The sequence below is a fragment of the Nicoliella sp. ESL1106 genome (genome assembly GCF_058509965.1).
Map to the genome: position 1 here is coordinate 1,268,772 of NZ_CP196340.1, position 57,671 is coordinate 1,326,442.

Sequence of the window (57,671 nt, forward strand, 5' to 3'; positions counted from 1 at the left end):
AAAGTAATTAATTATTTTCAGTCCAATTGATTTAGGAATTGATTTAACAGTGATGATTTGATTATTATAATGACGTTCGATCGTGTAATTAGTTTGCTTGGGTACAATATACACATCTGCTGAGCGCGCTTGATAAGCTTCTATCAAGACTGAAGTAATCAGCGTTTTAACATCCATAATATCCCCTCCTTAATAATTAATTACGCAATTTATATTTATCCCAATCAAAAAATCCCCAACCAACTAAAAAAGTTGATTGGGGATTTACAAATAAATATTAAGTTAATTATTCAACGTTATCTGGTAATTCAGCGGCTTCGTAAACATCTTGAACGTCATCGTTTTCAGATAGTTCATCGATTAAGCCAGTGTATTGTGATAACTTAGCTTCTGGAACTTCGGTTGTTGTATTTGGAATCATCTTCACTTCAGCAGTATCTAAATCATACTTTTCTTGAAGTGCATCCCTAACTGCTTGCATGTTCGATGGGTCGGTGAAGACTTCAAAACGATCATCGCTAGCCTTCATATCATCGGCACCTGCATCCAAAGCATCCATTAACATCGTATCTTCATCCACATCTAAACCATCGCGAAGGATCACAATGTATCCCTTACGGTCGAATAGGTATGAAACGGAACCAGAGGCACCTAATGAACCACCATGGTGGGTGAATGCAGAACGGATTGCAGAAGCAGTCCGATTCTTATTATCAGTCAAGGCGGAAACCATTACGGCAGTTCCACCAGGTCCATAACCTTCGTAAGTAATTTCTTCGAACTTAGCTCCACCAACACCGGAAGCCTTGTCCAATGCACGTTGAACGTTTGCCTTTGGCATATTAGCTGCCTTAGCTTTGTCCATTTCTAGCCGCAATTGGGGGTTACCGTCTGGGTCAACACCACCAGCCTTCGCAGCTTGGTATAAGTTACGTGATATTTTTTGGAAAATCTTTCCACGCTTAGCATCTTGAGCACCTTTACGTCCCTGGATGTTATGCCATTTTGAATGTCCTGACATAAATTAAGCACTCCTCTCTTTATAATCCTAAATTAAACAAATACAATTATAGCAATATCTAAAAAGCTAATCAAGGTAACAACCCTAATCAACCACTTTTGCGCCTAAACAATTTTGAAAATGATTCAAAGCCCAACTCTGCGCTTCATCTGACAGTGTTGCCACACATGATTTGTGAACTACTAAATTATAACAACGATTGTACGCATCCATTGCCGTGTGTAATACACAAATATCAGTACAAACTCCCGTTAAGTGGAGCGTATCAACATGGCGTTCACGTAACCTTAAATCAAGGTCAGTCCCAGCAAACGAACTATAACGGGTCTTATCAAAAAGGTGAACCTTTTCATCCCCTTGGTTTTGTTGATACCAATCATCAACATGCCCGAATAACTGCCGACCCCATGAATCGCGAACGTTATGGGGTGGGTATAGCTTAGCTTCAGGATGGTAAGGATCATTAGGGGTATGAACATCGGTCGGAAAATAGATCCAAGCCCCTTGTTTCTTCATTTCATCAGCTAACTGAACAATTGAATCGTCAAGTTCTTGAGCTGGCTTTCCACATGTCAAAGCACCCTTATCAGCTACAAAATCATTTGTGTAATCAATAATCAATAGCGCCTCATTTGATTTCATAATTATCATTCCATTCTAAATTAATTTGACTTAGTTGAATCACGTTTAATAATTTGGTGAGAAAGTCGTACGTTTTTTTCGTCAACCTCATCATGATTCATCAGCTTAGTTAATAATCGCATTGCGACTGCCCCAATATCATAAAGAGGTTGAACTACTGAAGATAATTGAGGGCGCACAACACGAGTAAACTTAGTATCATTACCAGTTATAATTTGAAAATCATTGGGAACTTTAACCCCATTATCAGTTAGTCCATTCAAGATACCAGCTGCTAGTTCATCATCACTAACAAAGACCCCTTCGATTCCCGCTTGAACTAAGCGAAGTGCTAAATCATAACCAGATTGATAACTTTCATCCGTAGAAAAAATAAAATCACTATTAAAATGGATATCATTGTCAGCAAGTCCCCTCCGATAACCAACTACTCGATAATCAGCATTGATTGCATAATCTAGTGAACCACAAACCAGCCCCACCTTAGAACAACCATTTGCCACTAAGTTACTAACCGCTTCTGAAGCAGCTGCTTGATAGTCAATATTAACACTTGCTTCTAGTTGATTTTTACTAACCGTTCCAGCCAATACGACCGGAACAGTCGATCCTTCAAATAGACCCCTAAGCGTCGGTTCAACATCATGACCCATAAAAATAATTCCATCAACTTGCTTAGTCATCAAAGAATTAAAGACCCGCTTTTCCTTTTCCTCATTCCCGTCGGAACTAGCTAAGATAATATTATATTTGTACATTGCAGCAATATCATCAATCCCACGGGCTAACTCAGAAAAATAAATATTAGTAACATCTGGTACAATTACCCCAATAGTAGTGGTTTTCTTACTGGCTAACCCTCTTGCAACTGCATTAGGATGATAATTTAACTTTTTAATTGCACCCAATACCTTATCACGCGTATTTTTACGAACATTACTATTTCCATTTACCACCCGTGAAACAGTTGCCATGGAAACATTTGCTTCCCTAGCAACGTCGTATATGGTAACCGTTTGTTTTTCCATGAAATAGCCTTCCTTTTCTTTATAATAGCGCTTACATATAAATTAATCCTTTTTAATATAACAAATATCATCACTGCAATCAATTTATAAATAAAAAAGCCTCTCAATATTGAGAGGGCTTGAAACTAAGTATATTAAGTTATTTGGAAGTGCCATTGGGATAAAAGGTTTCCACTTTTTTGTCATTTTTGAAGACATCATCAGCATTAACAACGATATCATCTTGGGCATCTTCAGATGTACTCCCTAGTTCGTCTCTTAAACGATCTGCGGCAGTGTGAAATTGAGTAGTGTTACTTTCATCATTATCATCATCAGAAGCCTCTTGGAAACGATCATTAATCTTATCAGTAGCGGAGTTAAACGCTTGCTTTGCGTTATCGGTAACTTCATTTGTTTTTTGTCCTAACGTTTCCTTGGCATCGGAAAGCGCATCGTTAGCATAAAATGCATAGTCAACTGCTCGATCCTTTAAATCATGGGCAGTATTATTTACCTTTGTAACAATTTCCTTTTGTTTGGCTGGGTCTAAACGCTTAAATGCAAAGTATGCAGCGGCACCAGTCAATCCTAAAAATAAACCAAATCCGAATCCTGCTTTTTTACTCATAACAAACACCTCTAAAATTGATTATTTTTTACTTTTCTTTTTCTTGTTACCAAAAGCGGACTTACCAACTAAGCTTAAGACTTTTCCACCAAAGCCTAATTTACCACCATTTTTAACCCGACTTGTAAGGTTTTTAGTAGAATCATTTAATTCTGACACACTAACCCCTAAGTCAGCTGCTGCTTGAAAGACAGGATCAATTGTATTGACCTTGTCGTTTAAATCCTTAAGCATTGAATTAGAACTTGCCAAAATCTTTTCAGTTTGATTAGAAAGTACATCCACATCATTGGTAATTGATTTTAAGCTTTGATTAACTTCATTTAAGGTCGTAACCAATTTCAATAAAAATACACCAATGAAAATTACTAATAATAGAAAAGCTAAAGCGGCAATAATACCTGCAGTCATCTAAATCCCTCCCAACAATTAATTATTAAACCTACAATTAAGAATATCATTTTAACCAAAGTTTGACAATTAAAGTTAATTACTAATTATATTGATAAATCTGTGTTAAAATACTGTTATTATATCTAAGGAGGAATTAGTTAATGTTTTTCGCAGAATCTGTGATTACTAAAAATAGTTCATTTATTCAAAAATACTTAGCAACATTCAAATGGGATAAAATATTAAACAACTTAACTAGTACGATTTTTTCAGTCGTTATCATTTCGATTTTTTTCATTATCATTAGTCGGTTGGGAAAGTTCTTTATCAATAAGGCTTTTAAACAATATGGAAAAAGCAATAACACTAAAAATTCAAGCAAGCGAATCACGACCTTACACGTAGTTGCCAAGAACTCATTTCAATACGGATTAGTGTTCTTCTGGATCTACTCGGTACTATCCGAAGTGGGCGTACCAATCGGTACCTTACTTGCCAGTGCTAGTATCTTCAGTGTGGCAATCGGGATCGGGGCTCAAGGACTGGTTACCGATATCGTTACTGGATTTTTGATCCTATTCGAAAAACAAATCGATGTAGGTGAATACGCAACCTTGACCCTTACCAACGGTTCATCGATCGAAGGAACGGTAACATCAGTTAATTTAAGAACGACTGAATTAACTAGTTTTAATGGATATGTTAACTACATTCCAAACCGTCAAGTTGCTGCGATCACTAATCGGAATCGGAGTGAAACACGGGCCATTATCCAAATTAGAATCAATGGTAATACTCCAGTAGAAAAAACGATTGATATCATTAATAAAGTCAATGATGAATACGTTAAGCAATATCCAGACATCATCGCTGCTCCAGATGTTTGGGGAGCTACCAACACTCCTGACGGTAACGTTGCAATTCAAGTCAACATCCAAACTAAGAATGGTCAACAACTATACATTCAACACGAATTCTTAGGGCACTACTTAGATGCAATTTCAGATGCTGGCATCGAGTTACCAAAGAGTCCATTAGTATTAAACTAATTAAAATAACCAATAAAAAAAGACGATTTAAAATCGTCTTTTTTTATTGGTTATTTTTCCACCATTCGTCAATTTGATCCACTAATTTTTGAGTAGCTCGGCCCCGATGACTAATCGCATTTTTTTGCTCATCAGTCATCTCACCCATTGAAAGCTGCTTTTCGGGAACGTAAAATAGTGAATCATATCCAAAGCCATTGTTCCCACGCGGTGATTCTAAAATTTCTCCATGAATATCACCATTTACAACTAATTTAGCGCCACTAGGCTTGAACAACACTAAACAAGTCCTAAACGTTGCCGAACGGTCTTGTTTCCCCTTTAAATTTGCCAATAATTTGCGATTATTAGCTTCATCATCATGATCACCTGCATAACGCGCTGAATAGACACCTGGAGCATTATTTAGGGCTGCTACTTGCAGTCCTGAATCATCAGCTAAAACAGAATGCCCAGTAATTTTAGCAACTGTACTAGCCTTAATGGTCGCGTTTTCCTCAAAAGTAGTCCCGTTTTCTTCAATTTCACCAATTGATGGAAAATCAGCTAAAGTCTTAATATTAAATCCATGCGGGGCAAGCATTTCCTTAAATTCTCGAGCCTTGTTTTGGTTATTAGTGGCAATGATTAAATCCGTCATTATTCATCCTCCAATTCTGTTAATTCAACATGACTAGCGGTAATTGAACGTTGAAGCCAATCTTCGGCAATCGTTACAAATTTATCAATTGAACCAGTGGTAAAAAATTGATAAGTCGCCAAATGATCTGCAGGCGCTGAAAGGCCTGACTGGCGTAACACCTCAACTACTTGTTCACATACCGCTATTCCTGGATCAACTAATTTAATATCATTTCCAATTGCTTTTTGAATCAACGATCGCATAATGGGATAGTGAGTGCACCCCATTATTAAGGTATCAATATCATGGCCTAGCATCGGCTTGACATCAACATCTACAATTGATTGATCTAACGGGCTATGGTACTTACCGTCCTCAACCATGGGGATAAATCGTGGACATCCTAGACTAAAGACATCCACGTTCTTGTTCAACCTTTTTAATTCCTGCTCATAAGCATGGCTCTTGACGGTTCCATTAGTTGCAATTACCCCAATGCGATTATTTTGCGTCGTTTTAACTGCTAATTGACTTCCGGGATCGATCACACCAATTACTGGAATTGACAGTGCGCGCTGTAAAACAGGAAGTGCCTGAGCAGTAGCTGTATTACAAGCGACCACCAACAGCTTAATATCTTTTTTTATTAAAAAATGTGCAATCTGCATTGCAAAAACTTGAATCTGTGATTGGCTTTTTTCACCATATGGTAATCTGGCTTCGTCACCGAAATAAACAATTGATTCGTTCGGCAGCTTGGTAATGACCTCTTTGGCAACCGTCAGGCCACCAACTCCAGAATCCATGAATCCAATTGGTTGTGAATTCATTGTTGATCCCTCTTTCGAATGTTATGAAACTATATTATCTAACATTTTTAACCAACCTTCAAGATATAAGATAGTTTAAAAGGTTCGCCAAAAATGTTTTAGTGCGTGTATAATGGAATTCATAAATGAAAAAGAATTGAGGTTGAGAACGGATATGACTAAAGAATTATATCAAAAATTCATTACCAATCCGAAAATAAAAAATAATTGGCCAGCAGCTTTCCTACGCGATGAAGTAATTACTGACCTGCTAGGTGATGACGTTCATAGTATTCTTTACTGGGCTGGCAAACGAATGGCGCGCAAATACGCCACTAATAATCAATCCGAATTGGCCATCTTCTTTGAGCAATCAGGACTAGGCCATCTTACAATGAATAAGGAAAGTGAAAATCTAATTGAGTGGTTAGTGAGTGGTCCAATCGTTGATGCTAGAATTAATGCTGATCATGATGCCGATTTCATGTTTGAATCTGGATTCTTAGCCCAATCAATTGAACAACAACGTGGATTAGTCACTGAAGCAGAGCTTGATAAAAAGAAACTTAAAAAGGGACAAGTAATCGTTAGCGTTCATATTGATCCCCAAAATACCACTGATGAATTTGAAGCAGTTGCCCCATTTGATGTCATTTCAGATCAAATTCAAGAAAATAACGATTCTGAAGATAGTGAGCAAGAATAAACAAAAAAAATCATGATGATCTGACCCCTATAGGTTGGACTAATACTTTTTGCTAGGATATCAATCCCAAATATTGATTTGGTGATTGGTATCCTAGTTTTTCTTTTAATCTATTGTTATTGTAATCCTTAATCCATGTTTTCATCGCATTGATTAAGGATTTTTTGGTATCATAATGCGTATTCATCATTTCAATTTTCATGATATGGAAAAATGATTCCATTTGAGCATTATCTAAACATGTCCCCTTACGGGACATGGACTGAATAGCTTCATATTTGTTTAGTGTTTGAACCCAGCTATGACTCTGGTATTGAATTCCTTGATCACTATGCACAATTGAATGCTTAACAGTGTTCTGGATTCTTTTTAGTGCCTGGTTCAACGGCTTTAATGTTAGTTCAACTGTTGGATGGCTGCTAATTCCATATGAAATGATTTTATCAGAATATAAATCCATCACTGGAGAAAGATAAACCCGATGGTTTATATCTTCATTTCCATATCTAAATTCACTTACATCTGTTGTTATCTTCTCTCCAAAACTATTAGATGAAAAATCACCATTTAAAACATTATCAGCAACATGGCCTACTTGGCCATGGTAAGAGTTATATTTACGTTTTCTTTTTCCAAATAGTTGGCACTGTAAACTGTATTTTTGCATAATTCTCTGGACTCTTTTGTGATTAACATGGTATCCATTATTGTTAAATAATGCTGTTATTCTTCTATAACCATAAGCAGGATGATCCTTAACAGCCTTTTTCACCTCAGTATCAAACTCATCATTTATTTTCGAAAGCGAAGCTTTTCTATGATGATAATAACTACTTTTAGGGAATGAAATTGATGATAATATTCTAGAAATTGCAACATCACTAAATTTTTTCACTAATAAATCAATACTTTCGTATTGATTATTAGTGCTTAGTAATTTTTCATAGGATAGTTTAATCGATAAAGCTAAATTTTGCTTTTTTAACAGTTTAATTTGCTTTACAGCGCTATTTGTGAGAACATTCTTTTGATGGGACTTACGTTTATTCATTAAATATAGGCTTCCATTCTCTAATCTCCGTTGCCATGTAAAGATGCTCGACGGAGATGCAATATTAAAATGAAGTGCTGTTTCTGGATACGACTTGTGGTAGAGGTGCATCCATTTCAGCACTTTTAATTTATACATATAAGAATATTCTTGATTATAATGTTTTGCAATAAGCGCTTTTTTACCAAATTTTTTATACGTCTTTACCCACGAGTAGATTGTTGCAACACCCTTAATGCCATATTTATGGTTCAACGTAGTTGATCCAACTCCAGAAAGGTATTCTAAAACAACTTTCAATCTAAATTCATAACTATATTTTGCCAAAATAAAGACCCCCGTATGCTGAACATTTTCTGTCCAACATACGGGGGTCTCTTCATGACTAACATTAGCCATGATTTTTTATTTATTCAATTATTAATCAACGTATTGATCCAATACCTTAGCAAGTTGTTCTTTACTATGGTACCCAACAATACTATCAACTACCTTACCGTCTTTTTTAACCAATAGGGTTGGGATACTCATAATCCCAAATTTTTGAGGCGTTTCTTGGTTTTGGTCAACATCCATTTTATTGAACGTAACCTTATCACCCATTTCCTCAGAAAGTTGATCAACAACTGGTGATTGCATTCTGCAAGGACCACACCATGTTGCCCAAAAATCAGTTAGAGTAACACCCTTAGCAGTATCTTGTTCAAAGGTTTTATCAGTCGTTTCCGTAACCATCAAATTACCTCCTAAAATTCTTATTTTTAACTAGTTTAACACGGTTTCAATTAAATGCAATTAAAAAGCATTGTACACTATTTAAATTTAACAACGGTCGAACCATCCCCACCTGCATTAGCTGGTGAATAGCCAAAACTCTTTACCCGTCGATTGCGCTTTAAATAGTCGGTAACACCCTTTCTAAGTGCACCCGTCCCCTTCCCATGAATGATCGTCACAGACGGATAACCAGCTAGTAGCGCTGCATCAATATAACGATCAACTTCATGCATCGCCTCATCATACCGATGACCCCTAAGGTCTAGCGAAGAAGACATTCCTGAAGACTTAGTCCGTCTAACTGTATTGTATTGACGCTTGGGTTCTTTTTTGGGTTGGCTCAACTTTTCTAGGTCGGATTCGTCAATTTTCATTTTAAGAATACCCATTTGGACTTCCCAATTATGATTACCAATTTTATCAACTAAAACACCAGGTTGACCATATGACTTAACCATCACATCGTCACCCTTGTGAAAATCATGCTTAGCCTTTTCACGTTTTAAAACTCGGTTATTCTTCAAACTCAAATCATTATGCAAAGAGTTTAACTTTCCCTTAGCATCCATTAATTCATTTTCCTTAACGGCTGTTTCAGAAAGGTGCTTTTGCTTTTCATGAAGCTCGGCAATAATTTTATCCGCTTGCTTCTTAGCTTTAGCAACAACCTCATTGGCTTTTTCTTTTGCGGATTGATTCAACCGTTCACGTTGGTGCTCGTATTGGTTAAACTTATCGGTCAATTCTTGGTGTAACTTAGTCGCATCGTTCAACTGAATCCGTAGTTGTTCAGCATCTTCACGAGCCTGCTTAGTTTGATCAGCTAGTTGTTTAATCATATTATTGATTTCTTGACTACTTGTATCAGTAAATGAACGGGCCTCTTGAATAACGCTTTTTTTCATTCCAAGGCGTTCTGCAATATTTAGCCCATTACTTTGCCCAGGCACTCCCACCAAGAGATGATAGGTGGGCTTGAGCGTTTCAATATCAAATTCCATTGAGGCATTGATCGTCTGGGGACGATTATAAGCATACGCCTTTAGCTCAGGATAATGAGTCGTAGCAATCACTTCACTATCGACGACTCCAATTTGGTCTAAAATGGCAATTGCTAAGGCCGCACCTTCCTTAGGATCGGTTCCAGCACCCACTTCATCAAGCAGAACGAGACTGTTTTTAGTGATGTTACGCAAAATTTTAATGATGTTATCCATATGGGATGAAAAAGTACTCAAATTATTTTCAATTGATTGTGCATCCCCAATATCGGCAAAAATATTATCAAAAACAGCCACCTGACTGCCCTCATTAACAGGAATAAACAAACCTGATTGAGCCATTAGTTGTAGTAATCCAATCGTTTTAATCGTAATTGTTTTCCCACCAGTATTAGGACCAGTCACAATAATTGCCCGATACTCATCACCAAGCACAATCGTATTACCAACGACTTTATTAACATCGATCAATGGATGTCTAGCATTTTTTAGATTTAAAACATTCTTTGCAGAAATTTGTGGCAAGGTAGCCTTAATTTGTTTAGCATAACGAGCCTTTGCATTAATCAAATCTAAATGACCAATGATTTTGAAATTAGCAATAATTTCGTCTTGGTACGGAGCGACCATCGCGGAAAGTTCAGCTAAAATCTTAACTTCCTCATGGCGAGCAGCCAATTGATCACGCCGTAATTGATTATTGAGCTCAACTACTGCAGCAGGTTCGATGTATAAAGTCTGTCCAGAAGCACTTTGATCATGAACGATTCCGCCAAACTTAGATTTGGCTTCAGCTTTCACTGGAATTACATACCGTTCGTCACGAATTGTAATGATCGATTCACTAAGGAACTTAGCTTGATTGCCCCGCAGGTATTTGCCCATCCGATTACGAATGTTATTTTCAGTCCGTGAAATTCGCTTTCTTAAGCCATATAGTTCCTCAGAAGCTGAATCCAAAAGCCGTCCATCAGGGTTTAAAGCTTTTTGCAACCTTGTTGTAATTTCTGGAATCAACGCAAACGATTGAATCAAATCATAAAGACGATGAAGTTCCACTTTATTTGCCTGTAAATTATCAAAAAAAGTCATTAATCGATTAACAGTGATTAATACTTGCATAATTTGAGCTAGTTCAGTTCCATTCAAACTAGCGTTAATCGTTAAGCGCTTCATATAGGGACGAATATCATTTAACGTCACTAATGGCATTGCTTTTTGTAATCTTAATATATGTGCACCATCATCAGTTTCTAATAGTGCGGTTTTGATTAGCTTTCGATCACTAATGGGTTTTAAGCGACGCAATTCGCTATTCCCAGTACTAGTTGATAAAAAGCCATGAATCGCTTCTTTAATTTTATTATACTCAAGGGTATCAAGAACCTTTGAATTCATAATTCAATCCTCCTTAATTAGAGTTTAACCAGTGATAAACTACATTAGGGGTAATGATTGGGGTTTGATTTACAATCATTTGGGCAATTCCAGAGTTAACGTATTGAGTTGCAAACCAAGTTCCATCAGCCTTTAATAACAAGTTTAAAATGATCAAAATCATTCCATAGCACATTAAAAAACCACTAAATGCACCTAAAATACCATCTAGCTGTTTTAAAATCGGTAGTTTCGTAATGGTTCGTAATATTCGTCTAATTCGCATCATTATTAAATAGCAAACTACAAAAGTCCCCAAGAATGCAATTATACTAACTATTGATGAATCAGCACTATTGAAAATAGCTAAAATCCAACTTTTAGGGTATTCAGCAAAGTGCAATGCGATCCAAAATGAAACAATGTAACTAGCAATCATAAATAAGCTAGCCACCAATCCCCTTCTATAACCAATAATGGTACTAATAAATAGTAATAGTAATATTATAATCGTCAACATCATTATTCATTTTTTGATTTGGATTCAATTTGATCCAATTGTCCTTGTAATTTTAATTGATCTGAAATTGCATTAAAGGCTAGTAATACCATTGCATCTTCATAACTAATACTTGAAGATAGTTGATTTAATTGGTTCAATTGCTTATTCATCAAATCTGTTACTGCATGCATATGCTCCATTGAACTTTTGCCAACGAACGTATACGTTCGATTACCAATCTTAGCTTTGAACCGCTTTTTAGTTTCACTCATTATTAAATTCCCTCCAAATACTTCATGCATTATTTTATCATGAAACATTATTGCAGTTAGTAATTCACAAAAAAACTCCCAACAATTAGCTGGGAGTCGTTATATTATTCGTCTGAATCATTATCTAAAAATGTATTTAGAACGGATTCAACAATATCCCATTCTTTCTCAGACTCAATCGGCATTAACTGGCCACCTTGAGGATCAGCAGGATCTTCACCCTTTGGTAGTGCATACGCCTCAATGTCCACTTCATCGTCATCTTCTTTACCAGCAGGGTAAACTAAGATGTAGGACTTGCCCATATCTTCTGATTCAAATGTGAATAAAATCGTGTAAAGCTCCTCATTCCCCTGGTCATCAACTAGGGTAATTTGTTGCTTACCATCTTCATTTGTTGTTTCAGTCATTATATTCTCCTTTATTCGTTCGTTAATTTTCCCTTACGGTCTAAATAACCCTGCAGAATTAATTCCGCAGCAACTTTATCGATTACTTTCTTACGCTTTTTTCTAGAAGTATCTGCTTCTTCAACTAGCATTCTTTCGGCTTCTACGGTCGTTAATCGTTCATCTTGAAAATCAAATGGAATGCCAAATCGCTGATTAGCCATCCATGCATACTTTCGACAAGCATCCACCCGTGGGCCAGAAGTGTTATTCATGTTTTTAGGGAGGCCAATAACGAATCCAGTCACCTCATATTTAGCAACTAGTTCCCCTAAACGATGCCACCCAAACTCTTGATTATCTTCATTGATCGGTATAATTTCAACACCCTGTGCTGTCCAGCCGAGCGGATCGCTAACCGCAATTCCAACGGTTCTTGAACCAACATCTAATCCCATTAACCTCATTTATTTATATCCTCATTTTTTTTATTCTTATCAAGATAAAAACGCACTAATTCTTCAATGATTTCATCACGTTCATGACGTCGAATCAAATTTCGAGCATCGTTAAAACGAGGAATATATGCTGGATCTCCTGAAATTAAATAACCAACAATTTGATTATATGGATTATAACCCTTTTCTTCTAGGGTTTTGTACACAATTAAAAGTGTATCATGTACATCTTTCGGTGCTTTATTAAAATCGAAGTACATCGTTTTATCTAAAGAAGACATCTACAACACCTCACAAATTATAACATTCAACTTAATTTTACTAAAAATCAATATAAATCTCAAATTGAATCAAAACATTAATTAATTCGTTCATTATTAACCAGTTGTCTTATTATAGCATACATAACGAAAAAAACTCTAATGGTTGAATGATTTTCAACCATTAGAGTCTTTTTATTTAACTATTTTTGTTCTTTAAGCCAATCTAATGCAGCACTCATCGCGTCGTTTAAACCAGCAGGATTCGTCCCACCAGCTTGCGCCATGTTAGGACGGCCGCCCCCACCACCATTGATGTTAGCAGAGATTGCCTTGATCAAATCGCCAGCCTTTAAGCCAGCCTTGACCTTTTCATCACTAACGGCAGCGATTAGGTTCGCCTTATCCTTACTGTTAGTTCCAAGCACTAATACATCGGACAGACCCTTTGTCCGCCAGGTATCAGCTAGTTGACGAAGTTGGTTCATTCCAGAATCCTTAATAATCCCAGTAATGATCTTAACGCCATTAACGTCCTTTACATTTTCAAAAACGTTGTTAGCTTGTTGACCAGCAATTTTAGCTTCAAGTGATTCTTGCTTTTGTTGTAGTTCCTTAACTTCTGATTGAAGTTGAGTTACCTTATTTGGCACGTCCTTGATTTGCTTAGTCTTCAATTCAACTGCAATCTTGTTCAATAGGGATTGTTTGTCATTCAGAAATTCGTATGCTTCTTGGGAAGTAACGGCTTCGATTCTCCGCACTCCAGCACCCACTCCTGATTCTGAAACGATCTTGAACAAGCCAATTTCATTCGTGTTCTTAACGTGATCACCACCACAGAATTCGATTGAGAAATCTCCAGCACTAACCACTCTGACCTTCTTACCGTACTTAGAACTAAATACGGCTACGGCACCCATTTCCTTCCCAGTCTTTGGATCAGTTTCGATCGTGGTCACTGGTAGTTCCGCAAAGATCTGGTCGTTGACCATTTGTTCAACCTTCTTCAAGTCTTCATCAGTCACAGAACCAAAGTGGTTAAAGTCAAACCGCAAGTAGTCTGGTTCCACTAGTGAACCAGCTTGTTGAGTATGACCACCAAGTACGTTTCTTAATGATTGATCCAACAAGTGGGTTGCCGTATGGTTCTTTTCCACCTTGCTGTGGAAGTGACGGTCAACGACTAACTTGTAAGTCGCACCCTTTTGCATTGGTTCAAATAGTTCAACGGTGTGTAAGTTTTGGTTGTTCGGTGCATGCTGAACATCGAGCACCTTGGCAACTAGGTTCCCATCGTGATCTTCGATGACCCCTTGGTCGGCCACTTGACCACCCATTTCAGCATAGAACGGCGTCTTATCAAAGATAATTTCAGCCTTCCCCGCTTTGACTTGATCCACAAGCTTTTCATCAAACACGATGTCTTCGACCTTCGCGTTTTCGACGATCAATTGGGTGTAACCAACGTATTCACTAGGGGTCTTAATGTCAACTAGCAAGTCGCGTTGAACACTCATGGCATTGCCATCGTCACGGGCGTTACGTGCCCGATCCTTTTGCTTTTGCATTTCATTCTTGAACCCTTCAGCATCCACGCTCATTCCAGCGTCAGCCAAGTATTCTTGAGTCAATTCAAACGGGAATCCATAGGTATCGTAAAGCTTAAATGCATCGGCTCCACTCATTTGCTTACCATCTGAAGCCCGCACTTGATCCATCAAGTCGTTCAAGAGGTTCAAACCATCTGATAGGGTGTCATTGAAACGATTTTCTTCTGATTTGATAACCTTTTCAATGTAATCAGCATTCTTCAATACTTCTGGGTAGAACGCCTTCATGATTTCACCAACTACTGGGACGAGCTTATACAAGAAGTTTTCAGTAATCCCAAGATCTCGACCAGCGACGATTGCCCGCCGAATCAATCGGCGAATCACATATCCACGACCAACGTTGGATGGAATCGCACCATCATTGATGGCAAACGTAATTGCCCGAGCGTGATCAGCAATGATCTTAAATGAAATATCATCAGCGTGCACCTTACCATATTCACGGCCATCACTGAGTACTTGCGTCTTTTCAATAATTGGTAAGAATAAGTCGGTTTCAAAATTCGTAGGTGCATCTTGGAAAATTGAAACCACCCGTTCGAGTCCCATCCCCGTATCAATGTTTTTCCGAGGAAGTGGTTCGTAGGTATCATCTGGTTTGTGGTTAAATTGGGAGAACACGATGTTCCAAACTTCAAGGTAACGTTCGTTTTCCCCACCAGGATAGTTTTCTGGATCATCGGGTGCTAAGTCGTTGAACTTTTCGCCACGGTCATAGAAAATTTCTGAATCGGGACCTGAAGGCCCTTGGCCAACATCCCAGAAATTATCTTCCATGTCGATCAAATGACTAGGATCAACTCCTGCTTCGATCCAAAAGTTTCTGGCATCTTCATCTTCAGGATAAACGGTCATGTAAAGCTTATCTTTATCCCAACCGAAATACTTTTCTGAAGTTAGCAATTCGAACGCCCAATGGATGGCTTCTTTTTTAAAGTAATCCCCCACTGAGAAGTTCCCTAACATTTCAAATAGCGTTTGATGCCGAGCAGTCTTTCCGACATTTTCGATATCGTTAGTCCGAATACTTTTTTGGGAACTAGTCATCCGACGATTCTTAGGAACAACCCGTCCTTCAAAATACTTCTTCATGGTGGCAACCCCAGAGTTAATCCATAATAATGATGGATCATCAACTGGAATCAATGATGCACTTGGCATGATCGTGTGACCACGTTCTTCAAAGAAGTCCAAGTACATTTGGCGAATTTCACTACTACTTAATTTTTTCATCAATAAACCCCTCCAAAGGCACAAAAACACCGTTGCTAGTAAAGACGCTTTTAACGCGGTACCACTTTACTTGCAACGATGTTTTCGTTTACCTCTTTAATTCTCAATAACGCTGAGTAGCGTAACTTTGAAATGGATAGCCCGCAATCTAAACTTGCAGACCTTGCAATAACCGACCTGTCCCTAATTTCCATTTAGATTTTGGATGTTCCAATTTGTTATTTGTATTTTTATTCAACTCAATTATACAATATTTTTAACTATTGAGCCAACTTTTACACTGAAAAATTAACGGTATCGTTGGGAACTTTGCTTCTTTTGCTTCCGTTGTTGACGGGCTTCATTACGTTGTTCAACCCGCCGATTAAATTCATCATTTCGTTTAATGGCGTTCTTAATGCGCCGCTTGTAGCCCGGCTTGACCTTCCGCTTATTCTTCTTCACCATCCCAATCATAGTTGGTTCTAGCTTTTTAGAACGATTACGGTGGGTCTTACGGCGATTACGGTCATATGAATCAACGATTTCATGGTCCTTAATCGCCTTAGGTTGAAACTTAATTCCCATGTTTTCAAGTTCAGCAACGCGTTCTTCTTCACCAGGTTGATAAAGCGTAATGGCAGTTCCAGCCATCCCCTTGCGACCAGTTCGACCAACACGGTGAATAAAGTAGTCCAAGTCCTCTGGGATATCATCGTTGATCACGTCAGAAACCCCATCGATATCGATTCCCCGTGCAGCTAAATCAGTCGCTACTACGAACTGAAATTCAAGGCGTTGGACCTGCTTCATGATGCGCTTGCGTTCTCGCGGCTTCATTCCACCTTGGATCATTCCGACTTTGAGTCCCTGTCCTACTAAATAGTCGTGGATTTCTTGGACCCGTGTTCTGGTATTAGCAAAGATCAACACCAAATACGGTTCACCAATCGTTAACAGTTGATAGATCAAATCATTTTTATCCTGACCCTTAGTAGAAATCAAAAAGTTATCAACGGTAGGGCTAATCACTGATTCGACTGGGATTTCTTCTAAGACTGGTTGATTCATGTACTTCTTCAAAAATGGTTCTAGTTTTTGTGGAATCGTAGCTGAAAAGACCATCATTTGTAGGTCATCGCCAAAACTAGCCGCAATTTTGTCCACTTCGCCTAAGAACCCCAGGTCTAGGGTCATATCAGCTTCATCGACTACTAAACGATTCGCAGTGTGTAAATCGAGGGCTTGGGTGTTAACTAAGTCCAAGATTCTCCCAGGCGTTCCAATGATAATTTGAGGTTGTTCGTGCTCTAATTTTTCAATCTGGCGTTGCTTATCAGTTCCACCCACGTAATTAGCAATGTGAATTGGCTTGTCGCTATGGCTAGCTAACTGCTTAGCATTTTCATAGATTTGATAGGCTAACTCCCGACTAGGGGTGGTAATTACAGCTTGAACAACCTGCTTATCTAGATTTAATTGATCAAAAATTGGAAGTAAAAAAGCGTGGGTCTTACCGCTTCCAGTAGCGGATTGACCAATAACGTCCTTCCCCTTTCTAATCACTGGAATCATTTTAGCTTGAACCGGTGTTGGTTCGGTAAATTTTAATTCTTCCAATGCTTCGTTGATAAACGGCTTGAAGTTGAACTGTTTAAAAGTGGTACTCATATTAGGCAATTACTCCTTTATAATTCTGTGCAGCATCACTGATTGCTGCAATTACCTGCTTAATTTCTGCATCATCTTTAGCAACCGCACCACTCGCTAATGGATGGCCACCCCCACCGAAATGTTTCGCAATTTCATTGATCACGGGACCCTTAGAACGCAACCGCACCCGATAGGTTTCATCTTTTTGTTGAACGAAAATGGCCCAGTTCTTCACTTCCTTAAGCTTACCAGGGAGGGGAACTACTGCAGATGTACTTTCGTCACCTAACTCTAAATCCTTTAAAATTTGGTTGGTCAAGATAATATAACCCGCACCACTATCCAAGATTTGAAGATTTTGGTAAACATATGCAGATAGGCGCGCTAATGGTAGATCGATTTCATCTTCAATTTGATTGACATCACTAGTTGAAAAGTCTAATTGCGCAAGTCCAGCGGCCACGGCGAACGTATGGGCAGAAGTAGAAGGATACTTAAAACGACCGGTATCGCCAACGATTCCGGCATACAATAACCGTCCAGCTTCAGCATTGATCTTTAAATCAGCACTTGCGCTGTAAAGATCATAAACAAGCTCACTAGTACTGGAGGCTTCTGGTTGGACCCACATTAAATCACCAAATTGGTCATCATTGGGGTGGTGGTCGATCTTAATCAACATTTTCCCCTTAGTGTAACGATCATCGTCAACGCGGGGTTGATTAGCGGTATCTAATACCATTACCAAAGCATCTTTATAAACATCATCATCAATCTCATCAACAGTCCCTAACCAATTAAAACCTGTGTACTGTTTTCCAACACAGTACACATGCTTATTTGGAAATGATTCCTTAATAATATTGGCTAGTCCCATCTGTGAGCCGATCGCATCTGGGTCTGGATGTTGGTGTCGATGGATAATAATTGTATCGAATTGTTTAATTGCATTAACGATTTTTTCTTGAGTATTCATAATGCCATCCTTTTTTATTTGTTAACTGAATTATAACATTAAAAAAAGCCTGAGTAACTTCAGGCTTTCCAAAGGTCAATTAAAATTATTTTGCTGATTCATCTGACTTAGCAGCACTATCATCAGCAGCTGAATCAGTATCATTTGATTCTGATTTTGAATCATCTTGACTAGCAGCTACTGGAGCAGCAGTAACACTAGCAATTGCGTTTAGATCGAATTCAAGAAAGATGCCGTCACAATCCAATGTTACGGTCTTATTTTCTCGATCGATAGAATCAACGACACCGTGAAGACGACCAATGGTTACAACCTTGTCGCCTTGCTTAATGTTATTAATAGTTTGTTGGTGTTCTTGTTGCCGCTTCTTTTGTGGCCGAATCATGGTGAAGTACATCACAACAATGATTAGCGCGATAAAAATAAAACTTGAATATTGCATAATTAATTACACTCCTTATTTATATACTACTTTAACAAAAATCAGCCAATTAGTCTACTGGTTTTAAGTGAAAATGCTCATAGGCCTCATTAGTAACCATTCGACCACGAGCAGTCCGTTTTAAAAATCCAATCTGCAACAGGTATGGCTCATACATTGATTCGATCGTATCGGATTCTTCACCAATATTAGCAGCAATCGTATTCAACCCGACCGGACCACCATTATAAATCTTGATCATCGTAGTCAACAGTTTTTTATCGGTTGCATCAAGGCCCATTTCATCAACTTTTAATAACTCTAATGCACGCGCTACAACTGGTAATTCAATACTTGATTGACCAGAAACCTGTGTAAAATCACGAACCCGTTTTAATAAGCGATTCGCTATCCGTGGCGTTCCGCGTGATCTTCTAGCGATTTCATGGGCGGCTTGCTCTTTAATCTTTGTATGAAAAATATCAGCAGTTCGCTTAACAATTTCCTGTAAATCAGCAACTTCATAATAATTCATATGTTCTATGATCCCAAATCGATCCCGCAACGGGGCCGCTAAAATTCCAGCACGGGTCGTAGCTCCTACTAACGTGAACGGTGGCAGTGGAAAGTGAACTGGATGGGCGGTTGGCCCTTGACCAACAACGATATCGATATAAAAGTCCTCCATTGCCGAATACAACATTTCTTCCACTACCTTAGGTAACCGATGAATTTCATCAATAAACAAAACATCCCCAGGCCGCAACTCATTTAATAGCGCCACTAAATCGCCAGGTTTTTCAATCGCAGGCCCACTGGTGGTTTTAATATTAACCCCCATTTCACGTGCGATGATCATTGCTAAGGTCGTTTTCCCCAGTCCAGGTGGTCCGTACAACAATACATGATCTAATGACTCCTCTCGTTGCTTAGCCGCTTGAATATAAATTGATAGTTCATGCTTCAATTGTTCTTGACCAATATATTGGCTTAACGTTTGTGGGCGCAACGACTTTTCAACTGCAGATTCATCATTTCCTTGAGAACTACCAGATACGATTCGATTATCATCTGCCATCATAAATCCTCCCTTCTAATATTGAGTTAACAGTTTCAATCCTTCACTTAAATACTGATTGGTATCCATGGGTTCATTAAATGCCAATAGTTGCTTTTCAACCCTTTTTATATCCCTAGCAGAATACCCTAGTGCACTTAATGCACCTAAGGCGTCCTTTAATTCCTTAGTATCATTATTAGCTAACGAATCATCTGCAGAATCCGCAGGCGTTGATTCCACCGCCTGAAACAAATCATCAATTTTACCCTTTAAGTCTAAAACGATTTGCTTTGCAGTTTTTTTACCAACTCCTGGAAATTTCGTCAAAAAGGTAATATTTTCTTCGTTAATTGCCCGCAAAAGGCCCTGGTTTTGATTGCCCGCCATAATTGCATTCGCACTTTTGGGGCCGATTCCAGAAACGTTAATCAACTTTTCGAACAATGCTTTATCATCGCGGCTTTGAAAAGCGTATAGCGATTGAAATGAATCCGTTACAACCTGATGAATGTAAATTCGGACCTTCGTTTGGGTATCAACTTGATAGCGGTATGGATCAGCAGTGAACAATAAATAACCAACGTCATTTACGTCCAATACAATGTAGCTGGGGGTAACGACTGTCACGTAGCCGTTCAAATATTCATACATTTAATTTTACCTTCCTTAATCCCGTTTATTCTGGCTTTGATGTGGGTCTTGAATCCGTTTGAACATTTTTTCCATATCGTAATTCGTAAAATGAACCAACACCGGACGACCATGGGGACAATTGAATGGATCTTCGGCTTTCTCCAGTTGTGCAAGTAGTGATACTGCTTGTTTACGATCCAAATGATGGTTAGCCTTAATTGCCTGTTTACAACTCATCATAATTGCAGTTTGAGCCCTAAATTGAGCAACCGTGATTTTACCATTATTCAAAACGCTATCCACCATGTTGCGAATCGTTGCCTCTTCTTGCCCAGCAACGAACCAAGTCGGGTGATGACGAATAATAAAGCTATTCTTACCGAAAGGTTCCAAAAAGATCCCAATTCCTTGAAGTAAATCTAAACGTTCAGACAATTTAATTGCTTCAGTTGTGGAATACTCCAACACGATCGGCACTAATAAATCCTGTTGATCATTGGCAACATTCCCTATCGATTTACGAAACCGTTCATAGTTAATTCGCTCTTGAGCAGCATGCTGGTCAACAATATACAGCCCATCATCAGATTCTGCCAATAAATATGTTCCATGCATTTGTCCAATGTAAATCAAATTCGGAAACTTAGTTGATGAATCGACATTATGAACCTCACTTGACGTTTGGTTGGGGGTTGACTGCATTTCAGCAAACGGCCTAGTCATGGCCAATGGTTCATTCCGATAATGTTCAACAAAGTTATCAACGGCGGTGCCAAATAAATCTTTTCTTGTGTTGATTTTTATCAGCTTGGGGGGCGTTGTTTGCTGGTCTGGTTCAATAACCGTAGGATTTATATTCTCTGCCTTGGCTACCGTTTTAGAATCATGGTCTGTATCAACATGATAATGTTTAGGCTGACGATTAAGATCAAATGCTGTTTGATCATTATGGTAGCGTGGCTTTACCGAACGCTCACGGTTCATTACATCTGGAATTAAATTTTGATTTAAGAACCGCTTCGCAATCGTATTTGTAATTAGATTACAAAGTGCATCCTCCTTGCTGACGCGGACAGTTTGCTTCGTTGGATGAACATTCACATCCACTAGGGTGGGGTCAACTTGAATGTTAATTACTGCGATTGGGTAGCGACCCACCATTAATTTAGAGCCATATCCAGCAACAATGGCTCTGACGATTTGATAATTTTTAATGAAGCGCCCGTTCAAAATCACCACTACGTAATTCCGATTTGCCCGCGTCAATTCGGGCAGGCTGAAATAGCCACTAATTTTAAAATCTAAATCATGACCCTCAAAGGCAAGCATTTTTTGTGCTTTTTTAGCACCATAAATGCCGCCTAGGACTTGAAGCTGATCTCCCCGTCCAGAGGTTCTGAGCAACTCTCGACCATTGTGAACCAAGGAAAATGAAATTTCTGGATGCCCCAGTGCAATTTGATTTAAAACATCGGTAATTTTTGATAATTCCGTAGAAGGCGTCTTCATATACTTCAGCCGTGCGGGCGTATTAAAAAATAGGTTTTGCACTATTAGGGTAGTCCCACGCCGTAGTTCGGCTGGCTTATTATCAATTTCTTTGCCGCCGCGAACATGATATTCGACTCCCTGGGTCCCGTTAGAAGTCTTTACGATTACATCAGAAACAGAGGCAATACTTGGTAGGGCTTCACCCCGAAAACCGAGCGAATGCACATTAAATAGATCACGACGATCGCTAATTTTACTAGTTGCATGACGAGTAAAAGCTAAGGGCAGATCATCTGGATCCATTCCCTTACCATCATCAATCACTTGGATGCTATTAAATCCAGAATCAGTAACGTTGATATCAATTTGGGTACTATCCGCATCGATTGCATTTTCGACTAGTTCCTTAACTACAGAAGCTGGTCTTTCAACTACTTCCCCAGCTGCAATTTGGTTCGATAAAATTGGTGATAATTTATGAATCGCTCCCATCGAACTGCCCCCTTCTTAATTAATCATTCAACCGTTTTTTCCATTGGTAAACCTTATTCATAATATCCATTGGTGTCATTCCCATTAAATCAGTTTTAGCTAAATCGACCAAAACTTGCTTTTCAATTTTGCTATGCTTAACTAATTTATCATCAGCTAGTGGTTCTGAAAATAACGCCAGTTGCTGATCTTGTTGTGCTAACTCATCTGGCTGCGGCTGTGGTTGTGCATCCAAGGCAGGAGAATTTATTTCTTCATGATTAGAGTGTGCCTCTAAGTCCTTTAAAATCACGTCTGCGCGTTTTAAAAGCGGGCTTGGTAGTCCAGCAATTTTAGCAACATGAATTCCGTATGACTTATCAGCTGCTCCTGGTTTTACCTTGTGTAAAAACACTAGTTCACCATTTTTTTCACTAGCCCCCACATGCACATTTTTCAGATGTGGAAGCTCCTGGTTCAAGGCTGTTAATTCATGGTAATGAGTGGAAAACAGGGTCTTCGCATGAATTTGATCATGAACGTATTCAATAATCGCCTGTGCTAAAGCCATCCCGTCGTAGGTCGCAGTCCCCCGTCCTAGTTCATCAAATAGGATTAAGCTATTGGGCGTTGCCTGTTGCAAAGCTTGATTAGATTCCTTCATTTCGACCATAAAGGTACTTTCGCCACTAATTAAATCATCAGCTGCACCAATTCTAGTAAATATTTGATCAAAAATTGGCATTTGTGCTGATTTGGCGGGGACAAAGCACCCCATCTGAGCCATTATAACCGTTAATGCTAATTGACGCATATAAGTGCTTTTCCCAGACATGTTAGGCCCTGTAATCAATAACACGTTCGTATCATGATCCATCTCAATGTTATTAGGAACATAAACTTGCCGCCCCATTACCTTTTCAACTACCGGATGGCGTCCATCAATAATTTCTAAGTCATGATTATCATCTAATGTGGGGCGGACCCAGCGGTATTCTTCACTAATGCTAGCAAAGCTTTGGAGTACGTCTAACGTAGAAATTGCATCCGCTAATTTTTGAAGCCGTTGAATCGATTTTTTGACCTGTTCCCTAATTTCAGAGAATAAATCGTACTCTAAACTCTTTGATTTTTCCTGAGCTTCTAAGATTAACGATTCCTTCTCCTTCAATTCTGGTGTAGAAAAGCGTTCTGCATTGGTTAAGGTCTGTTTTCGTTCATAGCGGTCGCGTGGTAACTTATTCAAGTTCACCTTAGTCACTTCAATATAATAACCAAAAACATGGTTATAGCCAATCTTTAAGTTATTAATACCAGTTGCCTTTCGTTCACGCGCCTCTAAATCAGCTAACCATTGCTTACCGTTTTTCATTGCATCTCGATACTGGTCCAATTGACGACTGTAGCCATCTTGAATCACCCCACCCTCGGTAACTGAGATCGGTGGTTGTTCAACGATTGCAGCATCAATCAAGTTCGCAACATCGTCAACAGGTTCGATATTTTGGTAAATCCCTCCTAATACTTTGGGATTGAGTTGCTCTAAACAATACTTAATTTGTGGAATTTGATTCAGAGAAGTTTTTAATTGAATTAGATCACGACCATTAACGTTTCCAAAAGCTACCCGACCAGAAAGGCGTTCTAAATCATAAACCTTAATCAAAGCCTCTTGAAGTTGACTCCGTTCAAAATAGTGGTCCAATAGTTCTTGAACTGCATTTTGTCGCTCAACGATCGCCTGTTTCTTAATCAGCGGACGCGTTAACCACCGCTTTAATTTCCGTCCACCCATTGCTGTTTTAGTGTTATCCAGTAACCACAATAAAGTTCCGGACCTTTTCTTCGTTCGAATATTTTGTGACAGTTCCAAATTATACTGAGAATTATGATCCATTTTTAAAAAATATGAAGGTTCATACGAAATTGCCTGCTGGAGATGGGCTAGATCCCTTTTTTGCGTTTCAGTAATATATGTCAAAAGAATTGCGACGCTTCTTTTTTGAACATCAGTCGGCAATTTTTGGGTTAGATAGCTAGTTTCAGCCATTTTTTTGACACCCTTTTGGTGTGAAACTAAGATTCCTAACTTTTCGAATTTCTTGATCAATTCAGCGCTAACCATATCATCAACAACAATTTCCTTGGTTTGTAAGCTAAGGGACTCATTAATAATGGCGGCTTCACTATTTAAAGCACTTGCACGTAGCTCCCCAGTTGAAAGCTCAGAATATGCAAAACCATATTGATTGTTCTGAGCATCGTAAACTAACGAAGTAAGGTAGTTATTATTTTTGGCATTCGCAACCCCTGATTCAGTTCTTGTTCCTGGTGTAATCAACTGGGTTACTGAACGCTTGACCATTCCCTTAGCTGATTTAGGATCTTCCATCTGTTCACAGATCGCGACCTTATAACCCTTATCCACTAAAATATCAACGTAGTTTTGAATCGCCCGATGTGGCACCCCACACATTGGAATGGGGTCTTTAGAATTACGGTTGCGACTAGTAAGGGTTAATTCTAAAATTTGTGAGCCTTTAACAGCATCATCATTAAACAATTCATAAAAATCCCCCAATCGATACATCAAAAAAGCATCTGGATATTGATCCTTAACTGCTTGGTATTGTTGCATCATCGGCGTTAGTTTCGCTGCACTTGCCATTATAAAGTTCCTTTCATTCTGTTATTTATCATACGGGTGATCTGGATTGATTAAGATGGGGCGAATTTTTGTAGCAAGCCCAGTACGATCACTAATATCGATAACACAACCAGATAAGATTCCAGCCCCATTTTCTTCAACCGCAAATCGCACTGGACGCTGAGTAATAAACCGCTTCAAGATTAAATCAGTCTGCATCCCTAATACGCTATCGTATGGACCAGTCATCCCAGCATCACTCATAAACGCAGTTCCACCAGGTAAAATACGGTAGTCATTAGTTTGCACATGGGTATGCGTTCCGATCAATGCCGAAATGCGCCCGTCTAAGTAGCGTGCAATTGCTGTCTTTTCGCTAGTGGTTTCAGCATGAAAGTCAATCAAACAATAATCAATGTCATTTTTAAGTGCATCTAAAATCCCATCAATCGTATCAAATGGATTGTTTAGATTATCCATAAAAACTAACCCCTGCAAATTAATCACAGCCACTTTTTTACCATTTACGTTAATAACCGTATAACCCTTTCCGGGGACATCTGGGCCAGGATAATTAGCTGGACGAATTAAGTTGGGCGTATCATCGATAAAGTCTAACAGCTCAGCATTGTTCCAGGCATGGTTACCTAAGGTGATCACATCTGCTCCAGCATTCATAATTTGCTTGTATCCCTTGTGACTAATTCCCCTACCCACTGAAGTGGAATTTTCTCCATTAACAATGGTAAGCTGCGGCTTTAAGTCCTTCTTTAACTTTGGTAGATATTCTTGTAGCATCGACACTCCGATATTACCAACAGTATCACCAACAAATAATAATCTCATCTAATCTGGGTCCTCGTTTCTTTTTTCGAAAGCATTTTATTTAATTTTAACACGGAAGAAAGTAAATAAAAAAGACCACTGCATGGTCTTTTCTACTTAGCATATTCAACTGATCGAACTTCACGAATAATCGTAACCTTAATGTGACCTGGGTATTCCATGTCAGACTCGATCTTACGTTTAATATTGCGAGCTAATACAACTGCTTGGGTATCTGAAACTTTTTCAGGATTAACGATGACCCTAATTTCACGCCCAGCTTGAATTGCATAGCTTTGTTTTACTTCTTTAAAACTATTACTAATTTTTTCTAAACTATCCAAACGGTGAACAAAGCTTTCTAATGACTTACTCTTTGCTCCTGGTCTGGAAATCGAAATCTTTTCAGCAACGGCAACTAATTCTGAAATCACATAACGTGGTTTTGTCGAATTAGTACTGTCATCAGCTTGAATAGAATCGATAATCACTGGACTTTCGTGGTATTTTTTAGCTAAATCAGCACCGATTTTAACGTGCGATCCATCAGCTTCGTGATCCACAGCCAGTCCAATTTCGTGTAATAATCCTGCGCGTTTTGCTAATGTAACATCCTCACCCAATTCAGCAGCTAATACTCCAGTGAGCTTTGCTACCTCAATCGACCGACTTAAAGCATTTTGTCCGAAGTACATTTTATACTTCAATTTACCAACTAACTTAATCAATTCGTGATTCATTGAATGAATTCCTAAGTCAAAAATGACATCTTCGCCAACTTCTTGAATGTGTTGATCTAATTCACGACGACTTTTCTCAACCATCTCTTCGATCCGAGCTGGATGAATTCGGCCATCCTTAATCAATTTTTCCAAGGCAATTTTGGCAACTTCCCTTCGAATTGGATCAAAACCACTTAGGATAACGGCTTCTGGAGTATCATCAATTACTAAATCAATTCCAGTTAACGTTTCAAAAGTCCGAATGTTCCGACCTTCGCGTCCGATAATCCGTCCCTTCATGTCATCACTTGGTAAGTTAACCACAGACACCGTTGTTTCTGAAACGGTATCAGCAGCGCTTTGTTGAATTGCCTGAACGATCAAATCCTTAGCATTTTCATTTGCATCATGATGCGCCTGATCATAACTAGATTTAATCATCTTGGCTCGCTCGTCAGCTAATTGATTCTTGGTCTCCTTGATAATCAAGTCGCGTGCTTCATCTTGTGATAGAGATGAAACCCTTTCGACTTCAAGTTGACGTTTTTCAACGAGTGATTCTGCTTCTTGTTGTCGCTTGGCAATTTGTTTTTCGTCTGCGTTAAGACGGGCTTCCTTTTTAGTAAACCAATTGTCACGTTTCTCTAATGATGATTCCTTGCGATCGAGGGAATCTTCACGTTGTAATAATCGATCTTCTTGCTTTTGAATTTCAGAACGGCGATCCTTTAATTCTTTTTCAATTTTTGATCGATAGTCATTACTTTCTTCACGTGCTTCAAGAATTGATTCTTTCTTAGTAGTCTCTGCCTGACGCTTTGCCTCAGCTAAAATGTCATCGACATTTTGATGGGCAGCGTTAAGACGCTTTTCAGTTGCACTTTGATGCACTGCTTTTCCAACAAAAAAACCAACGATAATAGCGATGATTGCGACGAGGATTAAATAAATAAATGGCACTATAACACCTCCGCATCATCAAACAATGATTAATTAATCAGTATTTTAGATGTTATTGATTACTATCACACTTACCCATTTTAAATTTTAGAAAGCAAAGTGTCAACTAACTTATAACCATTTCAAAATAAAAAGGTAAATTAAGTTAACTCAATTTACCTATCTTATTATTTATTTATCTTTTTGATTATCGGCATCAGACTTAGCATTACCATCCTTAGGAGTGCCTTCAGCAGCTTCTTTTTCAGCAGCACCGCCCATATTATAAGCTACGCGAACCTTATTGTAGATTTCAGCTTTAACATCAGGATGTTCAACTAAATATTGTTTAGCATTTTCACGCCCTTGACCAATACGATCTTCTCCGTACGAGTACCAAGAACCAGCTTTATTAATGATATCCTTATCAGCAGCCATATCAATTAATTCACCGTCTTGAGAAACCCCTTTTCCATACATGATATCCACTTCACAACGCTTAAATGGAGGAGCAACCTTGTTTTTGGCAACTTTGATCTTAGCGCGACTTCCGATAATATCAGTACCATCTTTAATTTGTTCACCACGCCGAATTTCTAGGCGGATCGTGGAGTAGAACTTAAGGGCCCGTCCACCAGGGGTCGTTTCTGGGTTCCCGAACATCACGCCGACCTTTTCACGAATTTGGTTAATAAATAATGCAATCGTTTTGGTCTTATTGATCGTCCCAGATAGCTTTCTTAAAGCTTGTGACATCAAACGCGCTTGTAAACCAACGTGGGTGTCACCCATTTCACCTTCAATTTCAGCTCTTGGAACTAGTGCAGCCACTGAATCGATTACCACGATATCAATCGCTCCACTAGATACTAGGGCATCGGCTATTTGTAACCCTTGTTCACCCGTATCAGGTTGGGAGAGCAATAAGTCATCAATATTAACCCCTAAGTTAGTTGCATATTCAGGGTCTAAGGCGTTTTCTGCATCAATGTATGCTGCAGTCCCACCTTGCTTTTGAACTTCTGCTACGGCTTGCAAAGCAATCGTAGTTTTACCAGAACTTTCAGGTCCATAGATTTCAACAATCCGTCCACGTGGATATCCACCTACACCAAGTGCATTATCTAAAACTAATGAACCTGATGGAACAGTCGAAATCCGCGTATCACCGCGGTCTCCCATCCGCATAATGGAACCTTTACCGAACTCCTTCACAATTCGCTTTAATGCACCGTCAAGTGCTGCCTTGCGTTCGTCAGCCATTCATTTTCCTCCTTATCGTTTCCAAAAAATCATCTTTATATACTATACTAATCAATTATCAAAAATGCAAACAAAAGTTCGTTTTTTATTGTTCTAATCGTTGAGCAAGCATTTCAAATCCCTTTGCAACCGCTGATCTTCTAACTTCGTCTCGATTGCCTTGAAAGTGATAAACGCTAGCAATCGTTGGATGGCCCACAAAACTCAGGCCAATCCAAACCGTTCCCGCAGGATTTCCTTCCAGTGAATCTGGCCCAGCGACTCCCGTAAATGAAACTGCGACCTTAGTATTTAAAATCTGACTCGCCCCACTTGCCATCTCAATTGCAGTTTCTTCGGAAACGACCCCAAATTGCTTGATTGTTTCATCATCAACCCCAACTAACTGATGCTTCACTTCATTAGCATAGGTAACAAATCCGCCCGGAAAAATCGCTGATACGCCAGCGACATCCCCTAACGTGCTTTGAAACATGCCAGCAGTCAAACTTTCTGCAGCTGTGATGGTAAGGCCAGAAGCAATCATCTTTTTAACTAACTGTGTTTGAAACCGATTTGCCATTTTATCACCCTCAATATTTAAATACGTAATAATTTTAAATTGAATTTTTAAATACAGATCCACTTTTAATAAAGTATTCCACACCAGAGTAAACGGTAAAAAACAAACAAATATATAGTAAAATTTCACCAATCGGCACTTTAATTAAGCTAAAAATAAAGTTATTCATAAATAAGAAAATGATCGAAAACATCTGTGAAGCCGTCTTAATTTTACCAGGCCAAGCTGCAGCAATCACTTCACCGTCGTTTTCAACTACGATCAATCTTAACCCCGTGACTGCAAGTTCGCGACAAACAATAATTGCTGCAACCCAAGCTGGAACTTTGCCATATGAAACTAAAATAATAAAGGCACTCATCACGATCATTTTATCAGCTAGTGGATCTGCAAATTTGCCAAAATTAGTAACAAGATGCTGTCTTCTTGCAATTTGACCATCTAAGAAGTCAGTAATTGTTGCCACGGCAAAGATTATTGCCCCAAGCAAGCTATTAATCGCAATCGTACTACCTAGAATGGTAACTGACCCCCAACTAATCGGCAGTACTAAAACTAAAATAAAAATGGGAATTAAAAAGATTCTTAACAGCGTTAATTTATTTGGTAAATTCATTAAAAAACCTCCAAATAAAAAGCCGGGTAAAACTACCCCGCTTTTTATCAATATTATTTACTAAAGTTAAAAGTAATGTTTTGAACTTGTGAATTGCTAGTTAATTTAACAGCTTTTCCGTTAATGTAAAGCTTAGTAGCAGTTGCATTCCCTAAGTTAAGGGTTGCAGAAGTCGTGTTACTTGGTAGCTTAACGGTATGGTTAACGTTTGCATCTTGTGATGCTTGATAAACATTACTACTATTTGCATTAATACTTACCCATGCCTTAGCAGAAGTTTCAATCTTGATTTCACTAGCGGACTTCTTAGTCGTAACACTATAAGTCCCACCATCAGTAGATGTACTTTCAGATTTGATCGTAGTATTTGATGCAGGTGCTTTTTTAGTTGTCTTTTTAGTCACCTTTTTGGCACTGATGGATTCACTACTAGAACTAGACGATCCAGAAACTGAAACCGAACTACCACTATTAATGTTAGTTTGTTGAGAATTCTTAGAACTCTTGGCAGCAGCAAACCAAATCACTAGGATCACTAGGACCACCGCAACAGAAATGATCGTCACTGGAATGTATCTTCTAATCGTCATATTACGATCGTCTACTTTCCGTTGTGCCGTTCTGCTAGCGATTTTATCTTCACTGACTTTATCAACATATTCTGGGTTTTGAGTTTCAGGAAGTGCCTCATCGAATTGTTTCAATAATTCGGTGCCATCTAACCCAACAGCATCAGCATATTGCTTAACGAACGCCCGAACATAAAAATCACCGGGTAGTTCATCAAATTTATCTTCATCAATTGCAATTAAGTACCGCTTTTGAATTTTAGTATTATTTTGAAGATCATCAATTGTAAGTCCCTTTTTCACACGGGCATCGTGTAATGTTTGACCAATTGATGTTGTTCCTTTTTTATCTTCTTCACTCATCAAAATTACCTCAATATATTTTAAATTTTCACATTATTAAGTATATCATAACAATTGTTGCTAGATAACACTAGTTTGTAGATTGAACAATTTCTTAATCAAAAATATTAGTTGTAACTGCTTTTAAGTCAAATAACTGATCAGCAGCAGCCTTTATATCGGATATTTGAATTGAATTTGTAATCTCTATTTCATCATATAGATTCGTGAAATCATTCATTTGATTGCCTAATCTTGTGGCAATTGTTTCTAGTGAGTTCATCATTAAGACCCGTTGGCCAAGCTTTTCTTTTTTAATCAATTCAAAATCAGCTTTCAAGTCATCTAAGTGAGTATTTACATTTTTAAGCACTTCTAAGATGCGATCGATAAATGCTTGTGGATGGTTAGTATTAACGGACAAAAATAAAAAGTAAAATTCACGTTCACAATCTAATTCATAACCAAATGAATCGTCAATGATTCCCTCATCGTATAGTTCAGAATATAACCGCGAATTTTCGGAGAATAATACGCTCAAAAGTAGGGTCATTGCAATTTCTTGTTTGGCTTCGTTTGCACCCTTGGCGAGTGGTTGAATCCCCTTAATCGCAAGTGCGACTTTGGGTCTTGATATTCCAATATGTTCATGGTGTGAAGCTAAAAATTGGTAAGGGGCTTGTTTTGGAAAAATTCGTTCGATCTTGACGGGGGCTGCAAATTGCTTCTTTGATTGATCAGCTTCAATAAATTGAATAATTTCTGCAAAATCAACGTTACCAACTATTTTAAGCGTCATATTGCTAGGTTGATAAAAGACCCGATATGCCAAATTTAAATCTTCAGCAGTGATTTTAGCAATTGATTCGACCGAACCGGCAATGTCTTGATTCAATGGAAAATCGGGGTAGAGGTTCCGTAACGTTTGGAAAAAGATGCGTGAGTTCGGTTCATCATTGTACATTTGAATTTCTTGGCCAATAATCCCCTTTTCCTTCTCCACTTTTGCTTGGGTAAAGTATGGAATTTGAACATAGTCCAATAGGATCTTTAAATTTTCTTTCACGTGATTAGTCGTTGAAAATAGGTAGTTCGTATCCGTAAAACTAGTGTAAGCATTGGCATTACTTCCGTATTTATTAAATAGGTCGAATGCATCGTATCCATCTTTATCGAACATTTTATGTTCCAAGAAGTGCGCGATTCCAGCTGGAAGCTTCACTGTTTTGCCTGTATCAGGATGAATGAACTCGTTATCAATTGAACCATAATTAACCTCAAGCGTAGCATAGGTCCGATGGTAATCAGGCTTTGGTACCACAATTACCAATAATCCATTTGCTAAGCGCTTGGAGTAAACAGTATCTCCATATACAGGGTAGTGTTTTTTATTCATCGTCATCATCAGCCTGCCCTTCTAAGAAATAAATCGCTTGCATTTTAACTTGTTTGGCCACTTTAATAATATCCGCCTTGGTTACATTATTCACACGGTTACACCATTCCGAAACAGAAATATTTTGATGGGTCAAAGCATCCGAACTGGCCTTCCCAATTAGGTAAAACGGGCTATCTAAACCAGACAACCGTCTGCTGATCAACTCCGCCTTGCCACTTTCGATATCTTCATTAGTAAAATCACCGTTCTGCATCGCAGTTAGTTGTTCAGCAATAATTTTTAAGACCTGATCATAATTCTTAGCGTCAATTCCAGATTGAACGATCACAATCCCATAAGCAGCAGTATATAAACTATCTGCGTAATATGCCAAACTATTCTTTTCTCGAACGTTCTTGAATAGCTTTGAATTAGGCGTTCCACCGAACAAACTGTTAAATAACATCGCGGCGTATTTTAAATCGTCATCATATAAAACAGGAAGGTAGTACGCAATATCCAATTTACTTTGATTTATCTTTTGAACTTCAGTCTTTTTACGAACCGATTGAACAGGCTGGTATGAAGTCTTTAGGTCTAACTGCTCTTCATTTCGTGGCGTAAAATCCATTTTAGTGAACGCTTGTTGGACCTTTGATTCTTCAACGTTACCCAGTACATAAATTTGAATCTGTGAATTAGCTAGCGCTGATTGGTAGATTTCAAACGTTCTTTTCGGATCTGTAGCCATTAACTGATCCACCGTTCCATATAATAATTGAGCATAATCAGGATTATCTTGATAGTACAAATCCATTAACTGATTGGATGCGTAGTATTGCTTATTATCTGGAATCGACTTTACATAATTAATGATGTTTCGCTTTTTAATTTCAAAAGCATCTGAATCAAACGCCCCATTCTTGGCAAGTGGTTTAAAAATGACGGCATTTAAAAAACTAACCGCCATTTCAAAAATTGATTCATCTGTTGGTAAGTATTTTTGGTTCGGAAAAGACATGTTGATTCTCAATACATGCAAATGACCACGCCTAAGGACATCCGTCTCAAAGTTAGCCCCGTACATATTCGAAAGCTGCTTTGCTAATAAGGATTGTTCTGGATATTCTTGGTTCCCACTATGCATCATTTCAGAAATAATTGAAAACGCTGCAAATTTTTTATGATCGAGAGGTTCGATAAAATCAATCATAATGCTGTTACTCTTAAACTTATCATTTGAAATTACTTCTAGGTTTACACCATTAATCAATTTCAAATATAATTCCCCCTTTAAAAACTACATAATGTAATATTAAATTATGCCCCATAAAATATCAAACAAAAAAACGAGCAACCGCCCGCTTATTATTTATCATATTTATTAAGTAATGGTGAGTTATATTGATTCCCGAACCATTTTTGCGTGATTTTCTTGAGTTCACCATTTTTAGCCATGCGATTCAATGATTGGTTAATTTTATTTCTCAAGGTTTTATCACCCTTACGAACCCCAACCGCTAGCTTAGATTTAGGAAATGATCCAACGTAAGTATTATACTTATCAGGTGTCGCCTCATGATTAATATAGTAGTTAGCATAAGTACTATCAATCAACAAACCACTGACCCGCTTAGCATTTAGATCAATAAATGCATTGGTAAATGAATCGTACAAAATCGGTTGTTTGTTTTTGATCTTATCCTTCAAAATCTTTGGTTGTTGATCTAAACTGATAATTTCAGCAGACCCAGTCTGGGTCCCTAATTCTTTGCCCTGCATCTCATTAAAATTCTTAATATTAGAGCTCTTTAACGTTACCAACTCTTGATCATTATAAAGATAGGGTTCCGAAAATGAAATATTTTTAGCCCGCTCTGCGGTTACGGTCAACCCATTCCAAATTAAATCAATCGTTCCATTCCGTAGTTCAGTTACATTCATAGACCAGTCGATTGGCTGAAAATCCACCTTAATGCCATACTGCTTAAATACAGCTCTAGCAAGATCGATATCATAACCAGTTATTTTACCTGCCTTGGTTTCAAAACCAAATGGAACAAAGCTGTCATCTAATCCAATCACAATTTTCTTTTTCTGATTGATTTTATTCCATGTATTTTCTGTATTAGCACGCTGGGTCACTGATTCACAACCGCTCAGACTAATCGCAGCCACCAATATCAGGGCAATTGATAACCATTTATAAATTTTTTTCATGTTATCCCTCCCTACTTAATTGGTTGAACCTTCAGCATATCATCTGCAACCTTCTTAGCAAAATCCATATCATGAGTAATCACGATTTGGGTCACTTCAGTTTGTTTTAAATCAATAATAATTTTAGCAACTTCATCCCGTAAATTAGGATCAAGCGCAGACGTTGGTTCATCATAACAAATAATCTTTGGATTCATCGCAAGGGCCCGCACAATTGCGACCCGTTGCTTTTGCCCACCAGAGAGTTGGAATGGGTAAAGCGATTCCTTACCATCTAAGTTCAATTTATTGATTAATGCCTGTGCCTTTTCACGTGCAGTCGCCTTATCTTGTTTTAAAACTAACTCGGGAGCTAACGTAATGTTTTGCATTACCGTTAAATTAGGAAATAGTTGAAAATCTTGGAAAACGACCCCCACTAAATTATTTTCAGTTGCTGATGGATCAAATCGTTGCCCATCTAATATAAATTCGCCGCCATTAATTTTTTCTAATCCGCTAATACAACGTAGCAAGGTCGTTTTCCCAGCTCCAGATGGTCCTACGATACACATAATCTCATTATCTTTGATTTCAGCATTTAAACCATCAATAATTGTTCGATCACCATATTTTTTAGTAATATTTTTTAATTCAAGCATTTGTAATTCCCCCTTTTTAATTATTTCCAGTAACTATAGTGTTTTTCAACCCGCCGTAAAATGAACGTCAAAATGGCAGTTAAAGCTAAGTAAATAATGGCAACTAGTACCAATGGTAATAAGGTAACGTCACGTGCAGATGCAACGTTTCCGGCTCTAAGTAAATCTCCGATTCCAATGACATAAACCAATGACGAATCTTTGACAAGGTTAATTACTTCGTTACCAATCGATGGAATTACAATTTTAACCACTTGTGGCACGATAATCTTTCTAAACGTTTGCCAATATGATAACCTCAATACCCGTGCGCTTTCGTATTGGCCTGCAGGGATCGATTGTAATCCCCCTCTAAAGATTTCGGCAAAGTATGCAGTATAATTCAAAACAAAGGCAAACAGTGCCGCATCAAATCGTGGAAAAACAATTTGAATCCCAGGCATCATTGGCAATCCATAGAATACAAATATCAATTGTAGTAGTAGTGGACTTCCCCGCATGATCCAAACATAAAATTCCAGTACCGCTTTTAACGGCTTAAATTTGGAAATTAATCCAACCCCAGCAACGATTCCTAATGGAATTGAAAAAATAAGGGTCAAAAAGAAAATTTGGAGGGTCATTTTAACCCCTGATAGTAGTGATGGTAAAATCTCAATAATATAATTAAGCATTTAATTAGCTCCCTTCTATAAATAAAAACGTCCTCCTAGAAATTAATCTAAGAGGACGTGTCCAACGTGGTTCCACCTCAATTTATAGCCTGCTCAAGCAAACTACCTTAGTGAGTTTAGTAAATAAAAAAAGTCCTCTTAAGTCAGGGACTTAAGAGGACGATTTAATCGTGGTTCCACCTCAGATTTTTCCATTGCTCACACAATGAAACTCAATGAGTTTATTTACTAAACTACAACAATAACGCGTTAAAACGGTAATCTCCTAATAATCTTCAGAGATAACGACTCACAGGCGTGAAAGATTCGCATTATTCATCTACATCTCATCATCGTAGATTTTCTGTGGAATAATGATGAACAAATTCCTGATCAATGTCTTTAATTTAATTACTGGAATTATAAAACATTATCATCATTTCGTCAAGATTTACCTTAATCTTTTTTAGAAAATAGGTTCCCTAGTTTATTCCAAAATGATTTTTTGGACCCACTTGTTTCTTCAATTTGCATTAACGGAACGGTTTCACCATTAACCCTTCTTGCAATGTTTCGATAACCCTGTGAAGCTTGATTATCAGGATTCATTACAATTGGTTCTCCATGGTTAGAAGTACGAATTACGGCATCATCATCGACAACAATTCCCAACAATTGAATGCCCAAGTGTTGAGTGATTTCATCAATATCCATTGTATCGCCGTTTTCCATCATGTTTTTTCTAATTCGGTTGATAATCAGCTTTGGTTGTTCCTTAAGTGGATGTTGTTCTAATAGTCCGATTACTCGATCAGCATCCCGAACCGCAGAAATTTCTGGAGTTGTGACCACAATTGCACCATCTGCACCCGCAACTGCGTTTAAGAATCCCTGTTCGATCCCAGCAGGACAGTCAATAAATACGTATTCAAATTCCTGTTTTAATTCAGAAACGATTCCCTTAACTTGTTCGGGATTTAAAGCGTTTTTATTGGTATTTTGTGCTGCAGGCAAGACATATAGGCTATCGAATCTTTTATCCTTAACTAATGCTTGACGTAATTTAGCACGACCGCTAGCAACGTCAACAATGTCATAGATAATTCGATTATCTAACCCTAAAATAACATCTAGATTACGTAATCCGATATCCAAGTCCATTAGACAAACTTTTTTACCCATCAGGGCTAAAGCTACCCCCAGGTTTGCAGAAGTGGTCGTTTTACCAACCCCACCCTTACCAGAGGTAACGACGATTGCTCTCCCCATTACATAATTCCTCCAATTCGATTGTAAAATTTAGGGTTAATTTTTTTTAACTCCTTTATTTTACCATAATCTAATGTGTGCAAATCATTTACATATGCAACATTTTGAAAAGAACCACCAATTTGTTTATCAGCAACGATATCAAATTGTTCACCAATTCTTATTTGTTGCGCATTATGTAAATCACCAACGATTAATCTATCTTCAGAATTAGGGAAACCAGCTTGAACGATTCCATAAACGCTTCCTAAAACATAGATATTACCGTTAGTAACTAATTTACCACCTTCATGAATCGTTCCCAAGAATAACACATCACCAGTTGCTTCAAAAACCTGGCCATTTCTAATCGTTTGCACAATAACATGAACGTTTTCCGATTCCTTAATTTGATTAGCACGTTCAATCGTAATCACTTCACTGCTAATTTGATTGATCAATAAGTGCTTATAATTATTAAATAGTTGCCGAATGTTATTCAATTGTTCTTTAGAAAGTAATCGTTTCCCAGTAACAATGTCTAAATGCATTCGCTTAGTTGGATAATCATGATCCAATTGGTTCAGCATTACTTCTAATTCACTAAGAATCGCTGTCATTGACGCCGATTCATCTAACACTACTTCATAACCATTTTTAGTCCCTTTTAAGCTAACTGCTTTCAAATCAATTTCCCCCTATGACTTTTCCCGATAGCGGTTAAATAACACTGAAATCGGGTAATAAGTGATAATAAATAGAACTAGATTAAATGCAAGGCTAGGTCCCAAAACAGACACTAAAAAATTGGATACCGTAATATTAGCTAGATGAACAAAGCGATTTGCAAAAAATGAAAATGACATTGTCAACGTAAGCCCAATGAAATAAATTAAAAATCCAGAAATAAACGTTGCCGATAGATAACGATATAGGAATCGGCTAATGTAAATTGTAAGTGGGAGGATAAATAAAAAGACCCCCAATGTTCCAAAGTAGAATAAGTCCATTATAAATCCAACCAAAGCTGCCCATAATCCCAAGTGTAAATTAATTTCATTTTCAAATAGCAAGCCAAAGATCAACCATAGTAATGTTAAATTGGGAACAAACGACTGGGCACCAAATAACTGCTTACTAAAAATTTGACTAACTGATCCATCTAAGCAAAATGCAACGTATAAGCCAATGGGAAATAAAAACCTTAGTGGTGAATTCCTTAGCATTTCAATCCCCCCTACTGAGCACGGCTAGCTACGGTCACTGCTTCGATATCGTTTAGATCGGCAGCAGGGCTAATATAGATCTTATATGACAAACCGTAGTCATCAGTTGAAACCTTAGCCACTTTTCCAATGTATAGACCCTTAGGTGTGATTCCACCTAATCCACTAGTATATGCCCGTTGGCCAACTTTAATCTTAGATTTAGTCGTAATATTGCCCATTTCAACTAACCCAGTTGTTTTATTGTAGCCAGAAATAATTCCGTTGACGACCTTTCCGTTAGTGGCATTCACCTGAATCGCAAAACGGTTCGTCGCTGCATTATTATTAGTAATCAATTCAACCTTACTATTAGTTTTATTGACTTCAGAAACCCGACCAGCTAATCCAGTATCGACTAATACTGGCATATTTTTTTTAACGCCCGCATTTGCACCACGGTTAATAATAATTTGATTTTGCCATGATGAAGGGGTTCTCGTAATTACAGCTGCATTAATCGCTTTATAGCTAGTAAGAGTATCGTTTAATTTTAATTGACTCTTTAATTTTGCATTTTCACGTTGTAACGCTTCATCACGAACTTGAGTTGAAGTAATCTCATTAACCCGTTTACTTAGAATTTGGTTTTCTTGATAGGTGTTCAACAAGCTACCGATCGAACCAAATCCATTGCTTATAATATTCACTGGTGTTGACACGACAGTATTAGTGAATCCAGCAACGTCATTACCAAATTGTTGGATTAACGGCGGAGTGGCTTTACGATTCCGCACCGCAACTGAAAACGTCATTAAGCCAATACTGATAACAACGCACACCATGACAATTACCAATTTTCGATTGGAGAAAAATTTGTGCATAATTGCCCCTCCATAAATTTTGATTTATAAAAACAAAAGCGGGAAGCATAAGCCCTCCCGCAGTGATTGTTTTTTTATTTTTTCTTCATTACGTCAATACTCTTTAGTGATTCACCAGTTCCGATTGCGACACAATCAAGCGGGTCTTTAGCAATTGATACTGGAACCTGAGTTTCATCTGAAATAACTTCAGCAAGATTTTTAAGTAATGCACCCCCACCGGTAAGTACGATCCCATGATCGATAACATCGGCAGCGATTTCTGGAGAAGTTTCTTCAAGCGTTTCCTTAACGGTTCCGATAATTTCCAAGATCGGTTCATGAATGGCAGTCGAAATGTCTTCAGCTGATATTTCAACGGCCTTTGGTAAACCAGTAAGCAGGTAACGACCACGTACGGTTGTTCCTTCGATGTTCTTAGCATCTTCTAATGATGCAGAACCAATTTCCCATTTAAGCCGTTCGGCAGTTCTTTCACCGATCAATAAATTATGCTTTTTACGAACATAAGTAGCAATCGCTTCGTTAAGCTTGTCACCAGCAACACGAACTGAGCGGCTAGAAACAATTCCACCCAGTGAGATTGTAGCAACGTCAGTAGTTCCACCACCAATATCAACTACCATGCTACCAGTTGGATCCATGATTGGTAATCCAGCACCAATCGCAGCTGCAAATGGTTCTTCGATTACATAAGCATCACGAGCTCCTGCAACCCGAGTAGCATCAATAACTGCACGTTTTTCAACTTCAGTAATCCCACTTGGTACACAAACCATAACATATGGCTTACCACTTGAATGCCCTAAGGTCTTAGCGATGTAGTACTTCAACATAGCTACAGTGGTATCGTAATCAGCGATTACCCCATCTTTCATTGGGCGAATTGCCTTGATACTAGCAGGTGTTCTACCGATCATATTCCGAGCTTCTTCACCAACTGCCACAATTGAGCCAGTTTTAGTATTTTTAGCAACAACGGAAGGTTCTCTTAAAACAATTCCCTTTCCTTCAACATACACAATGGTATTAGCTGTCCCTAAATCAATCCCAATGTTTTTTGTTCCAAATCCAAACACGACGTTCATCCCTTCGTATTCATATATACTAATATGAATTTATCATTTTTAGTATATCATATTTTCTTCAACTTGAATTAAATCACTCGTGATTAATTTTAACTAAATTAACACTAATAATAAAAGGTTTTTCAAATAACTTAATCTTAAGTTAAACAATTAGTTATCAATCTGTAAATAATGCTCGCACATCAGATATAAAGTACAACGATCCAGTGATCAATAACACATCATCTTGGCCCATTTGACTAGTCACTCTTAAAATGGCTTCCTTCCAATTATTCACGAATTCAATTTGATTGACCGATTCAACTTTACTAACGATCGTTGATAAATCTGCTGCGGAGCGCTTATTAGGTCCCTCAAATTCGGTTAAAACTAAATGCACATTTTTAATTTGTGCAAGCGCTTCAATCATTGGTAAATATTGTTTATCTGCCAATATAGCAAGTATAATATAAATTTCACGATCTGAAAAATGATTTTTAATATTTTTTTCAATTTCTTTGATGGCGGGCATATTATGAGCTCCATCAATAATCACTAGGGGCTGATCGTTTAATTTTTCAAACCGTCCTGCCCACTGGGTATTTAGGATGCCCGCTTTGATCATTTTATTGTTAAACGGAGTCTTTTGCTTATTCATCAAGGTGATAAACGCTTCAATCGCTACTGCTGCATTATCGATCTGAAAATCACCCATCATATTCAAAACGATCCCCTTGATTTGTTCATTCTCACTCGCGAAATCAAATTGTTCATGCCAACCTGCAATCGAATGGGGATGAACATCAAAATCGGTCCCTAACATCTTAATGTCAGAATGTTCATCCGTGGCACGGTCGATAATAACCTTTCGGGGCCCAGGTTCAATCCTACCAATTACCACGGGGACGTTCGGTTTGATAATGCCTGCTTTATGCCCTGCAATCGATTCCAATGTATTGCCCAAAAATTGCATGTGATCATACCCGATCGTGGTAATCACTGATAAGTCAGGAGTGATCACATTCGTTGAATCATTATCACCACCGATACCGACTTCGACAATCACAACATCTGCATGGCCCTCCGCAAAGTAAGCAAACATCATTGCGGTCAAGACTTCAAATTCGGTCGGTCCTTCGTTTGGCATTGCTGCATCGATTTCTGCAACGATTGGCTGTACCTTTTCAACTAAGCGCACAATTTCATCATCACTGATCGGGGTGCCATCAACACTGATCCGCTCGTTGAACCGCACTAAAAAAGGCGAGGTGAACGTGCCGACCGTAAGTCCGCTTTCTTGAAGCAGATTACTTAAAAATGCTACGACCGAACCCTTCCCATTCGTACCAGCAACATGGATCGCATGAATTTGCCGCTCTGGATGACCAAGTTTTTCCATTAATATTTGCATTCGTTGCATCGTCGCATCTTTGTGTGCCTTGACCCGTCCGTGAATGTAGGCTAGTGCTTCTTGATAGTCCATTGTTTTTCGTTCCTCCCTACAAAAAAGCCCCGTAACATCGACTGCCCGGGGCTTAGTTGCTAAATCATAATTAATTATTGTGCTTTTAAATCGGCTTGGCGTTGCTTGGTTGCAGCTAACTTCGCCTTGTTATCTTCTAGCTTTTCACGTTCTGAATTAACCACTGCTTCAGGGGCGTTTTGCACGAACCGTTCGTTCGCTAATTTCTTTTCAGCCCGTTGAACTTCAAAATTGAATTGTTCGATTTCGCCATCCAAACGCTTGATTTCATCGTCTAAGTTAACTAATTCTGCTAATGGGATGCTAACTTCAGCATCAGTCATCACACTCGTCATCGCTAACTTAGGCACTTGAACGTCACTACCGACTTCTAGGGTCTTAGGGTGACAGAAGCGTTCGATGTAGCCTTGGTTGCCTTCAAAAATGTCCTTTAGGTTTTGGTTATCAGTCTTAATTAAGATATCGACCGCACTAGACATTTTGGCGTTGGCTTCAGAACGAATATTTCTAACCGCCTTGATCAAATCAATGAGGCTATCCATATCAGCTTCTGACTTAGGATCATTAAAGTCAGGGTGATCAACTGGGTATGCAGCAACCACTAATGACTTGCCTTCATGTGGCATTGTTTGCCAGATGTTTTCAGTTACGAATGGCATGATTGGTTGTAATAACCGCAATGTTTGGTCTAAGACGTAGGCTAACACGTTGCGGGTGTTTTGCTTAGCTTCTTCATCGTCACCAGTAAGGGTTTCCTTACTCATTTCAATGTACCAATCACAGAAATCATCCCAGATGAAGTTGTAAAGGGCCCGACCAGCTTCACCAAAGTTGTACTTATCAAATTGATCAGTCACTTGGTTGACAAGGCCGTTTAGCTTACTTAGGATCCAGCGGTCAGCTAAGTTCCATTTGGCGGGGTCTGGTAATTCAGGCTTTTCCATGTCGCCTAAGTTCATGATAACGTAACGACTGGCGTTCCAGATCTTGTTGATGAAGTTCCAAGCGGATTCGATCTTAGCGTAACTGAACCGCACGTCTTGTCCTGCCGTAGAACCATTAGATAAGAACCACCGCAATGCATCGGCACCGTACTTATCGATCACGTCCATTGGATCGATCCCGTTACCAAGCGACTTACTCATCTTGCGGCCCTGTTCATCACGAATCAAACCGTGGAGTAAGACATCCTTGAACGGCCGACGACCGGTAAATTCAAGACTTTGGAAGATCATCCGAGAAACCCAGAAGAAGATGATGTCATAACCAGTAACTAACGTGTTGGTTGGGAAGTAACGCTTGAAGTCTGGGGAATCAGTGTCTGGCCAACCCATGGTTGAAAATGGCCACAATGCAGATGAGAACCACGTATCTAAGACATCCTTATCTTGTTCCCAGTTTTCGATATCCTTAGGTGCTTCTTCACCAACGTAGGTTTCACCAGTTTGCTTGTTATACCAAGCAGGAATCCGATGACCCCACCATAGTTGACGGGAGATAACCCAATCATGGATGTTGTCCATCCATTGTTCGAAGGTGTGTTCAAATCTTTCTGGCACGAAGTTGACCCGATCATCTGTTTCTTGATTCTTCAAAGCTTGTTCAGCAAGTGGTTTCATCTTAACGAACCACTGGGTCGAAAGACGGGATTCAACTTGGACCCCGGTTCTTTCAGAATGCCCAACAGCATGGACGATTGGGTCGACCTTTAGCATGTAGCCGCCAGCTTCCAAGTCATCAGTCATGGCCTTTCTAGCTTCGAATCTGTCCATGCCCTTGTACTTACCAGCATTTTCATTCATCGTAGCGTCTTCGTTCATCGTGTTGATCCGCTTCAAATCATGACGGTTACCAACGTTAAAGTCATTTGGGTCGTGGGCAGGAGTGATCTTCACCATCCCAGTTCCAAATTCCTTATCTACGTATTCATCGGCAATGATCGGAATTTCACGATCAACTAATGGCACTCGAATGTGCTTGCCAACGATGTCCTTGTAACGTTCGTCGGTTGGGTTAACGGCCACCGCAACGTCCCCAAACATCGTTTCAGGACGGGTGGTTGCAATTTCAATATAGTCCTTACCATTAAAATCAGTTCCGTCAGTGAATGGGTACTTAACGTGGTAGAAGGCCCCCTTGTCATCCTTATGGATAACTTCGATATCGGACAACGCAGTCCGCGCCTTTGGATCCCAGTTAATGATGTATTCACCACGGTAGATGAGCCCCTTCTTGTAGAGGGTCACGAACACCTTGCGCACGGCAGCTGATAGTCCATCATCTAATGTGAAGCGTTCCCGACTATAATCAAGGGAGAGGCCTAACTTACCCCATTGTTTCTTAATGGTGGCGGCATAGTCATCCTTCCATTCCCACACCTTTTCGATGAACTTTTCGCGTCCTAAGTCATATCTGGTGATGCCTTCGCTATTAAGCTTAGCTTCCACCTTCGCTTGGGTCGCAATTCCGGCATGGTCCATCCCTGGTAACCAAAGTGTGTCATAACCTAACATCCGCTTTTGGCGAATTAAAATATCTTGTAAAGTCGTATCCCAAGCATGGCCTAAATGCAGTTTTCCAGTAACATTAGGCGGCGGAATTACGATTGAGTATGGTTTTGCTTTTTGATCACCACTAGGTTTGAAGACATCTTCATCAAGCCATTCTTGGTATTGGCCATCTTCAACTGCATTATGGTCATACTTTGGTGGCATTTTAATATCCTTAGTCATAAAAAACACCTCATTTAATTTTAAATTTTGCAAACAAAAAAGCACTTCGTCGAATAGGACGAAGTGCTTCGCGGTACCACCTAAATTAAACCGATCAAATCGATTTCTCTCATGTGACAGCTTAACGGGGTCAACCGAATTTACCTACTAGGCTTCAGTAAATCAACTCCCAAGGTACCTTCATTTAAAATGGTGAAAACCCTCGCAACAATGCAGGTCTCTTTCTGGACACCAATTTAAATTACTCTCTTGTTCGCAGTATTTTACTTCTTGGTAACTATCATAATCAATCAGCGTCTAATCGTCAACTAATTTTATAATAATTCTGAAAATACATCTTGATTTTGGTTCAAGAATTCTTCGCCTGGCTTGATATCAGTGACCTTAATCCCAGCAATGGCCTTCTTGGTCAAAGCATCCACGTCAATATAGGTTTCATAATGACGGGTCTTTTCAAGGTCCGGCTTGGTTTTAGGCGAAGGCGGCGTAAAGATAGTACAACAATCTTCAAATGGCATGATTGAAAGATCGTAAGTACCAATTTTTTCAGCGATCCGAATAATTTCCGTCTTATCCATCGATACCAATGGACGTAACACGGGCAGGTTCGTAACGTCGTTAATAGCCATCATGCTTTCTAAGGTCTGGGAAGCTACTTGCCCTAATGATTCACCGGTAAAGACACCCTTGCAATGACGATTTCGGGTAATTTCAGAAGCAATCCTAAGCATCATCCGCCGTTGAATCGTCATCAAATAACTTTCTGGGACCTTTTCCTTCACCGTTTCTTGAACTTCCGTGAATGGCACTTCGATAAATTGGATATTACCACCGAACTTCGCAACTTGAGAAGTTAGTTCCTTGGCCTTTGCTAAGGCTTGGGGGCTAGTATATGGGGGGCTGAAGAAATGGATCATATCGACCTTGACCCCGCGCTTCATGGCTAGGTAGGTCGCCACTGGTGAATCGATTCCACCAGATAGCATCATTGTTGCTCGACCACCAGTTCCAACTGGTAGGCCTCCTGCACCCTTGATTGTTTCACTGGAGAGAAAGATTCCGTTCATCCGAATTTCCACTCGGATCTCAATGTCTGGTTGCTTCATCTTGGCCTTGATACCGTCAACGTTCTCGATGATGTAACCACCCATTTTATCGTTAATATCATAAGTATCTAGTGGATAGTTCTTGTCTTGTCTGATCGTGTTGATCTTAAAGGTCATGCCTGGTTGGTATTGGTCCTTGACCATTTGAAGAGCGACTTCTTTGGCATGGTCAATATCTTTATCCAACTTGATCGAAGGTGACAGGGTCTCAATTCCAAACACCCCTTCAAGCCGTTCAATTACCTTATCGTAATCCTCACCATGTAGATCCACGTGCAAGCGATCTTGTTGCGGATTAACATGGATATCCTTGAAATCATGCAACACATGGCGGATGTTCTTCCCTAGTTGCTTAATAAAGTCTTTTCGGTTCTTACCCTTGGTGGATAATTCACCGTATCTGACCATAATTTCACTATATTGCATTGGTACCTCCTTAGCTTAATTTGCTAAATTTCTTGTATAGTTGATCGAAAACGCGGTTAAATTCAACTGCTTCTTCGATTGTATTATTCGCATCCAATGACACACGTACCGCACTGGTACATAGTTCTGTTGGTTCTTGCATTGCAGTCAACGTGGCTGATGGCACGTGATCCTTTGAAGAACATGCACTCGTCGTCGAAATGTAAATATCATGGTCTTCGAATGCATGGACGATCGTTTCACCACGAACCCCTAAAATTGAGAAACACAGAATGTGGGAAGCAAAATTAGGTTGATTTTTAGAAAAAATCGTTACCTTATCAAAATCCTTAATATGATTATAAATCGTTGATTTAATATCAGCTTGTTTTTTGGCCTTGGCTTTTTCGTCGGTCAACAAGAGTCTGACCGCCTTAGCCATTGCAGCGATTGCTGGCAAGTTTTCAGTCCCACTTCTGAGGTTGTGTTCTTGGCCCCCACCAGTCATTAATGGCGCAATTTTCTTTCCAGCGCGCTTGTAGATAAAGCCAATTCCACGGGGGGCATGAAACTTGTGGCCGGAGAACGTGATAAAGTCAACGCGGTCATTCATGATCAAATCAGAAATGCCCTTTCCGATTCCCTGCACGGCATCAATGTGGTAATGAATACTAGGGTATTGCTTTAACACTTCAGCCGCCTCTTTAATTGGTTGAATCGTTCCAATTTCATTATTAACGGCCATGATCGACACTAAAATCGTATCCTTGCGAATTGCCGCTTTTAGATCAGCGATTGAAATCCGCCCCTCCTTATCAACAGGAAGGTAGGTAACATCATACCCTAATTGTTTGAGTTGTTCACAAGTTTCATGAATCGCTGGATGTTCAACAGCAGTCGTAATGATATGCTTACCAAACTTCCGTTTTTCAATGGCAGTCCCCTTTAAGACCCAATTATCACCCTCAGTTCCACCACTGGTAAAAAAGATTTCATTTGATTGAACACCTAATAAATCAGCAATTTGTTTGCGTGATTGATTCAATAAATTAAATGCTTCTTCACCAAAGCGATGTAAACTAGAAGGATTCCCCCAAATCTTATCACTTACTTGATCGTAAGTATTTAATACTGCAGGATCCACCTTAGTAGTTGCACTATTATCAAAATAAATCATAATAAACCTTCTTTTAAATTATTAGTCCGGCCAATTTAAAATTCTAACTTTATATTATAACAGAAAAAAACCATTTATGTTATTAGATTAACATAAATGGTTACTTTTAGTTAGCTAATTATTTATGACGATAATAAGCATCTTGAATTCTTTGATAAATCGAAGGATCGATCGTATTCAAAGCCGTTACGATTACGTTTAAACTTTCTTCGTACTGATACTCCCTATCGAATAAATAATGAGCCCGTTGACTTGCTTGTGCAATATCAGGATGGCTATTGCGATAGCGGTTCGCATATTGCATCATTTGCTCAGATAATACTGCGCTATCTAATAGCGTATTCGTTCGTTCCAATAAATTATCGACGTCGGACTTAATTACACTAATTTGCTCGTTGATGGTGTCCATACTAATTTTAGTTTGATTCATATCTTGGGATAGTTGTTGAATTTCGCGACTAACCAATGTATAGGCATCCATATAATCATCTGGAATCCCAGGCAAATTGAGATTTTCCATTTTTCGCTTCATGGTGTGCATTTGCAATTCAAAATTTTGGATGGCATTTACGGCCGCTTCTTCTTCTTCGTTTAAATTAGAAACGGAAGCGTCAATTTCTCTTTGTTGAGCCTCAATTTGACTTAACGCTTTTTTAGCATCACTAATGTGTTCCGAAATTTTAGAATAAACAGCATCATTATCAGCAATTGATTGTAAATCATTTTGATTCGTGATGTCGATTGCTTTGATTTGTTCTGCTAATTCACGGGTCGTTTCAATTTCTTGATGATCTAAATCATAGTTCTTATCAAGTTGTTTCAACTCACTCATCAAAGCAATATTTTGCTTTTGGGCGTGTGAAATAAACGCTGAAATAACGTCAATTTGTTTTTGGACGCGCTTTTTAGAAGTGATTTCTAATTCCATCGCATCGTAGAGTTGATCGATCATTTTATCAATTTGATGATTGCTGCTCTTAGTTTGGGCTAACTCTAAATCCTTTAAGTTATCTAAGCTCTTTTGAATTTGTTGATTAACAAATTCAATCGCTCCCTCAATGTTATCATCAGCAAAATGATACCCAGCAGCGACCATCTCTTGATGCCCCTGCTTAATTTCTGCAACTTGTTCTGGATACTCAGCGGTCAAACTTTTGTAGATCTTAGGAATTTCATCTAAAAAAGCCTGTAATTGATCAGTTTGCCCAGATAATTCTGGTAATTGCTTCTCAGCACTTTCATAATCACCAGATTCAGATAATTCCTTAAACTGACTAAACTTTTCTTCCGCCTTAGTCAAACGAATTTCCAAGTTGTCAGTAGTGGGACCATAAAGATAGTTCTTACTAAGCAATGTTGAATGCATCTGCTTGTATTTTTGATTCAAATCCTGAATGATTTTTTGATGACGCTTATCCAAATCCTTAATTTGAGCTAATCCCGCTTGAATCATTTGCACCCGCTGGGTAACATCACCGATCAATCGATTGATTGAATGGTAAATTTGATTCGTCCGTAAGAAATTCAAAGTCTTGCTAATCTTGATTGCTTCTTTTAGATGTTCAGTAATCGTAACGAAATCATCACTAATGATCTCTTTGTACCCTTCATCATATCCATTCAATTGCTCCAGGGTTTCTCCGGATAGATTCATTTTTTTAGCATCATCCAGTTCATCTTGAATTGGCACTGATTGAACCTGCTCGAACTTAGCTTCAAGCACCCTCATTTGTTTTAATATGTAATGTTGGTAAGCAACAATTGCAAGATAGATGACTAGGACTACCACTACAATCGCAACCAATATCCCTACAGCTGAATTTTCCATATACGCTCCCACACCTTTGTTAAACATAAATAGCCGTTTTAGTTTATTTCTCGTCCGTAAATTGATACTATTCATTATATTATAGCCAATATTGAGATAAAAATCACTAATCAATTAAAATTATAACATATGATATTTTTTTAAGTTTATTTTGGAGGAATTTAAAATAATGAGTTCTAAATCAATGCTTGTACAACAACTAGATGCACTATTAACTAACGAAACAGATTCCGTCGCCAACATGGCTAATGCATCCGCTCTTCTCTTCGAATCACTTGATCAGATCAACTGGGCGGGCTTTTATCGCTACGTCAAGAAGAACGATGAATTGCTGTTAGGTCCATTTCAAGGAAAGGTCGCATGCGTCCACATTCAAAATGGAAATGGGGTCTGTGGAACCGCATTCAAAAATAATGAAATTTTAAGAATTGCTGATGTTCATCAATTTCCAGGACACATTGCATGCGATGCAAATAGTAAATCTGAAATCGTGCTACCAATCAATTTTTCGAACGGTGAACCATTTGGGGTTTTGGACATCGATGCGCCAGTTGAAAATCGGTTTTCAGCTCAAGATGAGGCCGTCTTAAGCCAATTTGTAAGTACTTTTGCTGAACATTTGACAAAATAGTTAGATCCAGATACAATAGGTAATTGTGTAAAATAATGCAGCAGTACACGGTAAGCTCGTCAACATATTGTTGCCACTCTGGTTCAATAAGTAACCCTCCGGCTGCTGAGGTGAACATTGCAAAGCAATATGCACGAATACTAAGTGTATATACGGATTATTTTACTCCAAAAAATAATTGGAGGAATTTATTTATGTCAAGATATACAGGTCCAAGTTGGAGAATTTCTCGCCGTCTTGGTGTATCTTTATCAGGAACTGGTAAAGAATTAGCTCGTCGTCCTTACGCACCTGGTGATCATGGTCAAGGTCGTCGTCAAAAACTTTCAGAATATGGTACTCAATTACGTGAAAAGCAAAAGCTTCGTTACATGTACGGTATGACTGAACGTCAATTCTCAAACTTATTCGTTCGTGCGGGTAAGGTTAAGGAAGGAACCCATGGGGATAACTTCTTAATCCTTCTTGAACGTCGTTTAGATAACGTTGTTTACCGTTTAGGTTTAGCAACTACTCGTCGTCAAGCACGTCAATTAGTTAACCACGGTCACATTACTGTTGATGGTAAGCGTGTTGATATTCCATCATATGAAGTAGAACCTAACCAAGTGGTTGCCGTTCGTGAAAAGTCAAAAGACTTACAAATCATCAAGGATGCTGTTGAAGCCGTTGTTGGTCGTCCAGCATACGTTACCTTTGATGCAGATAAGCTTGAAGGTTCATTAAACCGTTTACCACAACGGGATGACCTTAACGCTGATATCGATTCATCACTTATTGTTGAATACTACAACAAGCTATAGGATGAATTTCGATTCAAAAAAGTGTTTCGCTTTCGCGAAACACTTTTTTTGTTATACAATCTAACTATCAAATAATTAAAGCGAGGGATTCAAATGTCAGATAATGATAACTCAGTAAACAATCGATTAGAGCAATCTTCAGTTGGTACTCCAAAATTAAATCCAGATGAACAAAGAAAGTACCTTGGAACATTTAGAGAACGGGTTTCTTTAGCAATCACCATTCAAGATCTAGGGACACAACAGGCCCAACAAGCCCTCCAAACTGAAATTAAGAACCATCCTGATTACCAAGTCTTGGTAAACGGACAGGCTGGCCAAGATGCCATTGGCCCCTTCATGAAGATTGCATCTCAAAACAACGTAAAATTCACAATTAGAAACGATTCGTTTTACTTCAATAAACCAGATAGTTACGGAGTCATTTATGCCGCTTCTGATGCAATCAACGTTAGCCCCGTTGAACTACGTCAAAAGTACCCTAACTTATTTAATTCCGAACAATCTAATAATAATCAAGATCAAAAACCAACTTCATTTATTGATAAAATTAAAAATCTATTTAAGTAGGAGGCCATTTTTTGCAGCAACCCTTAGCATATCGTATGCGTCCTCAAAAAATTGAGGACATTGTGGGTCAACAAGGCTTAGTTGGCCCAGGCAAAATTATCAGTCGAATGGTAAAAGCAAAGACCCTCTCATCAATGATCCTATATGGTCCCCCTGGTACAGGTAAAACCAGTATCGCCAGTGCCATTGCCGGTTCTACTAAATATGCATTTCGCAAACTAAACGCCGCAACTGATTCTAAAAAAGACCTACAAATCGTTGCCGAAGAGGCTAAAATGAGTGGCACCGTGGTTTTGTTATTAGATGAAATCCATCGATTAGATAAAACAAAACAAGATTTCTTATTACCACTCCTAGAGAGTGGGCGCATCATTTTAATTGGTGCTACTACCGAAAACCCATATATTAATATTAGTCCAGCAATTAGAAGCCGAACTGCAATTTTTCAAGTATACCCGCTCACCCCATCAGATATTAAAAGTGCGATCAATCGAGCATTAAATGATTCTGAGCATGGACTCGGTAAGTTATCGATTCAATTAGATGAAGACTCACTAGCGCTACTAACTACCGCTACCAATGGTGACTTAAGAAGTTCATTGAACGCTTTGGAACTAGCAGCTAATTCAACTGACCCTAGTAAAGATGGTATAATCCACATTCGATTATCAGACGTTGAGGATTGTTTACAAAAAAAGCTGCTCAGTGCTGATAAAAATGGAGATGCCCATTATGATGTTATTTCAGCATTTCAAAAATCAATCCGTGGGTCTGACGCTAATGCCGCTCTTCATTATGCAGCACGATTAATCGAAGCTGGTGATATCAACTCTTTAACGCGTAGATTAATGGTGATTGCATATGAAGACATCGGTCTAGCAAACCCACCATTGTGTGCTAGGACTGTAACGGCAGTGCAAGCAGTGGATAAACTCGGTTTACCAGAGGGACGGATTCCGCTTGCAGACGTTATTATTGAACTTTGCGTCTCGCCAAAATCAAATTCTGGAATCTCAGCAATTGATGCTGCTATTAAAGATGTTAAAAATGGTAACTTTGGTGAAATTCCACCCTACCTTAAGGATGCCCATTATCAGGGTGCTAAAAAGTTAGGCCATGGGCTTAACTACCAATATCCACATGATTTCCCTAGTGATTGGGTAAAACAACAATATCTACCTGATCAGATTAAAAACGCTAATTACTACCAACCAAAGGCTAATGGGAAATATGAAAGAGCCTTTGGTAATCAGTATCAAAAAATTCAGAATGCCCAACGTGGCTATCTGAAATAGAATGGAGAAATTTATGTTAGTCATCATCTTAACGATTATTTTTGCGGCACTTATGTTTGGAATTGGTATCTTTTTATTTAGACATCAAAACAAACCATTCTTAGTGTTCCATCCCGAAAGCATTCCCGCACTGAGTTTATTAGTAAAGGTTTTTGGGATCATTTTCATCATCTGTGGGGGATGTTTTCTAATTCCCCTCTTCATTGCTAATGATAAACTATTATTTTGGATGATGATCATTGCCTGCTTTTTAGTCATTGGTTTTCAGATTGCAATGGCACAATACTTTGGCAAAAAATAAAGTTGCTTTAGCTTGATTTAATTACTAACTAATTTAAAATATATTTGGAGGCGATAGTATGCTAAGTAACTACCAAAACATTTTAGTTCCTGTTGATGGTTCCAAGGAGGCTAAACTAGCTTTCGATAAAGCCGTTGCAATTGCTAGTGAAACTAAGGCTAGTATCCACATGGTCCACGTAATCGATACGCGTTCATTTCAAAATATTTCTAGCTTTGATAGCTCGATGATTGAAGAAGCAACCGAAAACGTTAAAAAAATCCTTGATGATTATCTAGATCAAGCCAATCGATCAGGAGTTACTAACATTGACTATTCAATTGAATATGGAGCTCCCAAAGTAGTCATCGCAAGAGAAGTCCCAGAAAGATACCATACAGATGTAATCATTATGGGTGCCACTGGTTTAAGTGCATTTGAACGGTTAATGATGGGATCAGTTACTGATTATGTCAGTAAAGCTGCTAACTGTGATGTTTTAATCGTTAGAACTGATCAAAATAACCAACCGATTAATAAAAAGAAATAACAATCATAAAAAATCACCTTCCTCGAACGTTCAAGGAAGGTGATTTTTATTTAATAACTTGATTTCTAAGCTGATGAACTTGATCAACAATGTGGGAGTCATCGTTGACATCTCCAAAATGATGGGCTCGATCTAAATAACTAATTGCTTTTTGATGCGCATTGGATGCAATCAAGCTCCGTGCCATTGCTAAGTTCAATGCTCCTAATTGATACATTGAATCTACAGAAAGCAAAAATTGACATGCCACTGTGCTTAAGAGCATTGCTTCATCGTATTTTAATAATTCATGGTGCAAATTAATCGCTTCAACGTAAATATTCACTAGTAATTTAAAATTTTTACGTAAGCTAAACTGATGCAGTTCAAGATATGCACGTGCTAATTCATTAAATTGATTTGCTTGATTTTGGTTTTTAAGCATCAAATAGGCCTTAGCAATTCCAATATGGGCCCAAGTTGTATAAAGGTTTTGTTTATTGATGCCACTATACTTGATTAACACTTCGTTAAAGTTTTTAATCGCAGCTTCATAGTCTAAGTTCAGCTTGTATTGAATATCTCCTAAGTAGCAATAATAGCGACATTTCAGTTCTCGATTGGCTAAGTTAGTAACATTAATTTGTTGGATCAACTGATCGGCATTAGCATACTGACGATTCCAAATAGCTGATTCAACTTTATCTAAGGTCTTGTTTTTAGTTTTTCCCTTTGTAATTACATCATGAACACTTAAGTCTAAGCGTTCACAAATTTTATAAATGGTGTCAATGCTCGGCGAAATATTTTTATTTTCAATCTGACTGATCAATCCCTGCGTACAAATCCCCTCGGCAAGTTCAGATTGAGAAATAGCAAGTTGTTTACGTTTTCTCCTAATTTGGCTACCTAATATTTTAATAGAGCCATTATCAATATTATACGTATTAATTGGTTCCATGAATGTCTCCTATTCCTTTTAGATCATCATAATATATATTAACTAAAATTAGCAATCTCTTTTATCAAAATTTATGATTTGTTGGTATCTAAAACACTTGGTCTCATGGTCATTAACGACCCCAGCAGCCTGCAAAAAAGAATACATCGTTGTTGGCCCTAAGCGCTTAAAGCCCAGTTGTTTGAACTGTTTAACGTACGGTTTAACAAAATCAGTTACATCTAATTCTTCAACAGTTTTTCTAAAATGATTTAGCGGTTTTTTATTGGTATTTTGCCACAAAAGATCAGAAAGGGATTGTCCAGATGTTGATAACGATTGCACGACCTTAGCATTATCGATCGTGGCTTGAATCTTCGCGCGATTTCTAATAATGGCTGCATCACCCATCAATCTTTCAAAATCATCATCACCATATTTACTAACCACTTCAAAATCAAAGTTAGCAAAATCATTGCGTAACGCCGCCCGCTTTTTTAGCACCGTCAGCCAACTCAATCCCGCTTGAAAAATTTCTAACGTCATTAACTCAAACAATTTTTGATCATCATACTCTGGGACCCCCCACTCAACATCGTGATAGACCATTAACTGCGGATCCTTTTGCGCCCATTTACAACGATATACCATTGCATTTGCCCCCTTTAATTTAGTCCCATATTATTAAATACGCTAATAATGAAAAAAACATCCAAAAATGGATGTTTTTTTACTATTTAGATAACTTTTCCTTCCCAAGGGGAGTAAAGTCATAATGGAGCTTTTGTCTTCTCGCATATTCAGCGAAGGCCAATTCAATTAAGCGATCAATTAATTCGGTGTAAGAAATTCCAGAAGCACCCCATAGTTGTGGATATAAACTAATGTTAGTGAACCCAGGAAGGGTATTAACTTCTCCCAAGTAAGGTTCTTCATCCTTAGAAACTAAGAAGTCGATCCGTGCCATTCCCTTTAAACCGAGTGCCTTATAGGCAGTCAATGCCATATCGGTAATTCGATTGGCTAGTTTTTCAGAAACTTGCACTGGGATATCGAACTTCACTTCACTGGCATCCACGAATTTGTTTTCGTAAGTATAGAATTCGTCGTTCTCTGGTACCCGAATCGCCCCTAACTTAGAAGCAATTGGCTTTTCGTTCCCTAAAATGGAAATTTCAAGCTCTTCAGGACCTTCGATGGCTTCTTCTGCCAAGACCTTGTAATCATATCTAAAAGCATCTGCTAAGCTAGCTTGGTATTCCTCAGCATTGTTCACCTCATGAATCCCAACTGATGAACCTTGGTTAGCAGGCTTTAAGAAGATTTTAGGACCAAGTTCTTTGGCCAGGCGGTCGTATGAATAGTCCTGTTCGTTATCAGGAGTCAATAAAACATACTTGGTATTTTGAACGCCGTAAAGGTTGAGCATCTTTTTAGTGATGTCCTTATCATAAGCCATTGCGGATTCCAAGATTCCACTGCCGACCCATGGCTTTTGCAGGAGTCTAAAGAGGCCTTGAATCGTCCCATCTTCCCCCAAATTTCCGTGAATTACAGGAAAGAAAACGTCTACATCCTTGATCTTACCAAGGTTAGCAATATTAGCCAATGGATCTGATTGGTCAACATTAGGCATTACAGATGCCACTACTGTATCTTCATCTTCACCATCAAAAACGCGATGGGAATCTTCATCGCTAAGGATATAGCCATCCTTAGTCACTAAGAATAAGCTGACTTCGTACTTATTCTTATCCATTGCATCGTAAATATTATGAGCTGAACGCTTCGAAACATCGTGTTCTGAAGAGTTACCCCCAAAGAGGAGTGCAACGTGCATTTTCTTTGTCATTTTTTTACCGTCCTATCTATCGTTCTCAGAAACTTCATTATAGCATATTAATTAATAGAATAGTTACGTTTCAGGATAATTTTTAGTTCCGATGGAGTTGTAAGTGACGAATAATAAACCGAATTAACAAAGTTAAAATGCCGTTCAGCACTAGTAATGTGATGATCAAATTAATTGGATTAGATGGTGCATCACGCCGATAGCCGAACAATAAATTAAAAATAGCTGTCAAAACATTATCAATAGTATCGGAGTCAATCGAATGGTTGGCAACGAATATTTCGATTCCAATTGCAGTAATGCTAAACAACGCAACCGTTACCATTACCCACCCGACAAAGAATAGAATCACAATCCACTTTCTAATTTTCTTAGAAAATAAATTGAAGAACGCTCCTAAAAATTCACCAATTGAAAGTAAAAAGTAGCCATATAGGATACTGATAATAAAAATAGTGATCACATTCAAAAAGCCAATTGAAAAGAAACCATTATATGAATTAAACGTATCGTCAATCAAACTAAAATTAAAAACCCGATTTAAAAATGCAATCACAACCGATAACGCAACAATCAATAACATATCATTCTTAAATAGTTGGGTTCTAGAAAAGCTGTTTTGAATTTTACTTTTAAAAGCTAAATCAAAGTTAATCCCAATAAAGACCGTACTAAGTAATAGTATCAATTCAGGAATTGAAGAAACATCATTCTTTGACAACCATAAGCCATGGCCACTAGCTAAACTAAATCCCCCAGGAATAATTAATTTAACTAATAATAGGCCCAAAATAAAACAACCCAAGTATTTTAAAAAGCTCTTAAGGTCAATTTTCAAACTCGCCTTTAATCGACTATCCATTATTAATCCCCCCTCTCTTTTTCGACACCCTAACTTCTGCGAACCTGGACGCGCAAGATAATAAAGCGAGCCAACCAAGTCAGCAATCCAGCACCCACCAACATCGTCACGATCATGTTGAGTGGGTTCCAGGCGCCGTGTTCGTTAAACCCAAATAATACGCTCATCGTTAATTTCAAGATGTTTTCAACCGTCTGAGTATCAATAACGTGATTCGAGACCAACATTCCAACTCCAAACGCCGCTTCATTAAATAAAGAGATACTAACGAACAAAAAGCCAGATACAATTAATATTGCAATCCAATTCCGTATTTTCTTCGAAAACAGGTTCAAAAACGCCCCTAAAGATTCGGCTGCAATAAATAATAAGTAGTTCCCTAAAAATGATATAATCAAAAGGGCTAAAAAGTTTACCAATGGATTCGTAAAAAAGCCATTGTAAGTAGGATTAGAACCCAGCCAACTTAGGTGCAAAATGCGTTCCAAAATGGTAACGAAAGCAGTAATTAATGTAATCATCCAGAAATCATTCTTAAAAATCTGGCCCCTAGCAAAACCATTTTGCACCTTCATCAAGAACCATTGATCAAAGTAACTAAAAATCAACGCTGCCGAAAATAAAAGCGGAAAATTAAAATAAGTTAGCATCGAGCGGATCGAAGGTGCATCACCACCGTCAAATAAATTGTCAAAGATTAAAAGGACAGCTAAAAAAGCGATAAATAATAAGGCCAGGAATCCAAAAACCTTTAAATAGTCCTTGATGCTCACGACGAGTAAGTCTTTCATTCGATTAGTCATCATTTTCTAACTCCCCCTTCCGTTTCGTTAGGTAGATGAACAGCGTTTGTAAATCCAGCCCTTCGATCTTGACCGTATCAGGAATCCGTTGGTC

59 protein-coding genes and 1 other annotated feature (2 of these 60 cut by a window edge) are annotated in these 57,671 nt (G+C 38.5%); of the genes, 8 read left to right on the forward strand and 51 right to left on the reverse strand.

The genetic code is table 11. From position 1 onward, the window contains the following. From comGA to ACSVI6_RS05500, 6 genes are all read right to left on the reverse strand, one after another. Positions 1-177: the start of a competence type IV pilus ATPase ComGA gene (gene comGA, locus ACSVI6_RS05475; RefSeq protein WP_491720603.1), read on the reverse strand. Its footprint begins 804 nt before the window's first position; only the first 177 of its 981 coding nucleotides appear in the window; its start codon is at positions 175-177; its stop codon lies off the left edge, out of view. Between the two features lie 109 nt (positions 178-286). Beyond that, positions 287-1,021, reverse strand: coding sequence for a YebC/PmpR family DNA-binding transcriptional regulator (locus tag ACSVI6_RS05480; protein ID WP_491716446.1), 735 nt, complete (start codon positions 1,019-1,021; stop codon positions 287-289). Between the two features lie 84 nt (positions 1,022-1,105). Then, positions 1,106-1,663 (reverse strand): cysteine hydrolase family protein, encoded by a 558-nt coding sequence (locus tag ACSVI6_RS05485; protein ID WP_491720604.1) that lies wholly within the window; start codon positions 1,661-1,663, stop codon positions 1,106-1,108. Between the two features lie 20 nt (positions 1,664-1,683). Beyond that, positions 1,684-2,691 (reverse strand): catabolite control protein A, encoded by a 1,008-nt coding sequence (ccpA, locus tag ACSVI6_RS05490; RefSeq protein WP_491719614.1) that lies wholly within the window; start codon positions 2,689-2,691, stop codon positions 1,684-1,686. Positions 2,692-2,830: 139 nt separating this feature from the next. Beyond that, the gene (locus ACSVI6_RS05495) at positions 2,831-3,301 is read right to left on the reverse strand and encodes a hypothetical protein (RefSeq protein WP_491716449.1); all 471 of its coding nucleotides are present in this window, start codon (positions 3,299-3,301) and stop codon (positions 2,831-2,833) included. A gap of 21 nt (positions 3,302-3,322) precedes the next feature. Then, a complete protein-coding gene (locus ACSVI6_RS05500; protein WP_491716450.1) occupies positions 3,323-3,712 on the reverse strand; it encodes a DUF948 domain-containing protein in 390 nt (129 codons plus the stop codon). A 143-nt stretch (positions 3,713-3,855) separates the two neighbouring features. Here ACSVI6_RS05500 and ACSVI6_RS05505 point away from each other — a divergent pair, with 143 nt between their 5' ends. Then, positions 3,856-4,743, forward strand: coding sequence for a mechanosensitive ion channel family protein (locus ACSVI6_RS05505; RefSeq protein ID WP_491716451.1), 888 nt, complete (start codon positions 3,856-3,858; stop codon positions 4,741-4,743). A 43-nt stretch (positions 4,744-4,786) separates the two neighbouring features. Here the strand turns inward: ACSVI6_RS05505 and ACSVI6_RS05510 are convergent, their stop codons facing one another. Together ACSVI6_RS05510 and murI are read right to left on the reverse strand one after the other, a co-directional pair. Continuing rightward, positions 4,787-5,383, reverse strand: a complete 597-nt coding sequence (locus tag ACSVI6_RS05510; protein ID WP_491720605.1) for an XTP/dITP diphosphatase — start codon at positions 5,381-5,383, stop codon at positions 4,787-4,789. Continuing rightward, positions 5,383-6,195: a glutamate racemase gene (gene murI, locus ACSVI6_RS05515; protein ID WP_491716453.1), complete on the reverse strand. Its 813-nt coding sequence runs from the start codon at positions 6,193-6,195 to the stop codon at positions 5,383-5,385. Before murI ends, ACSVI6_RS05510 begins: the two co-directional genes overlap by 1 nt. Before the next feature lie 154 nt (positions 6,196-6,349). Here murI and ACSVI6_RS05520 point away from each other — a divergent pair, with 154 nt between their 5' ends. Then, positions 6,350-6,880, forward strand: a complete 531-nt coding sequence (locus ACSVI6_RS05520) for a YslB family protein (RefSeq protein WP_491716454.1) — start codon at positions 6,350-6,352, stop codon at positions 6,878-6,880. A gap of 52 nt (positions 6,881-6,932) precedes the next feature. On the opposite strand, the gene ACSVI6_RS05525 is transcribed toward ACSVI6_RS05520, so the two are convergent. The 37 genes from ACSVI6_RS05525 to ezrA all read right to left on the reverse strand — a co-directional run bounded on the left by ACSVI6_RS05525 (position 6,933) and on the right by ezrA (position 49,012). Beyond that, positions 6,933-8,258, reverse strand: a complete 1,326-nt coding sequence (locus ACSVI6_RS05525) for an IS3 family transposase (RefSeq protein WP_491716077.1) — start codon at positions 8,256-8,258, stop codon at positions 6,933-6,935. A gap of 93 nt (positions 8,259-8,351) precedes the next feature. Further along, on the reverse strand, positions 8,352-8,666 hold the full coding sequence (gene trxA, locus ACSVI6_RS05530; RefSeq protein WP_491716455.1) for a thioredoxin: 315 nt from the start codon (positions 8,664-8,666) through the stop codon (positions 8,352-8,354). Between the two features lie 77 nt (positions 8,667-8,743). Then, entirely contained in the window at positions 8,744-11,107 is a 2,364-nt protein-coding gene (locus tag ACSVI6_RS05535) for an endonuclease MutS2 (protein ID WP_491720606.1), read from the reverse strand. A 13-nt stretch (positions 11,108-11,120) separates the two neighbouring features. After that, the gene (locus tag ACSVI6_RS05540; RefSeq protein WP_491716457.1) at positions 11,121-11,609 is read right to left on the reverse strand and encodes a CvpA family protein; all 489 of its coding nucleotides are present in this window, start codon (positions 11,607-11,609) and stop codon (positions 11,121-11,123) included. Beyond that, positions 11,609-11,860, reverse strand: coding sequence for a cell division protein ZapA (locus ACSVI6_RS05545; protein WP_491716458.1), 252 nt, complete (start codon positions 11,858-11,860; stop codon positions 11,609-11,611). Before ACSVI6_RS05545 ends, ACSVI6_RS05540 begins: the two co-directional genes overlap by 1 nt. A gap of 104 nt (positions 11,861-11,964) precedes the next feature. Continuing rightward, a complete protein-coding gene (locus ACSVI6_RS05550) occupies positions 11,965-12,270 on the reverse strand; it encodes a DUF1292 domain-containing protein (protein ID WP_491716459.1) in 306 nt (101 codons plus the stop codon). A gap of 11 nt (positions 12,271-12,281) precedes the next feature. Beyond that, positions 12,282-12,716 (reverse strand): Holliday junction resolvase RuvX, encoded by a 435-nt coding sequence (gene ruvX / locus ACSVI6_RS05555; protein WP_491716460.1) that lies wholly within the window; start codon positions 12,714-12,716, stop codon positions 12,282-12,284. Beyond that, on the reverse strand, positions 12,713-12,988 hold the full coding sequence (locus tag ACSVI6_RS05560) for an IreB family regulatory phosphoprotein (RefSeq protein WP_491716461.1): 276 nt from the start codon (positions 12,986-12,988) through the stop codon (positions 12,713-12,715). The genes ruvX and ACSVI6_RS05560 overlap by 4 nt, the downstream gene beginning before the upstream one ends. 182 nt (positions 12,989-13,170) lie before the next feature. Then, on the reverse strand, positions 13,171-15,816 hold the full coding sequence (alaS, locus tag ACSVI6_RS05565; RefSeq protein ID WP_491716462.1) for an alanine--tRNA ligase: 2,646 nt from the start codon (positions 15,814-15,816) through the stop codon (positions 13,171-13,173). A 288-nt stretch (positions 15,817-16,104) separates the two neighbouring features. Beyond that, positions 16,105-17,466 (reverse strand): DEAD/DEAH box helicase, encoded by a 1,362-nt coding sequence (locus ACSVI6_RS05570; RefSeq protein WP_491720607.1) that lies wholly within the window; start codon positions 17,464-17,466, stop codon positions 16,105-16,107. 1 nt (position 17,467) lies between these two features. After that, the gene (locus tag ACSVI6_RS05575; RefSeq protein WP_491716464.1) at positions 17,468-18,424 is read right to left on the reverse strand and encodes a DHH family phosphoesterase; all 957 of its coding nucleotides are present in this window, start codon (positions 18,422-18,424) and stop codon (positions 17,468-17,470) included. Between the two features lie 85 nt (positions 18,425-18,509). Then, on the reverse strand, positions 18,510-18,866 hold the full coding sequence (yajC, locus tag ACSVI6_RS05580; protein WP_491716465.1) for a preprotein translocase subunit YajC: 357 nt from the start codon (positions 18,864-18,866) through the stop codon (positions 18,510-18,512). A 49-nt stretch (positions 18,867-18,915) separates the two neighbouring features. Beyond that, positions 18,916-19,923 carry a Holliday junction branch migration DNA helicase RuvB gene (gene ruvB, locus ACSVI6_RS05585; protein WP_491716466.1) on the reverse strand — a complete coding sequence of 336 codons (1,008 nt, stop codon included), beginning with the start codon at positions 19,921-19,923 and terminating at the stop codon, positions 18,916-18,918. Positions 19,924-19,938: 15 nt separating this feature from the next. Continuing rightward, entirely contained in the window at positions 19,939-20,556 is a 618-nt protein-coding gene (ruvA, locus tag ACSVI6_RS05590; RefSeq protein WP_491716467.1) for a Holliday junction branch migration protein RuvA, read from the reverse strand. A 15-nt stretch (positions 20,557-20,571) separates the two neighbouring features. Next, positions 20,572-22,521 (reverse strand): DNA mismatch repair endonuclease MutL, encoded by a 1,950-nt coding sequence (gene mutL, locus ACSVI6_RS05595; RefSeq protein WP_491720608.1) that lies wholly within the window; start codon positions 22,519-22,521, stop codon positions 20,572-20,574. A 19-nt stretch (positions 22,522-22,540) separates the two neighbouring features. Then, on the reverse strand, positions 22,541-25,168 hold the full coding sequence (gene mutS, locus ACSVI6_RS05600) for a DNA mismatch repair protein MutS (RefSeq protein WP_491720609.1): 2,628 nt from the start codon (positions 25,166-25,168) through the stop codon (positions 22,541-22,543). 21 nt (positions 25,169-25,189) lie between these two features. Further along, positions 25,190-25,993: a TIGR00282 family metallophosphoesterase gene (locus ACSVI6_RS05605; RefSeq protein ID WP_491719622.1), complete on the reverse strand. Its 804-nt coding sequence runs from the start codon at positions 25,991-25,993 to the stop codon at positions 25,190-25,192. A gap of 92 nt (positions 25,994-26,085) precedes the next feature. After that, positions 26,086-27,645, reverse strand: coding sequence for a ribonuclease Y (gene rny / locus ACSVI6_RS05610; RefSeq protein ID WP_491717304.1), 1,560 nt, complete (start codon positions 27,643-27,645; stop codon positions 26,086-26,088). 180 nt (positions 27,646-27,825) lie between these two features. Further along, complete coding sequence (gene recA / locus ACSVI6_RS05615) at positions 27,826-28,896, reverse strand: recombinase RecA (protein ID WP_491716471.1); 1,071 nt, start codon at positions 28,894-28,896, stop codon at positions 27,826-27,828. A gap of 85 nt (positions 28,897-28,981) precedes the next feature. Continuing rightward, complete coding sequence (locus ACSVI6_RS05620) at positions 28,982-29,458, reverse strand: nicotinamide-nucleotide amidohydrolase family protein (RefSeq protein WP_491716472.1); 477 nt, start codon at positions 29,456-29,458, stop codon at positions 28,982-28,984. Positions 29,459-29,492: 34 nt separating this feature from the next. Then, positions 29,493-30,074, reverse strand: a complete 582-nt coding sequence (gene pgsA / locus ACSVI6_RS05625) for a CDP-diacylglycerol--glycerol-3-phosphate 3-phosphatidyltransferase (protein WP_491716473.1) — start codon at positions 30,072-30,074, stop codon at positions 29,493-29,495. A 53-nt stretch (positions 30,075-30,127) separates the two neighbouring features. Then, complete coding sequence (locus ACSVI6_RS05630; RefSeq protein WP_491720610.1) at positions 30,128-31,006, reverse strand: helix-turn-helix domain-containing protein; 879 nt, start codon at positions 31,004-31,006, stop codon at positions 30,128-30,130. 94 nt (positions 31,007-31,100) lie between these two features. Then, a complete protein-coding gene (gene yfmH, locus ACSVI6_RS05635) occupies positions 31,101-32,381 on the reverse strand; it encodes an EF-P 5-aminopentanol modification-associated protein YfmH (RefSeq protein ID WP_491720611.1) in 1,281 nt (426 codons plus the stop codon). Next, positions 32,374-33,642 carry an EF-P 5-aminopentanol modification-associated protein YfmF gene (gene yfmF, locus ACSVI6_RS05640; RefSeq protein WP_491720612.1) on the reverse strand — a complete coding sequence of 423 codons (1,269 nt, stop codon included), beginning with the start codon at positions 33,640-33,642 and terminating at the stop codon, positions 32,374-32,376. Before yfmF ends, yfmH begins: the two co-directional genes overlap by 8 nt. A gap of 89 nt (positions 33,643-33,731) precedes the next feature. Then, entirely contained in the window at positions 33,732-34,583 is an 852-nt protein-coding gene (locus tag ACSVI6_RS05645) for an amino acid ABC transporter substrate-binding protein (protein ID WP_491720613.1), read from the reverse strand. Between the two features lie 11 nt (positions 34,584-34,594). Continuing rightward, the gene (locus ACSVI6_RS05650) at positions 34,595-35,224 is read right to left on the reverse strand and encodes an amino acid ABC transporter ATP-binding protein (protein WP_491716478.1); all 630 of its coding nucleotides are present in this window, start codon (positions 35,222-35,224) and stop codon (positions 34,595-34,597) included. A 20-nt stretch (positions 35,225-35,244) separates the two neighbouring features. Further along, positions 35,245-35,898 (reverse strand): amino acid ABC transporter permease, encoded by a 654-nt coding sequence (locus ACSVI6_RS05655; RefSeq protein ID WP_491716479.1) that lies wholly within the window; start codon positions 35,896-35,898, stop codon positions 35,245-35,247. 435 nt (positions 35,899-36,333) lie between these two features. Then, positions 36,334-37,146 (reverse strand): septum site-determining protein MinD, encoded by an 813-nt coding sequence (minD, locus tag ACSVI6_RS05660; RefSeq protein ID WP_491716480.1) that lies wholly within the window; start codon positions 37,144-37,146, stop codon positions 36,334-36,336. Continuing rightward, positions 37,146-37,811, reverse strand: a complete 666-nt coding sequence (locus ACSVI6_RS05665; RefSeq protein ID WP_491716481.1) for a septum site-determining protein MinC — start codon at positions 37,809-37,811, stop codon at positions 37,146-37,148. Before ACSVI6_RS05665 ends, minD begins: the two co-directional genes overlap by 1 nt. A 12-nt stretch (positions 37,812-37,823) precedes the next feature. Then, entirely contained in the window at positions 37,824-38,351 is a 528-nt protein-coding gene (mreD, locus tag ACSVI6_RS05670; RefSeq protein ID WP_491716482.1) for a rod shape-determining protein MreD, read from the reverse strand. Between the two features lie 11 nt (positions 38,352-38,362). Then, positions 38,363-39,214 (reverse strand): rod shape-determining protein MreC, encoded by an 852-nt coding sequence (gene mreC / locus ACSVI6_RS05675; protein ID WP_491716483.1) that lies wholly within the window; start codon positions 39,212-39,214, stop codon positions 38,363-38,365. A gap of 74 nt (positions 39,215-39,288) precedes the next feature. Continuing rightward, positions 39,289-40,293: a rod shape-determining protein gene (locus ACSVI6_RS05680; protein WP_491717305.1), complete on the reverse strand. Its 1,005-nt coding sequence runs from the start codon at positions 40,291-40,293 to the stop codon at positions 39,289-39,291. Between the two features lie 166 nt (positions 40,294-40,459). Continuing rightward, positions 40,460-41,764, reverse strand: coding sequence for a bifunctional folylpolyglutamate synthase/dihydrofolate synthase (locus tag ACSVI6_RS05685; RefSeq protein ID WP_491716484.1), 1,305 nt, complete (start codon positions 41,762-41,764; stop codon positions 40,460-40,462). Positions 41,765-41,838: 74 nt separating this feature from the next. Beyond that, positions 41,839-44,496 (reverse strand): valine--tRNA ligase, encoded by a 2,658-nt coding sequence (locus ACSVI6_RS05690; RefSeq protein WP_491720614.1) that lies wholly within the window; start codon positions 44,494-44,496, stop codon positions 41,839-41,841. Positions 44,497-44,547: 51 nt separating this feature from the next. Further along, positions 44,548-44,762, reverse strand: a binding site (T-box leader). A gap of 48 nt (positions 44,763-44,810) precedes the next feature. Continuing rightward, positions 44,811-46,028, reverse strand: coding sequence for a tRNA uracil 4-sulfurtransferase ThiI (gene thiI, locus ACSVI6_RS05695; protein ID WP_491720615.1), 1,218 nt, complete (start codon positions 46,026-46,028; stop codon positions 44,811-44,813). A 10-nt stretch (positions 46,029-46,038) separates the two neighbouring features. Beyond that, positions 46,039-47,184: a cysteine desulfurase family protein gene (locus ACSVI6_RS05700; protein ID WP_491720616.1), complete on the reverse strand. Its 1,146-nt coding sequence runs from the start codon at positions 47,182-47,184 to the stop codon at positions 46,039-46,041. A gap of 118 nt (positions 47,185-47,302) precedes the next feature. Then, positions 47,303-49,012, reverse strand: coding sequence for a septation ring formation regulator EzrA (gene ezrA, locus ACSVI6_RS05705; RefSeq protein ID WP_491719630.1), 1,710 nt, complete (start codon positions 49,010-49,012; stop codon positions 47,303-47,305). Between the two features lie 169 nt (positions 49,013-49,181). On the opposite strand from ezrA, the gene ACSVI6_RS05710 reads away from it, so the two are divergent. The 6 genes from ACSVI6_RS05710 (at position 49,182) to ACSVI6_RS05735 (ending at position 53,141) form a co-directional block, all read left to right on the forward strand. Further along, a complete protein-coding gene (locus tag ACSVI6_RS05710) occupies positions 49,182-49,643 on the forward strand; it encodes a GAF domain-containing protein (protein WP_491720617.1) in 462 nt (153 codons plus the stop codon). Positions 49,644-49,837: 194 nt separating this feature from the next. After that, the gene (gene rpsD, locus ACSVI6_RS05715) at positions 49,838-50,446 is read left to right on the forward strand and encodes a 30S ribosomal protein S4 (protein ID WP_491716490.1); all 609 of its coding nucleotides are present in this window, start codon (positions 49,838-49,840) and stop codon (positions 50,444-50,446) included. 93 nt (positions 50,447-50,539) lie between these two features. Continuing rightward, a complete protein-coding gene (locus ACSVI6_RS05720; RefSeq protein ID WP_491716491.1) occupies positions 50,540-51,016 on the forward strand; it encodes a DUF1694 domain-containing protein in 477 nt (158 codons plus the stop codon). 11 nt (positions 51,017-51,027) lie between these two features. Next, positions 51,028-52,311 (forward strand): replication-associated recombination protein A, encoded by a 1,284-nt coding sequence (locus ACSVI6_RS05725; RefSeq protein WP_491720618.1) that lies wholly within the window; start codon positions 51,028-51,030, stop codon positions 52,309-52,311. Between the two features lie 13 nt (positions 52,312-52,324). Beyond that, the gene (locus tag ACSVI6_RS05730) at positions 52,325-52,612 is read left to right on the forward strand and encodes a hypothetical protein (protein ID WP_491716493.1); all 288 of its coding nucleotides are present in this window, start codon (positions 52,325-52,327) and stop codon (positions 52,610-52,612) included. A 58-nt stretch (positions 52,613-52,670) separates the two neighbouring features. Further along, positions 52,671-53,141, forward strand: a complete 471-nt coding sequence (locus ACSVI6_RS05735) for a universal stress protein (protein ID WP_491716494.1) — start codon at positions 52,671-52,673, stop codon at positions 53,139-53,141. Between the two features lie 46 nt (positions 53,142-53,187). On the opposite strand, the gene ACSVI6_RS05740 is transcribed toward ACSVI6_RS05735, so the two are convergent. The 6 genes from ACSVI6_RS05740 to ACSVI6_RS05765 form a co-directional block, all read right to left on the reverse strand. After that, on the reverse strand, positions 53,188-54,081 hold the full coding sequence (locus tag ACSVI6_RS05740) for a helix-turn-helix domain-containing protein (protein WP_491719633.1): 894 nt from the start codon (positions 54,079-54,081) through the stop codon (positions 53,188-53,190). A 48-nt stretch (positions 54,082-54,129) separates the two neighbouring features. Further along, on the reverse strand, positions 54,130-54,711 hold the full coding sequence (locus tag ACSVI6_RS05745; RefSeq protein WP_491720619.1) for a DNA-3-methyladenine glycosylase I: 582 nt from the start codon (positions 54,709-54,711) through the stop codon (positions 54,130-54,132). A gap of 82 nt (positions 54,712-54,793) precedes the next feature. Further along, entirely contained in the window at positions 54,794-55,912 is a 1,119-nt protein-coding gene (locus ACSVI6_RS05750) for a D-alanine--D-alanine ligase family protein (protein ID WP_491716497.1), read from the reverse strand. An 82-nt stretch (positions 55,913-55,994) separates the two neighbouring features. Continuing rightward, positions 55,995-56,774, reverse strand: coding sequence for a hypothetical protein (locus ACSVI6_RS05755; RefSeq protein WP_491719635.1), 780 nt, complete (start codon positions 56,772-56,774; stop codon positions 55,995-55,997). Positions 56,775-56,803: 29 nt separating this feature from the next. Further along, positions 56,804-57,580: a hypothetical protein gene (locus tag ACSVI6_RS05760; RefSeq protein ID WP_491720620.1), complete on the reverse strand. Its 777-nt coding sequence runs from the start codon at positions 57,578-57,580 to the stop codon at positions 56,804-56,806. Beyond that, positions 57,570-57,671, reverse strand: the final stretch of a protein-coding gene (locus tag ACSVI6_RS05765; RefSeq protein ID WP_491720621.1) for an ATP-binding cassette domain-containing protein. It continues 777 nt past the right edge of the window; the window shows 102 of its 879 coding nt (coding positions 778-879); its start codon lies beyond the right edge, outside the window — the gene reads right to left on this strand; its stop codon occupies positions 57,570-57,572. The genes ACSVI6_RS05760 and ACSVI6_RS05765 overlap by 11 nt, the downstream gene beginning before the upstream one ends.

What these genes read in the sequence shown, in the direction of transcription:
- ACSVI6_RS05630 (WP_491720610.1), bottom strand. Translation starts at nt 31,006, where the DNA reads ATGAGTGAAGAAGATAAAAAAGGAACAACATCAATTGGTCAAACATTA.
- ACSVI6_RS05520 (WP_491716454.1), top strand. Translation starts at nt 6,350, where the DNA reads ATGACTAAAGAATTATATCAAAAATTCATTACCAATCCGAAAATAAAA.
- ACSVI6_RS05500 (WP_491716450.1), bottom strand. Translation starts at nt 3,712, where the DNA reads ATGACTGCAGGTATTATTGCCGCTTTAGCTTTTCTATTATTAGTAATT.
- ACSVI6_RS05540 (WP_491716457.1), bottom strand. Translation starts at nt 11,609, where the DNA reads ATGATGTTGACGATTATAATATTACTATTACTATTTATTAGTACCATT.
- ACSVI6_RS05545 (WP_491716458.1), bottom strand. Translation starts at nt 11,860, where the DNA reads ATGAGTGAAACTAAAAAGCGGTTCAAAGCTAAGATTGGTAATCGAACG.
- ACSVI6_RS05485 (WP_491720604.1), bottom strand. Translation starts at nt 1,663, where the DNA reads ATGAAATCAAATGAGGCGCTATTGATTATTGATTACACAAATGATTTT.
- ACSVI6_RS05745 (WP_491720619.1), bottom strand. Translation starts at nt 54,711, where the DNA reads ATGGTATATCGTTGTAAATGGGCGCAAAAGGATCCGCAGTTAATGGTC.
- murI (WP_491716453.1), bottom strand. Translation starts at nt 6,195, where the DNA reads ATGAATTCACAACCAATTGGATTCATGGATTCTGGAGTTGGTGGCCTG.
- ACSVI6_RS05720 (WP_491716491.1), top strand. Translation starts at nt 50,540, where the DNA reads ATGTCAGATAATGATAACTCAGTAAACAATCGATTAGAGCAATCTTCA.
- ACSVI6_RS05535 (WP_491720606.1), bottom strand. Translation starts at nt 11,107, where the DNA reads ATGAATTCAAAGGTTCTTGATACCCTTGAGTATAATAAAATTAAAGAA.
- ACSVI6_RS05735 (WP_491716494.1), top strand. Translation starts at nt 52,671, where the DNA reads ATGCTAAGTAACTACCAAAACATTTTAGTTCCTGTTGATGGTTCCAAG.
- ACSVI6_RS05645 (WP_491720613.1), bottom strand. Translation starts at nt 34,583, where the DNA reads ATGAAAAAAATTTATAAATGGTTATCAATTGCCCTGATATTGGTGGCT.
- ACSVI6_RS05560 (WP_491716461.1), bottom strand. Translation starts at nt 12,988, where the DNA reads ATGTCTTCTTTAGATAAAACGATGTACTTCGATTTTAATAAAGCACCG.
- mreC (WP_491716483.1), bottom strand. Translation starts at nt 39,214, where the DNA reads ATGCACAAATTTTTCTCCAATCGAAAATTGGTAATTGTCATGGTGTGC.
- ACSVI6_RS05480 (WP_491716446.1), bottom strand. Translation starts at nt 1,021, where the DNA reads ATGTCAGGACATTCAAAATGGCATAACATCCAGGGACGTAAAGGTGCT.
- ACSVI6_RS05755 (WP_491719635.1), bottom strand. Translation starts at nt 56,774, where the DNA reads ATGGATAGTCGATTAAAGGCGAGTTTGAAAATTGACCTTAAGAGCTTT.
- trxA (WP_491716455.1), bottom strand. Translation starts at nt 8,666, where the DNA reads ATGGTTACGGAAACGACTGATAAAACCTTTGAACAAGATACTGCTAAG.
- ruvX (WP_491716460.1), bottom strand. Translation starts at nt 12,716, where the DNA reads ATGAGGTTAATGGGATTAGATGTTGGTTCAAGAACCGTTGGAATTGCG.
- ACSVI6_RS05550 (WP_491716459.1), bottom strand. Translation starts at nt 12,270, where the DNA reads ATGACTGAAACAACAAATGAAGATGGTAAGCAACAAATTACCCTAGTT.
- pgsA (WP_491716473.1), bottom strand. Translation starts at nt 30,074, where the DNA reads ATGAATTTACCAAATAAATTAACGCTGTTAAGAATCTTTTTAATTCCC.
- ruvB (WP_491716466.1), bottom strand. Translation starts at nt 19,923, where the DNA reads ATGGCAGATGATAATCGAATCGTATCTGGTAGTTCTCAAGGAAATGAT.
- mutL (WP_491720608.1), bottom strand. Translation starts at nt 22,521, where the DNA reads ATGGGAGCGATTCATAAATTATCACCAATTTTATCGAACCAAATTGCA.
- ACSVI6_RS05505 (WP_491716451.1), top strand. Translation starts at nt 3,856, where the DNA reads ATGTTTTTCGCAGAATCTGTGATTACTAAAAATAGTTCATTTATTCAA.
- ACSVI6_RS05575 (WP_491716464.1), bottom strand. Translation starts at nt 18,424, where the DNA reads ATGAATACTCAAGAAAAAATCGTTAATGCAATTAAACAATTCGATACA.
- ccpA (WP_491719614.1), bottom strand. Translation starts at nt 2,691, where the DNA reads ATGGAAAAACAAACGGTTACCATATACGACGTTGCTAGGGAAGCAAAT.
- ACSVI6_RS05740 (WP_491719633.1), bottom strand. Translation starts at nt 54,081, where the DNA reads ATGGAACCAATTAATACGTATAATATTGATAATGGCTCTATTAAAATA.
- ACSVI6_RS05655 (WP_491716479.1), bottom strand. Translation starts at nt 35,898, where the DNA reads ATGCTTAATTATATTATTGAGATTTTACCATCACTACTATCAGGGGTT.
- minD (WP_491716480.1), bottom strand. Translation starts at nt 37,146, where the DNA reads ATGGGGAGAGCAATCGTCGTTACCTCTGGTAAGGGTGGGGTTGGTAAA.
- ACSVI6_RS05570 (WP_491720607.1), bottom strand. Translation starts at nt 17,466, where the DNA reads ATGAGTACCACTTTTAAACAGTTCAACTTCAAGCCGTTTATCAACGAA.
- recA (WP_491716471.1), bottom strand. Translation starts at nt 28,896, where the DNA reads ATGGCTGACGAACGCAAGGCAGCACTTGACGGTGCATTAAAGCGAATT.
- ACSVI6_RS05700 (WP_491720616.1), bottom strand. Translation starts at nt 47,184, where the DNA reads ATGATTTATTTTGATAATAGTGCAACTACTAAGGTGGATCCTGCAGTA.
- ACSVI6_RS05620 (WP_491716472.1), bottom strand. Translation starts at nt 29,458, where the DNA reads ATGGCAAATCGGTTTCAAACACAGTTAGTTAAAAAGATGATTGCTTCT.
- mutS (WP_491720609.1), bottom strand. Translation starts at nt 25,168, where the DNA reads ATGGCAAGTGCAGCGAAACTAACGCCGATGATGCAACAATACCAAGCA.
- ACSVI6_RS05690 (WP_491720614.1), bottom strand. Translation starts at nt 44,496, where the DNA reads ATGACTAAGGATATTAAAATGCCACCAAAGTATGACCATAATGCAGTT.
- alaS (WP_491716462.1), bottom strand. Translation starts at nt 15,816, where the DNA reads ATGAAAAAATTAAGTAGTAGTGAAATTCGCCAAATGTACTTGGACTTC.
- ACSVI6_RS05650 (WP_491716478.1), bottom strand. Translation starts at nt 35,224, where the DNA reads ATGCTTGAATTAAAAAATATTACTAAAAAATATGGTGATCGAACAATT.
- ACSVI6_RS05730 (WP_491716493.1), top strand. Translation starts at nt 52,325, where the DNA reads ATGTTAGTCATCATCTTAACGATTATTTTTGCGGCACTTATGTTTGGA.
- ruvA (WP_491716467.1), bottom strand. Translation starts at nt 20,556, where the DNA reads ATGTATGAATATTTGAACGGCTACGTGACAGTCGTTACCCCCAGCTAC.
- thiI (WP_491720615.1), bottom strand. Translation starts at nt 46,028, where the DNA reads ATGCAATATAGTGAAATTATGGTCAGATACGGTGAATTATCCACCAAG.
- ACSVI6_RS05495 (WP_491716449.1), bottom strand. Translation starts at nt 3,301, where the DNA reads ATGAGTAAAAAAGCAGGATTCGGATTTGGTTTATTTTTAGGATTGACT.
- ACSVI6_RS05750 (WP_491716497.1), bottom strand. Translation starts at nt 55,912, where the DNA reads ATGACAAAGAAAATGCACGTTGCACTCCTCTTTGGGGGTAACTCTTCA.
- ACSVI6_RS05510 (WP_491720605.1), bottom strand. Translation starts at nt 5,383, where the DNA reads ATGACGGATTTAATCATTGCCACTAATAACCAAAACAAGGCTCGAGAA.
- rpsD (WP_491716490.1), top strand. Translation starts at nt 49,838, where the DNA reads ATGTCAAGATATACAGGTCCAAGTTGGAGAATTTCTCGCCGTCTTGGT.
- yfmH (WP_491720611.1), bottom strand. Translation starts at nt 32,381, where the DNA reads ATGAATAAAAAACACTACCCTGTATATGGAGATACTGTTTACTCCAAG.
- yajC (WP_491716465.1), bottom strand. Translation starts at nt 18,866, where the DNA reads ATGCAATATTCAAGTTTTATTTTTATCGCGCTAATCATTGTTGTGATG.
- ezrA (WP_491719630.1), bottom strand. Translation starts at nt 49,012, where the DNA reads ATGGAAAATTCAGCTGTAGGGATATTGGTTGCGATTGTAGTGGTAGTC.
- ACSVI6_RS05760 (WP_491720620.1), bottom strand. Translation starts at nt 57,580, where the DNA reads ATGATGACTAATCGAATGAAAGACTTACTCGTCGTGAGCATCAAGGAC.
- ACSVI6_RS05685 (WP_491716484.1), bottom strand. Translation starts at nt 41,764, where the DNA reads ATGGACTATCAAGAAGCACTAGCCTACATTCACGGACGGGTCAAGGCA.
- ACSVI6_RS05605 (WP_491719622.1), bottom strand. Translation starts at nt 25,993, where the DNA reads ATGAGATTATTATTTGTTGGTGATACTGTTGGTAATATCGGAGTGTCG.
- mreD (WP_491716482.1), bottom strand. Translation starts at nt 38,351, where the DNA reads ATGCTAAGGAATTCACCACTAAGGTTTTTATTTCCCATTGGCTTATAC.
- ACSVI6_RS05710 (WP_491720617.1), top strand. Translation starts at nt 49,182, where the DNA reads ATGAGTTCTAAATCAATGCTTGTACAACAACTAGATGCACTATTAACT.